Below are 57,671 nucleotides of genomic sequence, written 5' to 3'. Positions count from 1 at the left end.
CCGGAGACCGTCGAGGACGACGGCGGGCACGAGCAGCCCGACGGCCGGGTCGGCGAGATCTGGTTGCACGGCAACAACATGGGCATCGGGTACTGGGGTCGCCCGGACGAGACGTCGGCGACCTTCCGGAACAAGGTGCCGCACCGGCTGGCCGAGGGCAGCCACGCCGAGGGCACCGACCGCGACGCCAACTGGATGCGCACCGGCGACTACGGCGTGTACCTGGACGGCGAGCTGTACATCACCGGGCGGGTGAAGGACCTGGTGATCGTCGACGGCCGCAACCACTACCCGCAGGATCTCGAGTTCTCCGCGCAGGAATCCTCCAAGGCGCTGCGCCCCGGCTTCATCGCCGCGTTCTCGGTGCCGGCGAACCAGCTGCCCGCGCTCGTCTTCGACCAGGGCAGCCATTCCGGCCTGAAGTTCGACGCCGACGACGCCTCCGAGCAGCTGGTGATCGTGGCCGAGCGCGGTCCGGGCGCGGGCAAGGCGGATCCGCTGCCGATCGCCGACGAGGTGCGGGCCGCGGTGGCCTCGCGTCACGGCGTCACCGTTCGCGACGTACTGCTGGTCCCCGCGGGTTCCATCCCGCGTACCTCCAGCGGCAAGATCGCCCGGCGGGCCTGCAAGGCCGCCTACCTCGAGGGCACGCTGCGGGGTGGTTACACCCAGCAGGCGTTCCCCGATGCACCGGAAGAGTAATCGCCCAGGGGGTGGCCTCGGACGCCGACACCCGGTACGCAGACAGGTAGCTTGAGGAATTGATGGCTGACAACGAGGGCACGTCCACCACGACCGAATCCCTGCCCGCCGGCGCGGACGCCGACCAGGCTTCCGCGCAGGTGGTCGCCGCCTCCACCCCCGGCGGCGCACAGACCGACATGACGGTCGCCGAGCTGCGGGACTGGCTGCGCAACTGGGTCGCCGAGGCGATCAATCAGCCGGTCGAGCAGATCACCGTCGACCGGCCGATGGAGGAGTTCGGGCTCGCCTCGCGCGACGCCATCGCGCTGGTCGGTGACATCGAGGAGCTGACCGGCGTCGTGCTCACCGCGACCGCCTACTTCCAGCATCCGACGATCGCCTCGCTGGCGGAAATGGTCATCAACGGTGAGCCGGAGCCCGTCGAGGACGCGTCCGGCGACGCCTTCTACACCGAGGGCTACCGGCCGGGCGAGGCACACGACATCGCCATCGTCGGCCTGTCCACCCGGCTTCCCGGCGCGGGCGATACCCCGGAGTCGACCTGGGAATTCCTCATCGGCCGCGGCGACGCGATCCGTGAGCTGCCCGAGGGTCGCTGGGAAGAGTTCGCCGGCAACCCCGCGGCGGCCAAGGCCATCGCCGAGGGCAACACGCTCGGTGGCTATCTGGACCAGGACGTGGTCAAGGGCTTCGACGCGGAGTTCTTCGCGATGTCGCCCCTGGAGGTCGAGCGGGTCGATCCGCAGCAGCGCCTGATGATGGAGCTGACCTGGGAAGCGCTGGAGCACGCCCGAATTCCGGCGAGCGAGCTCAAGGGCCAGCCGGTCGGCATGTTCGTCGGCTCGTCCACCAGTGACTTCATGTTGATCTCGGCGCTGGGACTCGGCGCGGAGCAGGGCCCGAACGTCCCCGCGTCCGCGCAGGCGTACGGCATCATGGGCAGCTCGAACGGCATCATCGCGAACCGGATCTCCTACTTCTTCGACTTCCGCGGCCCCTCGGTCACCGTCGACACCGCGTGCTCGTCCACCATCGTCGCGGTGCACCAGGCGGTCCGCGCGCTGCGTGACGGCGATGCCGATGTGGCACTGGCCGGCGGCGTGAACATGATCCTGGCGCCGATGGCCACCCTCGGCTTCGACATGGGCGGCGGCGTCGCCAAGAACGGCCGGATCAAGGCGTTCTCCGCCGATGCCGACGGCATGGTCCGCTCGGAGGGCGCGGGCGTGTTCGTGCTCAAGCGCCTGGCCGACGCCGAACGTGACGGCGATCGAATCATGGCCGTGATCAAGGGTTCCGCGGTCAACAACGACGGCCGCTCCAACGGTCTGCTCGCGCCGAACCCCGACGCCCAGGCCGACGTGCTGCGCCGGGCGTACCGGGACGCGGGCATCGTGCCGTCCACCGTCGACTACATCGAGGCGCACGGCACCGGCACCCCGCTCGGCGATCCGATCGAGGCCGACGCACTGGCCAAGGTGGTCGGCCGCGGTCGCGACGAGGACAAGCCCGCGCTGCTCGGTTCGGCCAAGACCAACTTCGGCCACCTGGAGTCCGGCGCGGGCGTGGCCAGCCTGGCCAAGGTGCTGATGGGCTTGCAGCACAACGTCATTCCGCCGAACATCAACTACGCGGGCCCCAACCCGTACATCCCGTGGGATCAGTCGCACCTGAAGGTCGTCGTCGAGCCCACGGAGTTCCCGCGCTACAGCGGCACCGCCACCGTCGGCATCTCCGGCTTCGGCTTCGGCGGCACCAACGCCCATGTCGTTGTGCAGGAATACGTTCCGGCGTCGGCCCGGGCCGCGGCGAGCGCTGAACCCGTGGCCGAGGCCGATGCCGCCGCGGCGATCGATGCCGAGCTCGACGACGAGACCACCGACGTGATCGCGGAAGCGGACGCGGTGGTCGACGCCGCCGAATCGGACGACGAAATCGCCGTGCCCGCCCTGGAAACCGCGGCTCCGGCCGCGGAAGCCGTTGCGCCCGTGGCGGAATGGACCGAAGAGCGGACCGAGCCGTTGCCGGTGATCCTGCCGGTGTCCGGCTACCTCCCCTCCCGCCGCCGCCGCGCCGCCGCCGAACTGGCCGACTGGCTGGAATCCGAAGCGGGACGCGACGTTTCGCTCGAGGATGTGGCCCGGTCGCTGGCCAAGCGCAGCCACTGGCGCTCGCGCGGCGTGGTGCTCGCCGCGACCCACGAGGAGGCCGTCACCGGCCTGCGCGCCATCGCGGCGGGCAAGCCGGGCGCCGGGGTGTTCACCGCCGACGCGCCCGCCGTCATGGGGCCGGTCTGGGTGCTCTCCGGCTTCGGTGCGCAGCACCGCAAGATGGCCAAGCGGCTCTACCTGGAGAATTCGATCTTCGCCAAGGCCGTCGACGAGGTCGACGTGCTGGTGGAGGACGAGGCCGGCTATTCGATCCGCGAGCTGTTCCTGGACGACAGCCAGGACTACAACGTCGGCACCTCGCAGGTCGGCATCTTCACCATCCAGATCGGCTTGGCCGCGCTGCTGCGGGCGCACGGCGCCCAGCCCGACGCGGTGGTCGGCCACTCGATGGGCGAGGTCGCCGAGGCCTACATCGCCGGTGGTCTGCCGCTCGAGGACGCGGTCCGGGTGATCTGCGCCCGCTCGCGCCTGATGTACGAGGGCGAGCAGATGATCACCGACGACGATGTGCGCAACATGGCACTCGTCGAAAAGAGCGCCGAGGACATCGAGGCGCTGCTCGCCGACTACCCGGACGTCGAGGTCGGCGTGTACGCCGCCCCGACCAACACGGTGATCGGCGGCCCGCGGGAGCAGGTCGAGGCGATCGTGGCGCGGGTCGAGGCGGAAGGCAAGTTCGCCAGGATCCTGCAGACCCGCGGCGCGGGCCACACCTCGCAGATGGATCCGCTGCTCGGCGAGCTGGCCGCGGAGCTGGCCGGCATCGAGCCGACCAAGCTGAAGACCGGCCTCTACTCGACGGTGCACAAGGGCGAGTTCTACCGTCCGGGTAGCGATCCGGTGCACAACGAGGACTACTGGGTCAAGAACATGCGCGGCAGCGTCTACTTCACCAATGCGGTGAAGATGGCGGTCGACGCCGGGCACACCACCTTCCTGGAGCTCGCGCCGAATTCCGTCGCGCTGATGCAGGTGCTCGGCACCACGTTCGCCGCGGGCCTGCACGACGCGCAGCTCATCCCGACGCTCAAGCGCAAGGAAGACGAGGCGGCCGGCGTGATCGGCGCGCTGGCTCAGCTGTACGTGCACGGGCATCAGGTCGACCTGTCGTCGCTGCTGGCCCCGGGCGACTACGCCGACGTTCCGCGAACCAAGTTCGTGCGCAAGGAGTTCTGGCCGAAGGTCTCGCTAGCCGCCACCGCGAACACCGGTGCGCCCGGCGCGCACGTGGCGCTGCCGGACGGCAGGCATGCGTGGCAGGTGCCGGCCGAGTCGGCGGGCGATCTCGCCGCGCTGGTGAATGCCGCTGCGGCACAGGTGCTCAGCGATGTGTCGCTGGGTGCCTCGATCACCCACGCGGCCGTTCCGTCCGCCGGGACCTTGACCACCACGCTCACCCCGCACCCCGGTGGCGCGTCGGTGCAGGTGCACGCCAAGGAGGGCGCGACCTTCCGGCTGCTGTTCGACGCGGTGGTCACCTCCGGTGCGCCGCTGCCGGAATCGGTTGCGGTCGAGGCTGTTCCGGCCGCCGCGGCGAGCGAGCCCGCGGGTGACACGGACCTCGAGGTCGTGGAAACCTTCGGCGACCGCTGGGATCCCGAGGGCAGCCAGTCGCTCGACGACCGGCTCGCGCTGATCGTCGCCGAGTCCATGGGCTACGCGGTGGAGGATCTCCCGATGGAGATCCCGCTGATGGAGCTGGGACTCGATTCGCTGATGGCCATGCGGATCAAGAACCGCGTGGAGTACGAGTTCGACATCCCGCAGTTGCAGATCCAGGCCGTGCGCGACGCCAACCTCAACGAGGTCGGCAAGGTGCTGCGGTACGCCGTCGAGCACCGCGAGGAAATGCAGGCGGTCGCCGCGCGGCAGGCCGCGGGCGAAGAGATCGTGGTCGACGGCGGCTTCATCGCCGCCGCTCGGGCCGCGGTCGAGGCCGGTGCGGATCCCGCCGATGCGGTCGCGAAAGCGGCTGCCACCGAAGGTGTTTCGCTGGACATCGAGACCACGTCGGTGCAGGCGGAAGCCGCCGAGATCGTCGCGGAGGCCGAAGCGGCTGCGGGCATCACCGATGCCGCGCCCGCGACGGCGCCCGCCGCGCCCGTATCGGCCGAGCAGGCCGCCGCGGCCGAGGCGAAGGAAGCCGCCATCGAGCAGTCGCTCGACAAGGTGGACACCACCGTGATCGGTGCCGCCGAGCAGCTCACGGCGCAGGCGGCTCCCGCACCGGCGCAGCCGGTGTTCGGCGCGCCGTCCGGGGCCGACGATGACGACGACGTGCCGCCGCGTGACGCGGCCGAGCGCCTGACCTTCGCCACCTGGGCGATCGTCACCGGCAAGTCGGCGGGCGGCATCTTCAACACCCTGCCGATCCTTGAGGAATCGGTCGCCGAGAAGCTGGCGGAGCGACTCACCGAGCGGGTCAAGGCCGAGGTCACCGTCGACGATGTGCTCGACTGCGAGACCATCGAGCAGCTCGCCGATGTGGTACGCAACCTGCAGGACAGCGGAGCCGATGTGGACGGGTTCATCCGTCCGCTGCGGGCGCGCGAAGCAGGTTCGAATGCCGTGCCGGTCTTCGTGTTCCATCCGTCCGGCGGCAACACCCTTGTCTACGAGCCGCTGCTGAAGCGGCTCCCGGCGGGCACTCCGATGTACGGTTTCGAACGCGTCGAGGGCGACATCCTGGAGCGGTCGAAGCAGTATGTGACCGAGCTGCGCAAGATCCAGGGTGATGGCCCGTACGTCCTGTACGGCTGGTCACTCGGCGCGGTGTTCGCGCTACAGGTCGCCCAGCTGCTGCGGGCCGACGGTGCCGATGTGCGCAATGTCGGCCTGATCGACCTGGCGCTGCCGGTCGAGGACGAGGACAACAGCCCGGAGGAGCGAGTGCGCCGCATCGAGCGCTACCAGGTCTTCGCGAAGAAGACCTATGGCGTCGAGGGGGAGCTCGATCGCGAACAGCTGGAGACGCTGGCCGCGGCCTCCGACGAAGAGCAGTTCAAGATGATCAGCGATCTGGTCAAGATGAGCGGAACCAAGATTCCCGGCGGCGTGCTCGAACATCAGCGCACCTCGTGGATCGAGAGCCGGCACCTGGCCAAGACCACACCGACCCGTTACGACGGTGATGTGGTGCTCTACCTCGCGGATCGCTATCAGGACGGCATGATCGAGCTGGAACCCCGTTTCGCCGATCGGCGCCCGAATGGTGGTTGGGACGAATACATTCCAAAGCTCGAGGTCATCCATATCGCGGGCGACCACCTGCAGATCGTCGACGAACCGCGGATCGGGAAGATCGGAGCCGACCTCACCGCGAAGCTTGCGGTGATTACCCCGCAGGGGTGACTGACGAAAGGGGCCACGTGAGCGAGCGCCGCGAGCGAACCATGGGCACAGCGCCTGTGGGCACAGCGGAACCGAGCGCCGGCGAGGTGCAGCTGTGAGCACTACTGCGGAGAAGCTCGCCGACCTGCGTAAAAGACTGGATCTCGCGCAGGAACCGGCGGGCGAGGCGGGAGTGGCGAAGCGGGCGAAGAAGGGCATCCCCAGTGCCCGCGACCGGATCGGCATGCTGCTCGATCCGGGCACCTTCGTGGAAATCGGTGCGCTGGTGCGCAAGCCGGGTGATCCGACGGCGTTGTACGGCGACGGCGTGGTCACCGGGCACGGTCTGGTCGAGGGCCGGCCGGTGGCGGTGTTCTCGCACGACCAGACCGTGTACGGCGGTTCGGTCGGCGAGATGTTCGGCCGCAAGGTCGCCGGGATCATGGAGTACGCGGCCAAGGTCGGCTGTCCGGTGGTCGGCATCAACGATTCCGGCGGCGCGCGCGTGCAGGAGGCGGTGACCTCGCTGGCCTGGTACGCCGAGCTGGGCCGGCGGCAGGAGCCGTTGTCCGGTCTGGTGCCGCAGATTTCGATGATCCTCGGCAAGTGCGCCGGCGGCGCGGTGTACGCCCCGATCAACACCGATGTGGTGGTGGCGACCGAAGAGGCGTACATGTTCGTCACCGGGCCCAAGGTGATCCGTGAGGTCACCGGCGAGGACGTGAGCCTAGAGGAGCTCGGCGGCGCGCAGAGCCAGGCGGAGTACGGCAACATCCATCACGTCGCGCCGGATGAGAAGTCGGCGTTCCAGTGGGTGCGTGACTACCTGAGCTTCCTGCCGACCAGCTGTCAGGAACTGCCGCCGATCGTGAATCCCGGCCTGGAGCCGGAGCTCACCGACAGCGACCGGGAACTGAACGCCCTGGTGCCGGACTCGGACAACGCCGCCTACGACATGCACGACATCCTGCTGCGGATCTTCGACGACGGCGGTTTCCACGAGGTCGGCGCGACCGCGGGACGCAACGTCATCACCGGCTTCGCCCGGGTCGACGGTCGTCCGGTAGGCGTGGTGGCGAACCAGCCGATGGTCTACGCGGGCGCGCTGGACGCGCGAGCCTCGGACAAGGCCGCGCATTTCGTGCGGCTGTGCGACGCGTTCGAGATCCCGCTGGTCTTCGTCGTCGACACCCCCGGCTTCCTGCCGGGCGTGGAGCAGGAGAAGATCGGCGTGATCAAGCGCGGGGGCCGGTTCCTGTTCTCCTACGTGGAGGCGACGGTACCGAAAGTGACTGTGGTGATTCGCAAGTCGTACGGCGGCGGCTACGCGGTGATGGGCTCCAAGCAGCTCGGCGCCGACGTCAACCTGGCCTGGCCGACCGCGCGCATCGCGGTGATGGGCGCGGAGAGCGCGGTGAGCCTGATCGGCGGCAAGCAGATCGCGGCCGCGCCGGAGGAGCAGCGGGCGGCCGTGCGCCAGCAGATGATCGACTTCTACAACGCCACCATGGCGACGCCGTGGGTGGCCGCCGAGCGCGGTTACATCGATGCGGTCATCGAGCCGGCCAACACCCGGCTGGAGCTGCGTAAGGCCTTGCAGTTGCTGCGGGACAAGTCGCTGGCGCGCAATCCGCGCAAGCATCACCTGCTGCCGCTGTAATACCGGAATCGGGCCGCATCCCGTTGGGGCGCGGCCCGATTCACCCGAGTCGGGCTCGAACCTCAGGCGAGGCTTGCGGATTCGATGACGACGTCGTCGGTCGGCACGTCCTGGTGCCCGCCCGCGCTGCCGGTGGACACGGCGGCGATCTTGTCGACCACCTCGGTGCCCTCCACGACCTTGCCGAACACCGTGTAGCCCCAGCCGGACGGGGTCGGCGCGGAGTGGTTCAGGAAGGCGTTGTCGGAGACGTTGACGAAGAACTGCGCGGTCGCCGAGTGCGGGTCGTTGGTGCGCGCCATCGCCACGGTGTACTTGTCGTTCTTCAGGCCGTTGTTGGCCTCGTTCTGGATCGGCGCCTGCACGCCCTTCTGCCGCATGCCGCGCTCGAAGCCGCCGCCCTGAATCATGAAGCCGGGAATGACGCGGTGGAAGATGGTGCCGTTGTAGTGGCCCGCGTTCACATAATCCACGAAGTTCTGCACCGTGTTCGGCGCCTTCTGGTCGTCAAGTTCCAGGACGATCGGTCCGTAATTCGTCGTGAGATTCACCTTGGTCATACCCACACCTTGCCAGCCCGCCGCCGCACGCCTTTTGCCGGTCTTCGGATGCGGCGCGACTATCGCGGGCGCCGCGCGGCCGGGAACGGTCTCCGTACTGGGCGTGTCCGCCGTACCGCCGCCGGGAGCTGTGACAAATATCCAGGTCGGAGGGGGTGAAGTTCATATCGCATTTCAATTGATCTAGAAACGGCAACTGTTCCGGCGAGAACACGGGTAACTCGCCGGGTACGGCACCGGGCGATTCGCCGCTTAACCGCCGGACGCCGACGAAACTTGCCGCGCACTTAAGTCCGGCTTGAATACTCACAGTGACGGACTAGCCTGGCCTCGAGACGCGGGGAGGCGGGGGAGCTAGCATTGCCAATCGTGCCCGACGCCGCTACTGCTGTCCTGACGAAACCGCCCGCCGTGCCAGCGGCCTCTTCGGCCGATTTCCGCACCGCGCGAATAATCGCGCTGGTCGCCGGATTGCTCGGCGCGCTGTTCGCCTTGGCCACCCCGTTCCTGCCGGTGACCCAGACCACCGCGCAACTGAACTGGCCGCAGGACGGCAAGCTCGGCAATGTGCAGGCCCCCTTGATGTCTCAGGTCCCGATCGACCTGAGCGCCAGCATTCCGTGCAGCGCGGTCGCGCAGCTGCCGGAGCGCGGCGGCATGCTGCTGGCCACCGCGCCGCCGCAGGGCGACCGGGCGGCGTTGGAGGCATTGTTCATTCGGGTGTCGGACACCTCGGTGGACGTGGTCGACCGCAACGCGGTGGTGGTGTCGGCGCCGCGGTCGGACATGGACCGGTGCTCGGCGCTGGTGCTCACCTCCGACAACCAGAGCACGCACGCGGAGTTCACCGGCCTCACCCGGATGATGGACGATCCGAAGGCGCCGGCCGGCAGCGGGCAGCAGATCGAGGTCCCGGTCGAGGGCACCATGAACAGCGACCTGCGCCCACAGGTGGTCGGCGTCTTCTCCGAGCTCAAGGGCGCGGTGCCGGACGGACTGTCGTTCAAGATGACGGTGGATACCCGGTTCTCCAGCAGCCCGACCGCGATCAAGCTGATCGCGATGATCGCGGCGGTGCTGTGCACCCTGGTCGCGCTCGCGGCGCTGGCCCGGCTCGACGGCAGTGACGGGCGCGGGCACCGCCGCTTCCTGCCGTCCAACTGGCTGAAGCCGACCTGGGCGGACGGCGCGATCATCGGCACGCTGCTGGTGTGGCATTTCGTCGGCGCCAACACCTCCGACGACGGCTACATCCTGAGCATGGTGCGGGTCGCGCCGCACGCGGGCTACATGGCCAACTACTTCCGCTGGTACGGCGTGCCGGAGGCGCCGTTCGGCTGGTACTACTACGTGATTCAGCTGTTCGCGGAGTTCTCCACCGCGAGCGCGTGGGTCCGGGTGCCCGCGCTGCTCTGCGCCATCCTCTGCTGGATGGTGATCAGCCGCGAGGTGGTGCCCCGGCTCGGCCGCGGGGTGCGCAACAGCAAGGTCGCGCTGTGGACCGGCGGCCTGGTGTTCCTGGCGTTCTGGCTGCCGTTCGACAACGGCCTGCGCTCGGAGCCGATCGTCGCGCTCGGTGCGCTGCTCACCTGGGTCTCGATCGAGCGGGCCATCGCGACCGGTCGGCTGCTGCCCGCGGGCGTCGCGGTCTTGGTCGCCGCCTTCACCCTCGCCGCCGCGCCTACGGGCCTGATGTGTGTGGCGGCGTTGCTCGCCGGTATTCGTCCGCTGGTGCGGATCGTGGTGCGCAGGCGACGGCAGTTCGGCTCCAACGGGGCGAAGTGGTGGTCGACGCTGCCGCTGCTCGCACCGATCGTCGCGGCCGGGCTGCTCGTGCTGATCGCGGTGTACACCGATCAGACCTTCGCCGGCATCCAGGAGGCCAACCGGGTGCGTCAGGTGACCGGGCCGAACCTGGCCTGGTACGAGGACTACCTGCGCTACTACTACCTGTTCGTGGAGACCGTCGACGGGTCGCTGGCCCGCCGGTTCGCCTTCCTGGTGATGCTGCTGTGCCTGTTCACCACCATGCTGGTGTTGTTGCGGCGCAGGCAGGTTCCCGGCATCGCGAGCGGGCCGACCTGGCGGCTGATGGGCGTCGTCTTCGGCACGATCTTCTTCATGATGTTCAACCCGACCAAGTGGACGCACCACTTCGGCGCGTACGCGGGCATCGCCGGCTCGCTGGCCGCGGTGACCGCCGTCGCGGTGTCGGCGTCGGCGTTGCGCGCGCGGAAGAATCGCGCGATCTTCTTGGCCGGCCTGTTGTTCGTGCTCGCGCTGTCGTTCTCCGGCATCAACGGCTACTGGTATGTGTCCAGCTTCGGTGTGCCGTGGTTCGACAAGCGGATCTCCTTGCACGGCTACCAGTCCAACACTCTGATGCTCGGCTTGTTCGGTCTCGCACTGGCTCTGGTGGCCTGGCACTCGTTGCGCGAGGGTTACGCCAAACCGGAGGCCTCGCCGAAGTCGGCGCGGGGCAGGCGGATTCGCAAGTTCGCCGCGATCCCGCTGACCGTCGTCGCCGCGCTGATGGTGTTGCTCGAGGTGCTCTCGCTGGTCAAGGGCGCCGTCTCGCAGTACCCGGCGTACTCCATCGCCCGGTCGAATCTGGACGCGATCGGCGGCAGCAGCTGCGGTCTGGCGAATGACGTTCTGGTGGAACCGAATCCGAACGGCGGTGCGTTGCAGCCGATCGCCGATCCGGCCCATCCGCTGACCGACCCGAACGATCCGCTGGCCGGCGTCGACCCGGTCGGCTTCGATCCGAACGGCGTGCCGAACGACCTGTCCGCCGACAGCGTCGAGGTGAAGCCGGGCACCGGCAACACCTCCACCCAGTCGGTCGGCGCCGCGTTCGCCGAGGGGCAGAGCGCGGGCACCGGCGGTGGCCAGGGCGCGCGCGGCGTCAACGGCAGCACCGTGGCCCTGCCCTTCGGCCTGGACCCGGCGACCACGCCGATCCTGGGCAGCTACCAGAGCGGGGTGCAGCAGCCCGCGCACCTCACCTCCAGCTGGTACGGGCTCGCGCCGCGCTCGGCGGACAAGCCGCTCGTGGTGATCTCCGCTGCCGGTCGCATTCTGTCCGTCGACGACACCGGTGACACCAAGTACGGTCAGTCGCTCACCGTCGACTACGGCAAGCGCCTGCCCGACGGCAGCGTCGAGAAGCTCGGCAACTACCTGCCGCGCGACATCGGCCCGTTCCCGTCCTGGCGCAACCTGCGCGTCCCGCTCGCCGAGATCGCCCCGGATGCCGACGCGGTGCGCATCGTCGCCAACGACCCGATCCTGATCGGCGACCAGTGGCTGGCGTTCACCCCGCCGCGGATGCCGAAGCTGCAGTCGCTCAACACCTTCATCGGTTCCGAGCAGCCGGTCCTGGAGGACTGGGCGGTCGGCCTGCAGTTCCCCTGCCAGCGTCCGCTCAATCACAAGAACGGCGTGGCGGAGGTCCCCGGTTACCGCATCCTCCCGGACCGCCCGCTGGCCATCAGCTCCACCAACACCTGGCAGGCCGAGGAGTTCGGCGGACTGCTCGGCTTCGCCCAGATGCTGGCCAAGTCGGTCACCGTCCCGACCTACCTCAAGGACAACTGGGCCCGCGACTGGGGCTCCCTGGAGCGTTACGACCAGTACGACCGCTCCGCCACCCCGGCCCAACTCGAAACCGGCACGGCCACCCGATCCGGTTTCTGGTCCCCCGGCCAACTCCGGGTGTTCTAGGCCCCCATCGAACAACCGCAGGCCCGTTGCGAAGGCACCCCAGCCTTCACAACGGGCCTGCTGTCGTCAGGGCGTTCGTTCAGTCGCAGAAGCGAACGGGCCGACGTTGTCGGTGGCAGGGCGACCAACCGCCACTGCCTAGCTCACGCCGGAGTATCTCCTGGGGACGTGGCGGCGAAATCCGAGGCGGCCTCGACGGATTCGGTGCAGGACAGACGGCGCTCGTCGTAGCGGACTTGGGCGAGGTGAACGTCGTCCATGCGTTGTTCCGCCCAGGATTTGATCGCCTGCATGACCGGTTTGAGACTGTGGCCTAGCTCGGTCAGCTCGTAGTCGACGCGGACCGGGACCGCCGCGGTGACGCGGCGGGTGAGCAGGCCGTCGCGTTCGAGGGTGCGCAGGGTTTGGGTGAGCATTTTGGGGCTCACGCCGGCGATTCTGCGGTTGATCTCGGCGTAGCGGAGCGGGCCGTCGGCCAGTGCGGCGAGGATGAGGCTCACCCATTTGTCACTGATGCGGTCCAGCAGGAGTCGGGCGGGGCACTCGGCCAGGTAGGCGTCGTACCGCTCTTTTGCCTGCTCGCGGCGTTGGGCCGCGGTCGTTGTCGGCACCTGCTCACCTCGCTGTCTGCTACGCACTCTCAGGTAACTACTACCCGTTGGATAGTAGCCGAGCTTAGGTTTGTCGCAGTCGAGCAGTGAGGAACAGCATGCGTGCAGTGGTCGTCCGTCAGCGGGGTGTCGTCGAACTCGCCGAGGTGCCGACGCCGGCACCCGGGCGGGGTGCGGTGCGGATCAAAGTCGCTGCGGCGGCGGTCAATCCGGTGGATCTGATGGTGCGCGACGGTGTGGGCGGCACGCCGTTCGCCGCCGAACGGGAGCAGTGGGGGATCGGCTGGGATGTCGCGGGCACCGTCGACGCGGTCGGCGCCGAGGTGCCGGAGTTCGTGCCGGGGCAGGCGGTGATCGGGATCAGTGACCGGCTCGATGTGTCGTCGGCCGCGCAGGCGGACTACGTCGTGCTCGATGCCGGAAATGTCGCTCCCGCACCGGCTTCGGTGTCCGCCGCGGCGGCCGCGACCATCCCGCTCAACGGGCTGACGGCGATGCAGGCGCTCGCCGCGCTCGACCTGCGCCCCGGGGAGACGCTACTGGTGACCGGGGCGGCTGGCGCGGTCGGCGGATTCGCGGTCGAATTGGCTGCGGCGCAGGGGGTTCGGGTGATCGCGTCGGCGGCCGTCGCCGACGAGCCGACGGTGCGCGGTCTCGGCGCCACGGATTTCGTGCCGCGCGCGGGGAGTTTGCCGGACGCGGTTCGCGAGGTGGTGCCCGGCGGGGTGGATGCGGCGTTGGACGCCGCGGCGCTCGGTCCTGCGGCCTTGGCCGCTGTGCGTGGCGGCGGCCGGTTCGTCTCGGTGAGCGTGCCCGCGACGCCGATTCCGTTGCGCGGCACCACGGTAACGACTGTGCTGGTGCGGGCGGATCGGCGTCAGCTGGATGACCTCGTCGCCCGGGTCGAGGCCGGCAGGCTGACGCTGCGGGTCGCGGAGACGCTGCCGTTGAGCGCCGTGGGGACGGCGCAGCGGCGGATGGCGACGGGTGGGGTTCGGGGACGGTTCGTGCTGGTGCCGTGAGGCGCCGGTCGGGCTCCGTCCGGCAGGTGCCGTGGACTACCGGCGGGGCCCGGAACGGGCGCGGCCGGCCGTCGCTGGGTGGTTGCTCAGACCTTTGTCATACGCAGACCGAGTTCGCGGCGCAGGACCTCCTGGGAGGGGAGGCGGTCGAGGACGCGCAGCACCGCGGGGCGCAGTTCGCGTTGCTCATCTGCGGTGAGCAGACCGACGAGGTCACGCAGATCCATGTGGTCGAAAGCCGTCGTCATAGTGCACAGGTTACGGATTTCTGTGGGTTTCGTCCTGCGATCCTGCGGTGTTTTTGCCGTCCAACCGGTCTGTTTACAACATCTTTGCGGCCCCGCAACACCGAACCGGCTGGTCCGGTGTTGCGGAACGGCAACGGCGGCTAGCGAACCCGGATCGGATCGTCCCCGGCCAGCCCGGACCGCGTGCGCACCGTGACGCCGATCTCAGCCGGTTTCGCGTTCCGGTCGTAGGGGGTGAACCGCTCCAGAGATCCCCAGTCGCGAGACCAGTCGTGGTCGAGGTAGCTGGGGACGGTTTCGGACTTCAGCAGCAGCCCGGTCCAGCCGAGCGGCCCGCCGCCGATATCGTCCTGCCAGGCGTTGGACGCGTCGGAGCCGACCCGGTCGGGCAGGATCCGCCAGTTCGGCACCTCGGCGACGCCGTCGTGATGATCGAACGGGCGCTGGCACGGGAAGGCCAGCCCGACGTGCCAGTCCAGCAGCACCGGGTTCTGCGATCCGACAACGGAATTCAGCGTGGCCAGCTTGGGCAGCCGGGGCGGCGTGACCGCGAGCCACTGCTTCTGGGTGATGTCGTTGTCCACCGCGACCAGTCGCACGGCGTTCGCCTCGACCGGCAGCCGATCCAGCGGCACCCGCAGGTTGCGCCAGGACGGCGCGGGCCCGATGTCGATCGGGTCGACCGAGCCGAGCTTGCGCACCGAGCCGTCCGCCTCGTGCACGCCGTACTCCAGGTGCAGCTCCTGGCCGTAGGTGACCACGCCGTCGGCGTCGACGTGCCGGATCCGGCCCGCCGCGGTGATGGCCAGCACCCGGTAGGCCGGGTCGTGCCGCATGCTGTCGGCCAGGTCGAGGCGATACCACTGGGAGGTCAGCGAGGCCTGTGACTGCTCGCCCTCCTGGTAGCTGCCCAGCACCGGCGTGGTCGCCGGGTCCAGCCCGAACGGCAGCGCGACGGTGCTGCCGTTGATGCCGGTCCGGGTCGTGGTGCCGCCGCCGGTACCCGCACCGGTGGTCTTGGTGGTCTTGTTCTTCGAGTCGGAGTTGACCGAGTTGGCCCCGCCGGACACGGTTTCGTCCGCGTCGGCGGTGAGGTCGCTCGCGACCCCGTTGGGCGTGAATCCCTTCGACTCGGCGGCCAATCCGTCGGCGGGCGAGCCCGAGTAGGGGAGCAGCACCGAGTTCGCGGTGTCCGTCTCCACCAGCACCTCGTTCGCCAGCGCGCACGAATCTCCCTTCAGCGACTGAAGATTCGACTTGGCCACCGAGTACGCCGGGTACTGCGCCACCGCCGCCTTGGCCAGCGACGCCACCTCGAACAGCACGAGCAGCGCCGCGGCGATGGTCAGCGGCGCGCTCGCGAACCGATCGAACCGGCGCGGCGTCGCGCGTGGCCGCCGATACGGCTCCCGGTAGTGCAGCCACACCGCGACGATCAGCGCGACCCCGCTGAGCCCGAGGAACAGCGTGGAGAAACCCTTGCCCGCGAACAGCGGCGCCTTGTCCCACCACGGCACGCCGTAGCTGGACACGTACCACCAGCCGTTCGACCCGGTGAACGTCACCGCGAGCAGGAACAGCACCGCCGCCGCGAACAGCGCCCGGTTGCGCGGCGAGCGAATTCCCTCGCTGCCCACCGCGACTGCCGCCAGCGCGGCCAGCGAGCCGGCCAGGCCCGCGTACACGCCGAAGTGGTGCGTCCATTTGGTCGGCGTGAACATCATCAGCACCAGCGAGGCGAACACGATGCCGAGGATCCGCACCGACGGCCCGCGCGAGGTGCCGGGGATGCGTCCCTTGCGCAGTACCTGCAATACGCAGACCAGCAGACAGAGCAGCATGACCAGCACACCGAAGCGCCGCGCGAGCGAACCGTCCGGCGAGAGCATCAACAGCGAATCCCACCGCGTGCGTTCGTCGAACCAGGCCACGTTCGGCCCGACGATGGTGCGCACGCGGGTGGCCTCGAGCACGGTGGACAGCGTCTGATCGGCGAAAACCACCACCAGAACCAGGGTTCCGGCGGAGAGGCCGGGGGCGAGCAGCGCCAGGTAGCGCAAGAGCGTTGTCGCCCAGGACGGCCGGGGCTCGGCCGCGGACTTCGCCGCCGGAACACTCTTTTCGTCGGCCTCGCCGAGTCCCATTGCACCCGAGGGGCTTTCGGCCACCCCGCCACCGACGGCGGGCACCACTCCGCGCGCCCGCTTGATGATGATCTGGAGCACCGGCCGCGATCCCGCGATCAACGCCGCGATGCAGATCAGTCCGGTCGGCCCGGCGGCCAGCGAGAATCCCGCGATCAGCACCGCGATGGCCGCGGGCAGCAGGCGCCCGGTGGCGATGGCCCGCTCGATCGAGCACCAGGTGAGCAGCGCACCCGCCGCGATCAGCGGCTCGGGACGCAGACCGTTGTCGTAGGGCAGCCAGAAGGCGAGGAACACCAGGCCGGCGGTCCACAACGCGACCTTGTTCCGCCGTACCCGGGCGCCCAAGCGCGGCAACACTTCCCGGCTGATCACCAGCCAGCACGTGACCCCGGCGAGCAGGGCCGGCAGGCGCATCCACGGGCTGGCATCGGAGAGCCGGGTCATCCAGGCGAGCACCTCGTAGGACCAGCCGAACGGCGCCTCCGGCACACCGAACCAGCGGTAGTAGTTCGCCATGTATCCGGCGTGCCCGGACGCGCGCGCCATGTTCAGGATGTAGCCGTCGTCAGAGGTGTTGGCGCCGATGAAGTGCCAGAGCCCCAGCGTGCCCAGCACCACCGCGTCGGTCCCGGTGAACCGCCACCAGTGCGCGGGCAGGAACCGGCGCGCCCGGCGCCGATCGCTGGTGTCGAGCAGGTGCAGGGCCAGCAGCGCGATGACGGTGAACACCGCGGCCGCGACGATCGCGATCAGTTTCAGTACCGACGGCGACGAGGAGAAGCGCGAGTCGATGTCGGCGTGCACCCGCGCGCCGTCCAGCCGGCCGGCCTCGAGATCGGTGAACACCCCGACCATTTGCGGCCGGATGTCCCGGGTCACGGTGTTGCGGAACGGCGTCCCGTCCTGCCGCGCCGCGCCGCTGATCTCGGTGGTCGTCGCGGCGGCAGTGGAATCGATGGTGAGCGCGGTGCAGCCGGCCGCGGTGATCTCGGCGACCGGCGCGGACAGCAGCGGCACATCGCGCAGCACCACCGACAGCGTGCCGTCGGCGACCGACACCACCAGCCCGGTGGCGGTCGCGTGACCGGACGAGACCGGCACGGTGGACACCACCGTGCCCGTGCCCACCGCCTGGATCAGCGAGCACGGCAGCGTCGCGCTCAGCCGCAGCGGCTGATACGACACCAGCGGCGCCTCGACGCTGCTGAGTCCGGCCTGCGGCCAGTCCAGCGTGGCCCGGTCCTGCCGCACCGGCAACAGCGGTGTCAGCAGCGCCAGCACGAATCCGAGGAGCCCGGAGACGAGGGCGATCAGGCGGTAACGGGTGAACGCTCGAGTTGATCGGTCCGGTCGCACGGGGGTTGATGCTAGCTACCTCACCGCGCGAACATCCCAGACCCACACGCCACCGGTCCGTGTCGGCTCGAAGCCGAGCAGCTGGGTCACCGTGCCGCGTAGCGTGTCGGCGTTCCTGGTCGGCGGCAGCACCAGCACATCGGCCCGCCAGAATTCCAGGTCGTCCCGGAACTCGACGCGGACCTCGTCGGTGATCGGCGGCACCGCGCCGGTGTCCTGCGCCTGCACGAGCAGCGCGGTGGTCGGCCGGAACTCGGGGCCGTAGATGCCCTTCTTCTGCGTGCTGGTCGGACCGACGAAATAGCCGCCCGCGAGCGGGAAGCCGAAGCCGGCCTCGGCCTGCCAGCGCAGCGCGCCCGCGTCCATCGGCCGCGACGGCGGCACCATCACCACCGACCCGCCGCTGACGTAGTGACCGACCGTCCCGTCGGCGAAGAACGCGGGTGTCGGCGGGCGCTGGACCACCGGCAGCGCCGTCGGAATCAGCGGAACCAGGGCGAACAGCAGCGCGCCGAACCAGGCCAGCGGCCGCCAGTCGACCGGCGACGCACGCCACCGGCCGATCGCCCGCTGGCTGGCCAGGGCCAGCACCACCGCGATGGCCGGGATCGCCGCCATGGTGAGCCGGGTCTCCAGCACCGTGCTCAGCAGCGGGACGTGTTCGGCCCAGCGCCAAGGCAATTCGACGCCGGTGTCGCGCTTGCCGAACATGGCGACCGCGCCGAGCGAGAGCACGCCGAACGCCGCGATCACCACGACCGCGGCGCGCACCACCCGTTCGCGCCAGAGCAGCGCGGCGGTGACGGCCAGCACCAGCAGCAGCGGCCAGCCGAAGTAGGCGTTCTGCTCGGTCTCGTTGATCGCCACGTACTGCCCGGGCAGGAACATGCCGCCGAGCGATTCGGAGGGGAACTGGGTGATCGCCTTCAGGTCGTTGCCCATCGGACCGTGATCGATCGAGCGGTAGCTCTGCGGTCCGAAGAACTGCCACCACAGCGGAATCACGGTGAGCACCAGGGCAATCGATCCGGCGAGGAGGATGGCCGGGGTGATCCCGCGTAGCACCCGCAGCCCCTGGCGGGGTGTGTGCAAGTAGTACACAACTGTGAACAGGCCGAAGGACAGCGCGAAGATCAGCAGCGGCTCCTCGCCCAGTGCGATCTGAAGTGCCACAAGGAATCCCAGCAGCACCGCATCGCGAACGCGCCGGCGCGGTGCCCCGGCGACGGCGCGTTTGGCCATCCGGATCAGCAGCCCGGTCATGATCGGCAGCAGAAGCAGCACAACGAAATTCGGGTGCGCGTTGGCATGGGAGATCATCGCGGGCGCGAAACCGCAGAACAGCCCGCCGATCGCGGCCGCGATCCTGGACTCGACCAGCTCGCGGGAGAACAGCCAATACCAGGCCAGCGCAGTGGTGGCCAGGCCGAGCGTCAGCACCAGCACGAACGTGACGGTCGGCCCGAACAGCAGGGTGATCGGCGTGAGTGGCACCCCGACCCCGAACATGGCCGTGTTGGCCATCATGTTCACCCCGGCCGGGAAGTTCTGCAGCGTGGTGCCGAGCGGGTTCTCCAGATGCGCCACCGAATGCGCGGTGACCGCGAAGAACCACTCCCACATGGTCTGGTCCTGACCGCTCTTGATCAGGTACCCGCTCTGTGTGTTGCGCCACTGCCCGGACAGCACCACGATCGCCAGCGCGAGGTAGCCCACCGCCGCGACGAAGTCGGATCGGCTGATCCGGAGCCGGGGAAGTCCGCGTCGGCGAACCGGCGTCTCGGTGGTGCGCACTGCGGTCGGGGTCGGGGCTCTGTCCGCGATTCCTACCGCCGATCCGTCCTGCGTGACCGGATCGGCCTGTCGTGCCCGTACCACCTGCAAACAGCTCCTGTAACTAGCTTCAACTCAGCCGCCCACGTTAACCGAACACGCTGTGCCCTGCCTGGCAAAGAGCGTCGGCGGCGACCCGAAAACCGGGCAGACGCGCAGGTCGAGAAGCGCTTCTGCCCGGTTTTATTCGAACCAGCTATCGGCGGACGGTCACCACGGTGAAAGGGCCGATATCGGTGGTGGTGAAGTGCGGATCGTTGAACAGGTCCTTGGGGAACGCGACGGTGTAGCGCTGCACGTTGGGATCGTTCGGGTAAACGTCCCTGGCCAGGCGCAGCGTGTAGGCGTCGCCGCTGTTGCGGAACAGGAAGGCGTCCGGGGCGCGCCACGGGCTCGCCGCCAGGGCGTCCAGCAGTGCGCCCGGCGACTTCGACTTGCTCCAGCTCTCGATGGTCGCGGCCCGGCCGGCGAAGTCGGCCAGCGGGTTCGCGTAGTGCGAGGTGAGCGCCTGGAAGCCGTAGTAGGGATAGAACGCCAGGAAGCTGGTGTCGGCGGTCAGCACCACGGTGTCCGAGCGCGGCTGTCCGGTCTGCGCGGTGATGGCCCTGTCCACCGCGCCGTACTGCGCCACCGCCGACGGCGGGCGCTTGTCCGCCCGGATGCCGTCACCATCGGTGTCGGTGTAGGCGGTGGTGATCTCCGGCGCCAGGATGTGCGGGATGTTCTGGGTGAACGCCAGCGCGCCGACGACGGCGACGGCCACCGCCGCGAGACGGAAGTTGCCCGGCTCGCCCATGGCCTGGTAGACGGCCCGGGCACCCTCGACGAACCCGAACGCCCCCGCGGCGGCCAGCAGCACCAGCAGGACGGGTTCCAGCCGGAACGACAGCAGCGTGGTTCCGGCGGCGGTCGCCAGCATCGACAGCAGCGTCCACAGATAGATGGCCACCACACCGATGCCCAGCGCCTGCGCCCGCCGCGACGAGGCCGCGCGCACGACCAGCCAGACGAGACCGACCAGGCACAGCGCGCCGCGCAGCGAGAACTCCGCCATCGGCAGCGGCAACTCGGAGCCGGACTCCGGCAGGTAGTGGAATGCGGAACCGGACCGCGACGGAACGCCGTGCAGCGCCTTCAGCAGAATCGGCAGCCACACGATCAGCGCCACCAGCGCGGCGATCGCGGCGATCACCAGCAGCCGCAGCAAGGGTCCGAAGGCCGCTCGCCAAGCCGGACCGGCCGGGCCGTCGGCCGCGCGCGCCCGCCGCGGATGACCGGCCGACGACCGCTCCCGCACCGCGAGTCCGGCCGACACCAGTCCGAGCAGCGCAACGGCGAAGGCCGCGAAGGCGGCGTACAGCGTGTAGAACGTCGCGGCCAGCCCGAGGAACAGCCCGGTGCCGAGCACCGCGCCCCAGCCGCCGGCGGTGGCCGCGGCGTGCTCGGGCCGGTGCAGCGCGCCCCACGCGAGCACCAGCACCGGCGGCAGCAGGATCACGATCACCGAGCTGTACGCCTCCGGCGAGGCATAGGCGACCGTCAGCGCGGTGGTCGACGCGGCCACCGCGATCGCCCAGTCCGCGCGAATCAGCTTGGACCACAGCACAAGTGCGACCACCGCCGCCACCGCGATCGATCCGATCGCGTACGGCTTGAACGCCGCCCACCCGTCCATCCCGAGCACGTCGGCGACCCGTCCGCCGATCCAGAACCACCCGGCCGGATAGAACGGCGGCAGATCCGCGTAGGTCATGTCGTGCAGCGCCGCGGAATCGGTGAGCCGGGTGAGGTATTCGGTGCGGAACTCCTGGTCCACCGAGACGCCGAACAGGTACAGCTTGGTCGCCGCCAGCGGCATGCCGAGGGTGCACGTGACGAACGTCGAAATGCCCACCCAGGACAGCAGTTTCGCCACCCACGGCCGAGCGAACCACGTCCCCGGCCGCGCCCGGGTCAGCGCGATCGCCGCGACCACGAAGACCGCGGCGACCACCTGCCCCACCGTGGTCAGCGCCCGGGTCACATTGGAGGAGTTGAACGCGGGCCAGTGCACCAGCGAGAACGCGACGAGTCCCACCGCGGTCACCACGATCGCGACCAGCGCCGCGAGCACCGCCTCCCCGGCACCGGTCCCGATGTGCCTGGCCAGCAGCGACCCTCGCCCGCGCACCGGAGCGGGTGCTTCGCCGCGCTCCTCGGCCACGGCCGTCATCGACCGGCTCCCGCGACGTGCGAGGGGCACGCCGTGCTGCGGCATTCTCGGCTTACTCGCATGGCATCTCCGGGTTCACTCGGGCTGGGCATTCGCACGGACGATCGGCGATCATGCTGCCAGGTTCACCCATAGATGAGTCGACCCATGCCGGTGACTGCTGATTTCGCAACGACATGGGTAACTCGTCGGGCACGCCCAAAACTTGCCCCAGTGCATGACCGCCGGTCCATGAGCCAACGTTCGTGGCACTTACGACCGGCAAAAGACGCGGAGAGGCGGGGGAGCACTCAGATGGGGAGCTTGCGGAAGATCGGGCGCGGGATGTGGCGCAGGATCATCATCACGTAGCGGAACGTGCCCGGCGCCCAGATGAGCTCCTTGCCCTTCTGCGCGGCCGAAACCGCCAGCACCGCAATGTCTTCCTTGTCGACCGTCAGCGGCGCCTCTTTGACGTGCGCCGAGAACTTGGTGCGCACCATGCCCGGCCGGATCACCAGCACGCGCGGGCCGTGCGGGCGCAGCGCCTCGCCGAGTCCGAGGAAGAAGCCGTCCAGGCCGGCCTTGGTGGAGCCGTAGACGAAGTTGGAGCGGCGGACCCGCTCACCGGCGACTGAGGACATGACGATGATCCGCCCGAAGCCCTGCGCCTTCATCTTCTCCCCGACCAGCACGCCGACGGAAACCGATGCGGTGTAGTTGATTCCGGCGACCTGCACGGCCTTGCGCTGGTTCTGCCACAGCTCTTCCGGATCGCCGTCGAGCGCGAACGCGACGATGGCGATATCGATGTCGCCGCCGTCCCAGGCCGCGTCGATCACCTTCGGGTGGCCGTCGGTGTCGAGCGCGTCGAAGTCGATGAGGTCGACCTGGCTCGCGCCGGCCGCCTTCATCTGGGCGACGGCCGCTTCGCGGAGCGGGTCGTTCGGCAGTGCGGCGAGGACGATGCGCGCGGGGCCCTTCTTCAGGTATTCCGCGCAGATCGCCAGGCCGATCTCGGAGGTCCCGCCGAGCAGCAGGATGGCCTGCGGGTTACCTACGGCATTGATCACTGCAACTCCAGCCTTCTCGCCATATCGGACATGAAAACGCCTGTGGGATCGACACTTCGGCGGATCTTGATCCACTCCTCGATCCGCGGGTACATCTTGTGGAAGGTCTCCGCGGTGGTCCGCGAGTCCTTCGCCGTGTAGAGCCGCCCGCCGAACTCCAGCACCCGCCGGTCCAGCTCGCTGACCAGTTCGTTGAGCCCCGGCTTGATCGGGAAGTCGACGCAGATGTTCCAGCCCGGCATCGGGAAGCTCAGCGGCGCCGGGTTGCTCGCGCCGAACAGCTTGAACACGTTGAGCGCCGAGTAGTGCCCGGATCCCTGGATGTCGATGATGATCCGCTCGAACTCCTCGACCGCCTCGGTCGGTACCACGAACTGGTACTGCAGGAAGCCGTTGGAACCATAGCCCCGGTTCCACTCCGCGATCATGTCCAGCGGGTGATAGAACTGGGTCAGGTTCTGCACCTTGCCGGTGTAGTTGCCGCCCATGGCGTAGTACGCCTCGCCGATGGACCGCAGCGTGAGCTTGTTCATGGTCCAGTTCGGGAAGATGTCCGGCACCGTCATCAGTTGCGGCGCATCGAATTTCAGCGGCTTGCTGCGCAGGCGCTTGGGCAGCTCGTCGACCTTGGCCAGCCGGCCGCGGGTGATGGTGGCCCGGCCCAGCTTGGGCAGCGGGCTGATCACGTCGAACCACGCGCTGGAGTAGGTGTAGTTCGCCTCGCTGCCGTCGCTGTGCGCGGCGATCGTCTCGTCCAGCGTGGTGGTCTTCACGCCGTCGTTGAGGAAGTAGGCCGACTCGGTCGGCGTCATCTCGATGGTCGCGCGCAGGACGATGCCGGTGAGCCCGTTGCCGCCGACGGTCGCCCAGAACAGTTTGGCGTTGCGCTTCGGGGTGATGTGCTGCACCTGCCCATCGGCGGTGAGCAGATCGATCGAGCGCACGTGGTTGCCGAAGCTGCCCTCGCTGTGATGGTTCTTACCGTGGATGTCGGAGGCGATGGCGCCGCCGATCGTCACCTGACGGGTGCCGGGCAGCACCGGGACCCACAGCCCGAACGGCAGCGCCGCCTTCATGAGCTGGTCCAGGCTGACGCCGCCGTCCACGTCCACGATCCGCGTATCGCGGTCGATCCGGTGGATGTTGTTCAGCGCCGTCATGTCGACGACCAGGCCGCCGGCGTTCTGCGCGTGGTCGCCGTAGGAGCGGCCGAGGCCGCGCGCGATCACGCCGCGGCGCAGATGCGGGGGCTTGGTGTCGTTGTCCTCGGCGACCATGGCCACAGCCTTGGCGATCAGTTCGGGATCACCGGTCGAGAGCACTTCGGATGAGGTGGGTGCGGTGCGACCCCACCCGGTCAACGTGCGGGTCTGCGTCGGCAATGCGAACGCGTTCCCGGCGTCGGCCCCAGCGTTTGTGACGGTGGTGCCGTTCTCGTTACCGGTCGTCGTGGTGGCGGTCGGAGCTTTCGTGGACATCGGCATAGAGGCTACAGGTATGACCGGACATCCGGTCGATGTCGCTTACTCCGGAGTAGTGATCTACGTATCGGTTTAGCGCCCGCTACGCTCGTCGCGTGCCTGCCGAACCCCACCTTCCGCTCCCGGCCGAGCTGCCACTGGTCGACGAGCCGGGCGGTACCGACGTCGACCTGAAGACCCAGATCGTCCGGTTCACCCTGACCGGCGGCCTGTCGGCGATCGTCGACTTCGGGCTGTACAGCCTGCTGTTCAACCTGCTCGGGCTGCCCCGCGAGGTGGCCAAGTCGCTGAGCTTCATCGCCGGCACCACCACGGCCTACCTGATCAACCGGCGCTGGACCTTCCAGGCCCCGCCGAGCCGGGCCCGGTTCATCGCCGTGGTGATCCTCTACGCGGTCACCTTCGCCGTCCAGGTGGGTATCAACGCGGTGCTCTACGAAGCGCTCCCCGACGCCGTCTGGCGCCAGCTGCTGGCCTTCGTGGTCGCGCAGGGCACGGCCACGGTGATCAACTTCGTGGTCCAGCGCCTGGTGATCTTCAAGATCCACTAGCCGCCGCGGGCAGGGTCAGTGCGGGACCAGGGCCCCCGCCCGGTCGCCGGCTTCGGCCTTGGCGCCGAAGTAGTCCCCGCCCTTGGCGCGGACATTGTCGGTGCCCCAGTCGCGGCGCTCGCGCTCGGCGGGAACGAGGTGCGGAATGTGCTTACGGCAGTGGATGTAGGCCTCTTCGATGTCGACCACCACCCAGCGTTCGGCGGTGCGGCCCTTGTGGTTCTCCGGCAGGCCCGGAGTCGCGTTGCGCAGCACGGCGTCCGGAATGATCCGGGCCGAGCCGTTGATGTGCAGGCCGATCAGATCGCGGACGAAATCGATGAGCAGGATCCCGACGTGCGGGTTCTCCAGGATGTTGCCCAGGCTGGCCAGCACACCGTTGCCGCGGTATTCGGGGTACGCAATCGTGCGTTCATCGATGACGTGCAGAAATCCGGGCTCGCCCGCGCGGAAGCTGGAATCGCATTCACCGTGCTTGTCCGAGGTGGCGATGAAGGCCATCTCCATCCGGCCGATGAACTCGATCATCGTCGGATTCAGCTGCTCCAGCACCTGGTCGGAATAGAAGCGAGCAGCTCTTTCCTGCGTGCCGTACCGCTCCTGTAGCTCGTGCTCGCCGTCGCTGCCGCACTGTGTACCGGGCATCTTCGCCACCCTCTGGTCGCCGGAATCCGGATCCGCGCGGGTCGACGCTGAGCTCGCGACTAAACCGAAATCCTGTCCATTTTAGTCCGTTCGGCCTGGCAAAAACTGTGAAACCAACGTTGAGAATGCACTGAATGCGTAGTTAGCGCAAGGGATTCCGGAATTCCACAACAAGCCGACCGGCCGGGATGGTTGTCCCGGCGGCCGGCTCTCTCGACGCGTGCGTCACGCCGGGTTCAGCGTCACCGGAACGCCGTTGAAGACAGCGTTGCCGGACGGCACGTCGACCACCGAATCATCGGTCAGCACATTGGCATTGACGCCGGCGTGCTGCCGGGCGACGGTCTGGGTGCTGTCCGCGTGACCCCAGCCGTGCGGCAGGCTCACCACCCCGGGCATGATCGTGTCGGTCGGCTCCAGCGGCACGGTCAGCGTGCCCGCGGCGGACTTCACCACCGCGTGCTCGCCGAGGCCGAGCCGGGCCACATCGGCCGGATTGATGTGCAGCGTACAGCGATTCGAGCCGCTCACCAGCTGGCCGATGTTGTGCATCCAGCTGTTGTTGGACCGCAGCTGGCGCCGGCCGATCAGCACCACATCCGGCGCGAGGTCGGCCAGCCGGGCCCGCATCCTGGCCACGTCGTCGAGCAGCGGCTGCGGCGCGAGATCCACCCGCTTCGAGGCGGTCCGCAGCACGCCGGGTAGCCGCGGCTGCAACGGGCCCAGGTCGATGCCGTGCGGATTGTCCAGCAGCACTTGCAGATTCAGCGTTCCGCCGTTCCACTCACCGTAGGGTCCGAGGCGCAACATCAGGTCGATGCGTTGTTCGGTGGTGTCCAGGCCCGCCAATTCGGCGCGCCGCTCGGCCATTCCGGCCTTCTGCAGCGTGCCCGCGATGATCAGTTCGTCCACGCCGGTGAGCGGGTCCACCCCGTCCGCGCTGTCGTGCGGCATGCCGGAGACCGCCGCGGCGAGCCGGGCCAGCACCCCCGATTCCGAGGGCCGGTCGCCGAGCGGGACCAGCGGGCGGGAGTAGCGCGCGTAGTTGTGCACCGCGAACTGCAACAGCGCGAAGTCGTAGTGCGGCGACTGCACCGGTCGCGGCGGCGGCAGGATCACGTCGGCGTGCCTGGTGGTCTCGTTCAGGTAGCGATCGACGCTCACCATGAAGTCGAGCTGGGCGAACGCCGCGTCCAGGCGGGCGCCGCTGGGCGCGGACAGCACCGGGTTCCCGGCGACCGTCACCAGCGCGCGGATCTGCCCCTCGCCCGGGGTGAGGATCTCGTCGGCCAGGGTCGCGACCGGCAGCTCGCCCATCGCCTCGGGCAGTTCGCGGACCCGGCTGGTCCAGCGCCCGAGCCGGAACGGCCTGCTGCGGGTGATGCCGCCCGCGGCCGCGGTGGCGAACATCGCGCCGCCGGGGCGATCCAGGTTGCCGGTCAAGGTGTTGATCGCGTCGACCAGCCACTGGGTGATGGTGCCGAATTCCGCTGTGCAGGTGCCGATTCTGGCGTAGACCGCCGCGGCCGGCGCGGAGGCGAGCTCACGGGCCAGCCGGATCACCGTCGCCGCGGGTATGCCCGTGCGCAGCGCCACCGAGTCCGGGCTGAATGCCGCTGCGGCCGTGCGGAGTTCGTCCAGGCCGTCGACCGGGACCCGGACGTCGGTGAGCCGCTCGGCGAACAGCGTGTGCACGATGCCGAACAGCAGGTACGCGTCGCTGCCCGGCCGGATGAACAGGTGCTCGTCGGCCAGCTTCGCGGTCCGGGTGACTCGCGGGTCGACCACCACGAACCGGCCGCCCCGGCGCTGCAACGCCTTCAACCGTCCGGGGAAATCCGGTGCGGTGCACAGCGATCCGTTCGATTCCAGCGGGTTCGCGCCGAGCATCAGCAGAAAGCCGGTGCGGTCCAGGTCCGGCACCGGCACGGTCAGCGGGTCGCCGAACATCAGCCCGCTGGCCACCTGCTTGGGCATCTGGTCGGCGGTGCTGGCGGAGAAAAGGTTCTTGGTGCTCAACGCGCGCAGTAATACGGGCACGTACAGCGCGCCCGCGACGGTATGTGCGTTCGGGTTGCCCAAATAGGCTGCCGCGGCCTGTTTTCCATGCTCGGCGACCACCGCGGGAAAACGTTCCGCGATGAGATCGAAGGCGTCGTTCCAGGAGGCGGTCCGCCAGGTATCGGTCGCGCGATCCCGGATCATCGGCTCGGTCACCCGGTCCGGGTCTTCGTCGAGGGTGCCGAAACTCGCCCCCTTGGGGCAGAGGAAGCCCTTGCTGAACGGATCCGCTTTGTCGCCGCGGACCGAGGTCACATGGTCGTCGGCGTCGAGGGTGATTTCGAGTCCGCACACGGCCTCGCACAGCGGGCAGGTGCGCAACAGGTTACGAGATTCCGTGACGGGAGCCATGCCCCATCCTCCCGCGCCGGCACCGGTCTGAAAAGAGAACGGGCGATACTCGCTCGTTCAGTGACGACAACGACAAGACGGCTGGTTTCGCGAGAACATGGGTAATTCCCCGCATACGAACCAACTTTGCCGCCAGATAACAGTCGGCCGCCAACGTTACTTTCGTGGCACCTGAGTCTGGCCTGAATACGCGGGGAGGCGGGCTAGCCGTGGTGGCCGGGCGGTGCCCGGCCGTCGTCAACTATTTCAGCAGGCGACGCTGGTCAGCTGCGAGCCCTTGCGGGCGGTGGCGGCGCGGACGGCGGCGCTGATCGCGACTACCGGCGGGACCCAGCGGGCCTCGGCGGGCGCGACGCTCCAGCAGGCCGAACCGGCCGAGAGCTGGGTGGGCGGCAGCGGGACGCCCGCGCCGTCGGTGTAGACAACGGCACCTGCGGCGGTGAGCGCCTCGAGTGCCATGGCGGCCTTGCGGACGCCGGTGACCAAGTGGATCTCGCGACGCTCGGCGCCGGGCAGCTCGATGACCGGCCCGGACAGGTTGTTCGCCCGCAGGAAGCGGCGAACTTCGCCGGCCAGCTCGCCGCTGACCTCGATGGCCGAAAGGTCGTCATCGGTGATCAGGCAGAGACCGTTGGCCGTTTCTGCGACCGTCCATCCGCGCTGGGTGTAGTCCTGCGCAGCGGCGGTCATTGCGGCCGCCGAGACGGAAGTCGGAAACGTGGTGCGCACTGTTCTCTCCATTCCCCGGTAGATCTGGGTCCTGCATCTTCATGGGGCGTATCGGTGCGGGCTGTCCGCAGTGTTACGCGATCTTCAAAACTTCTTCAGGACTGTTGGCTACGTCTCTTTCAGACCGGCTTGAAAGCCAATTGCTATGACGTTGCCGAAACTGTCCAGGACTTGTTGTCCCGCCGCTACTTTCGGCCGCTGACCTGATCTTTCGCTGTGCCGTTCCGGTGAGACCGCTGTGGATGGTGTGACTCGTGGGGTCTGCCCGAGTTTCTCGGCTGGCTCGGATGTGTGATTGCGGGGAGGATTTCGACCATGAGTGATGAGTCCACCGACACCGGCAGGGGGAGTGGGCTGCCGAACCCGGAGGAGTACGAAGCCGAATCGCGGTGGATCACTTGGAAGGAATCGGCCGCGCGCCGATTCTCCCGCACCGCCGCCGTCGCCGAGGAGCAGCCCCCGGAACCGTTCGAGAGCCCGCGCGCCTTCGGTCAGTGGAGCGTCGCGGCCGCGCGCGGGCTGCTCGATGTGCAGTTCCGCCGCACGGCCACCCGCACGCTGCTGCCGCTGGTGTACATCCTCGGATTGGTGTTCGCCTTCGCGGTGCCGATAGCGCTGACCGTGTCCATGTGGCGGGTCTCGGCGGTGCTCGGGGTGCTCGCGGCGCTGATCGGGGTGCCGCTCGGGCTGACCATCGCGGCCGCCGTGCGGCTGATCCTGGAATTCCTGGCCAATGCCTCGCGCCTGGCGACCAGGATGGAGCACATCAGCGAGCTGGCCGACGATCTGTTCCAGGCGCTGTCGGATGTCGCGGAGCCGGTCAACCAGCTCTCCGAAGACGTTCGCGCGGTGCAGTTCTGGCGCTTCCGCAAGGGCGGCTCGCGCAGGTAGCGAACCGAAATGCGTCCCGCCAAACACTTTTGACGTTGCGAGGCCAACGGCCTAGCTGCGCCACCGATCGTGACCTTTGTCCGATTCGCTGTGAAACAATGCTGTTCGGATGCCGGGGTACCGACGAGCGGCATCTGGTAGGGATGGTCGCCAGGACGAACTCGTCAGGGGTTCGGTGCGACCGGCGCACGGCAACGAGGGGGGAACAACCATGGCTTTACCGGCGGGGACCACTGGGTCGACGATGCCCAGACGCCAGCTCGGGCGGCATCTGCGTGATCTGCGTAACCGGGCGCGGATGACCACCAGGACGGCCGCGCAGCAGCTGGAGTGGTCCGAAGCCAAGATCTGGCGGATCGAGACCGGTCAGACCTCACTGCGCAGCCTCGACGTCGAGGCGATGTGCAAGGTCTACGGCGCGCCGACCGACCTCATCGCACCGCTCACCGCCCTGGCCAGGGAGACCAAGGCGCGCGGCTGGTGGACCGCCTACGGCGACGTGATCGCCGAGGGCTACGAGGTCTACATCGGCTTGGAGGAGGCGGCCTCGCGGCTGTCCACCTACGAGAACGAACTGGTGCCGGGTCTGCTGCAGACCGAGGCGTACACCCGCGCGATGCTGCGCGCGGCGCGACCGGAGATGCCGGCCAGCGAGATCGACCGCCGGGTGCAGCTGCGGATGGCGCGCCAGACCTTGGTCACCCGCCCCGACGCGCCGATCCACCTGGACGCGGTGATCAGCGAATCGGTGCTGTGGCGGCGGATCGGTGGCGCCGAGGTGACGGCCGGGCAGCTGGCCCACCTGCGCCGCATGTGCGACCTGCCGAACGTCCGAATCCGCCTGGTGCCACCGGATTCCGGCTACCACGAGGGCATGGACTCGGGCCGGTTCGTCATGCTCGAGTTCCCGGAGTTGCGGGTCGGCGAGCAGCCCGAACCGCCGGTGGTCTACGTCGAGGCGTTCACCGGACCGGTCTACCTGGACAAGGAAAACGAAATCGACCGGTACCGAAAGGCTTTCGCGAGCCTGGGCGGGGTCGCGGTGGACGCGCGCGCGGGCATCGACGAGGCCCGCGACAGCTGCAGCGTCTGATCGCGATGCCCGAGGACGTTGCGCGTCAGCACTTTTGGCCGGGTGAGCCCCAGGTCTCGGTCAATACCGCGCGGTGAGTGGGCAGTGCGCGGTCGTAGACTTCGCGCCCCTTCTCGGTGAGGCAGACGAACACGGCGCGGCGATCGTCGGTGCACATGGTGCGCGACACCAGGCCGTCGCGTTCGAGCCGGGCCACCGCCCGCGAGAGCGCGCTCTGGCTCAGGTAGATGTCGTTGGCCAGATCGCTCATTCGATAGTCGCCACAGTTGGCGTCGATCAGCCGGTCCAGGGTCTCGAACTCGCTGAGTCCGATCTGATGCTGTCCCTGTAGCGCTTTTTCCAGTGCGCAACTCACCGTCGCGTGCCGGTCGAGCAGCTCGCGCCACTCGCCAATCAGCCCGGTCTGCGCGACGGTGCGGCGGGCTGTCTCGATTGTCGACGGGTTCGACATGGCCCCATCCTAGTGATCCGCCGACGTCTATGCAACTGCATTAAATGTGTTGGCATTTAATGCGCACGCATGTAACGTACCCCGCATGACTTCACCAGCAACCCTGGCGGCCGCTTCCGCGACCGATCCGACCAGATGGACTACCCGCCTTTGGGGCATGCTGATCACGCTGTGCATCGTGCTGTTCCTCGACGGCCTAGACGTTTCGATGATCGGAGTGGCGCTGCCGTCCATCGGCAACGAACTCGATCTCTCGACCTCAACCCTGCAGTGGCTGGTGAGCGGCTACATTCTCGGCTACGGCGGCCTGCTGCTGCTCGGTGGCCGCACGGCCGACCTGTTCGGGCGCCGCAAGGTCTTCCTCATCGCGCTGGCGGTCTTCGCCATCGCCTCGCTCGCCGGTGGTCTGGTGAGCTCCGGACCGCTGCTGATCCTCACTCGATTCGTCAAGGGCCTGGCCGCCGCGTTCACCGCGCCGACCGGTCTGTCGATCATCACCACCAACTTCGCCGAGGGTCCGGCCCGCAACAAGGCGCTGTCCATCTACACCGTGTTCGGTGCCGGTGGTTACTCGTCCGGCCTGCTCTTCGGCGGCCTGATGACCGGCGTCGGCTGGCGCTGGACCTTCCTGCTGCCGGTCCCGATCGCGCTGGCCGCGCTGGCCGCCGCGTGGGTGCTGGTGCCCAAGGACAAGCCCGCCGAGGGTGGCGGTCACGACCTGTTCGGCGCGCTGCTGTCCACCTCCGCCATGCTGCTGCTGGTCTACACCGTGGTCACCGCGCCCGAGGCCGGCTGGGCCTCGGCCCGCACGCTCGGCTCGTTCGCCGCGGTGCTGGTGCTGTTCGCCGGTTTCATCGCGGTGGAGAAGCGGGTCAAGCACCCGTTGGTCCGGCTCGGCATCCTGCGCAAGGTGTCGCTGGTGCGGGCCAGCCTGGCGATCGTCGCGGTGGCCGGCTCCTACTTCAGCTGGCAGTTCATCGTGACCCTGTACATGCAGGACACCCTGGGCTGGTCGCCGCTGAAGCTGTCGATGGCGCTGCTGCCGGTCGGCCTGATGGTCGCGTTGTCGGCGGTGTTCTCGGACAAGCTGGTCGACCGGTTCGGCACCGGCCCGATCATCGGCATCACCATGGCCGTGATGGCCGTCGGGTACCTGCTGTTCCTGCGGCTGGACACCCACCCGTCGTACTGGACCATGCTGCTGCCGGCGATCATGCTGATCGGCATCGGCTGGGTCGGCTTCCCCGCCATCAACATTCAGGCGACCAACGGGATCGACGACGACGAGCAGGGTCTGGCGGCCGGCGTGCTGCAGACCTCCATGCAGGTCGGTGCGGCCATCGTGCTCGCGGTGACCACCGCGATCATCGCGTCGGGCTCGCACGGTGACACCTCGCCCAGCGCGATGCTCGACACCTACCGGCCGGGTCTGATGTTCGCCGCGGCGGTCTCGATCGTCGGTGCGCTGGTTGCGCTTTCGGCCTTCTTGGTGAAGCGCGGCAAGCAGGCCGAGGTGGCCGCGAAGCCGGAGCCGGAGCTCGAACTCGTCGGCTGACCCGCACGGAAGACGCGAAAGGCGATGGGCACCACCGCAGGGTGGCGTCCATCGCCTTCGCCGTACTCAGGAAAAAGGCGGTGCCGCAGTGTCTTTGGCCGAGCGGATGAAGGTCAGCGGACTGCCGTCCCGCCCGACCGTCGGCCAGTCGATACCCAGCCGCGGATCGAAAGCGTCGATGTCCCGGTCGAATTCGGGCGTGTACTCGAGCGAGCACAGGTAGGTGACGGTGGAGTTGTCCTCCAGCGAGAGGATCGCGTGCCCCAGTCCCTCGGACAGGAACATCGAGCGCCGATCCACGTCGTCGAGCAGCACGCTGTCCCAGCGGCCGTAGGTCGGCGAGCCCGGCCGCAGATCGACCACCACGTCGAGAAACGCTCCGCGCACGCAAGTCACGTACTTCGCCTGCCCCGGCGGATCCTCGGTGTAGTGGATGCCGCGCAGCACGCCCGCCGCCGACACCGAGCAGTTCACCTGCCGCAGATCGAACGCGCGGCCGGTCGCCTTCTCGAACTCCGAGGCCTTGAACCCCTCGAGAAACATGCCGCGCCCGTCGCCGAGCTGGCGCGGGGTGATCACCCAGGCGCCCGGCACCGCGAGTTCCCTGAACTCCATGCTCACCAGTCCCGGCCGCGTTCGAGGATGTCGAGCAGGTAACTGCCGTAACCGGAGCGAGCCAGCGGTTCGGCGAGCTTGCACAGCTGTTCGTCGTCGATGAAGCCCATCCGCCAGGCCACCTCCTCGGGTACGCCGATCTTGAGGCCCTGCCGCTCCTCGATGGTGCGCACGTAGTTGGCGGCGTCCAGCAGCGAGTCGAAGGTGCCGGTGTCCAGCCACGCGGTGCCGCGGGCGAGTACGTCGACGCGCAGCCGATCCTGTTCCAGGTAGGCCCGGTTGATGTCGGTGATCTCGTATTCGCCACGCGCGGAAGGGCGCAGCGTACGGGCGATCTCGAGCACGTCGTTGTCGTAGAAGTACAGCCCGGGGATGGCGTAGTTCGAGCGCGGGGCCTTCGGCTTCTCTTCGATGGACACCGCGCGGCCGTCGGCGAACTCGACCACGCCGTACGCGGTCGGATCCGACACCCGGTAGGCGAATACCGCGCCGCCGTCGATCCCGGCGAAGCGGTTCAGGCTGGTGCCGAGGCCGGGGCCGTGAAAGATGTTGTCGCCGAGCACCAGTGCCGCGTCGTCGGTGCCGATGTGATCGGCGCCGAGCACGAAGGCGCGGGCCAGGCCGTCCGGCTCGGGTTGCACCACGTAGCTGATCGCGAGGCCGAACTGCGCGCCGTCGCCGAGCAGCCTGCCGAACGCGTCCGCGTCCTCGGGCGTGGTGATCACCAGGATGTCGCGGATGCCGGCCAGCATCAGGGTGGACAGCGGGTAGTAGACCATGGGCTTGTCGTAAACCGGGACCAGCTGTTTGCTGACCCCGCGTGTAATCGGATGCAACCGGGATCCGGTGCCACCCGCCAGGATGATTCCCCGCATGACCAGGAGTCTGCCATTCGGGGCGGTGCTCGGCGTCGGCGAGGTTCCGAGTGCTCGTCGAATTGATTACGGAATCGGCGTTCTCGGTTTCGGGAGCCGCCGATTCGGTGATTCTGTTGCTTAGGTCACACAACGCATGGTGTTCTGAAACGGCACTGTGTGAGATGTCAGCGCCGACAGCTCGCCTGGGACCCTCGGTCGTGGCTCGGCGCGCCAGTTGGAAGTAGGTGCGCGATGGCAGCGACCAGCGTCGGCGAGCCCGGCAATGTGATGAACCCGGAAAATCTGAGTGCCCCCGCGCGCCTGGTGCTGGCCGCCTGCCTGGGTGTGGTCCGGCCGGCCTTGCGCGCGGCGCCGATCACCCGCGCGACCATCCCGATCGGCGCGCTCGCCATCGACACCTTGGCCAGGCTGCGCCCCGAGCCGCAGGGCATCGATCGGGAGCAGGTGTCGCTCAACGGTTTCCGGATGGAGATCCTGCGCCCCGCGGGCGCGGCCAGGGCACTGCGCCACGGGGCTCTGCTGTACATGCACGGGGGCGGATTCGCGGTCTGCGGGCTCCGCACCCATCGGCCGGTCGCGGCGAGCCTGGCGCGGCGTACCGGGCTGCCGGTGGTGAACGTCGACTATCGGCAGCTGCCGAGCAAGCGGATCACCAATTCGGTGGACGACTGCCTCACCGCCTATCGCTGGCTGCTGCGGCACGGCGCGGACCCGAGCCGGATCGTCTTCGCCGGCGACTCCGCCGGCGGTTACCTGAGTTTCGCCACCGCGCTGCGCGCGATCGAGGTGGGTCTGCCCGCGCCGGCCGGCCTGGTCGGATTGAGCCCGCTGCTCGATCTGGACTACGCGGCCAAGCGAACTCACGTCAACGTCCGGCGCGATCCGTACATCCCGCTGCTCGCGCTGGAGGCGGTGGTGCGCATCGGCGCGGAGATCGACGGCAAGCTCGATCCGCTGCTGTCGCCGGTCAACGGGATCCTGGCCGGCCTGCCGCCGGTGCTGCTGATCGCCGCCGAGGACGAGGTGCTGCGCTACGACTGCGAGCTGATGGCGCAGCGGCTCACCGCGGCGGGCGTGCCGAACGCGGTGGAGCTGTGGCGCGGTCAGGTGCACGCGTTCATGAGCATCGCGCCGAACCTGCCGGAGAGCCGGGCGGCGCTGGCCCGGGTGTCGCGCTTCGTCCGGGCACGGATCGAGGAGGGCCAACAGGCGCGGACCGCGTAAGCGGCCCGGCCTGTCCAGGCGAGCCCCGTTCCGCTTGTGGCCGGGACGGGGCTCGCGCATGCCCGGGGTACGACGAACCCCGCCCGGCCGACGGCCGAGCGGGGTTTCGCAGTGCTATTCGGTTGTGCCGGTGCCGGTTTCGACTACTTGGCCGCCGGCGGGGCCACGAAGGGCTGGTTGATCGTGGTGAAGTACTGGATCGCGGCACCGATCGCGACCGGAGCGGTCACGAAGATCTGGCCCGCGATGACGCCGAGCGCGCCCATCGCGGCGGCGCCGGCGAGGCAGCCGGCGATGATGCCGCCGACGAACGGACCGAACAGGCCGACGATGGTGCCGCCGACGATGGTGCCGCCCAGCGCGCCACCCAGGACGCAGCCGACAGCCGCGCCGCCCAGGCCACCGACCAGGGTGCCGATGGTGGCGCCCATGGAGATGGTGGAGGTCATGCGCGACCAGGCGGCCTGCTCACGGTCGTACTCGTTCTTCCACGGCGCCTTGTCCTCGAACGGCAGGGCGACCGGCTTGTAGGTGGCCTTGCTCATGTCGAGCTGCGGGGTCAGGGTCGCGGTGCGGCCGGAGATGTCGGCGGCCAGCGGGAACTCGAACTCGTCGAGGCGGAACTTGAGCGGGGTGCCGGCGACGGTGGTGCCGTTGGCGGCCTTGATCTTCAGCGCGTCGTCCTCGACCACGATCGAACCGGAGTCGATCGAGATGATGGACTGGGTGTCGGTGGCCTGGGAGGTGAAGTTGATGGGCGCTTCGGCGGACTCGGCGGGGGCCGCGTTCACGGTGCCCGCGGTGACGCCGAGCGCCGCGATTAGCAGCGCCGAGGTGGCGGCAAACTTCTTGATAAGCATGTGTTTTAGTCCTCTGTCAGTTGCGTTCAGCAGGCGGGGGACGGTGGCGGCCGAGCCAGCTAGTTCTTGGTAACTCGATCGACTGGGAAGGAGCCCCGCCAAGCAGTCGCCGGCGGGGCTCCTGGCTCGCTCGTAGGTGTGCGAGTTCAGTTGTGTGGCAGCGTGGTTCGCCGGAATTACTTGGGGGCGACGAACGGCTGGTTGATCGTGGTGAAGTACTGGATCGCCGCACCGATCGCGACCGGGGCGGTCACGAAGATCTGGCCCGCGATGGTGCCGAGCGCGCCGACAGCGGCGGCACCGGCGAGGCAGCCGGCGATGATGCCGCCGACGAACGGACCGAACAGGCCGACGATGGTGCCGCCGACGATCACGCCGCCGAGCGCGCCACCCAGGACGCAGCCGACGGCCGCGCCGCCGAGGCCACCGGTGAGGGTGCCGATGGTGGCGCCCATGGCGATGGTGTCCTTCATGCGGTTGAACGCCGCCTGCTCACGGTCGTACTCGGTCTTCCACGGCGCCTTGTCCTCGAACGGCAGGGCGACCGGCTTGTAGGTGGCCTTGTCCATCTCGAGCTGCGGGGTCAGGGTCGCGGTGCGGCCGGAGATGTCCGCGGCGAGCGGGAACTCGAAGTCGTCCAGACGGAACTTCAGCGGCGTGCCCGCGACGGTGGTGCCGTTGGCCGCCTTGATCTTCAGCGCCTCGTCCTCGACCACCAGGGATCCGGAGTCGATGGAGATGATGGACTGGGTATCGGTGGCTTGGGAAGTGAAGTTGATCGGCGCGTCTTCGACGGCCGGCGCCGCGTTGACGGTGCCTGCCGTGACGCCGAGCGCGGCGATCAGCAGGGCCGACGTAGCGGCGAATTTCCTCATCAGCATTTTGTTGAGAACCTCGGTGTGAAGCGTTCGGAGGGGACTAGACGATCGAAATCTAGACCAGCTAACGAGTGGTGAACCGGTTGTGACCTTTTATTCAAATTTTGTTCACCAAAGAGACCCATGGCATGGTGGGATGGCGGAAACATGCACTCTAGGTGCGGATTTCATCGCTGAATCGGACTGGGCGTCCTAGTTCTACTGAACAGTAAGAGACCAAGGTCACAGAGCGCAACTGTGGCGGAACCGCCGACTTCGGCTGACGTGGAGCGGATCCTGCCGCACCGCGCCCGTGGCCGTAAAGTTCATAGGGTGCGATTGCTTGTCACCGGCGGAGCCGGATTCATCGGAGCCAACTTCGTCAAGCAGACCATTGCCGACCGTCCCGACACCACCGTAACGGTTCTGGACGCGTTGACCTATGCCGGAAATCGAGCCTCCTTGGACCCGGTGGCCGATCGCATCGATTTCGTTCACGGTGACATCGCCGACCTCGATCTGGTCGACGAACTCGTCAGTGGGGTGGACGCGGTCGTGCACTTCGCCGCCGAATCACACAACGATAACTCCCTGGCCGATCCGTGGCCGTTCGTGCAGACCAATATTGTCGGCACCTATTCCCTGCTGCAGGCCGTGCGCCGTTATGACGTGCGCTATCACCACGTCTCCACCGACGAGGTCTACGGCGATCTCACCGCGGCGGAGCCCGCCTTCACCGAACAGACTCCGTACAACCCGTCGAGCCCGTACTCGGCGACCAAGGCGTCGAGTGATCTGCTGGTGCGCGCCTGGACCCGTTCGTTCGGCGTCCGCGCCACGCTGTCCAATTGCAGTAACAACTACGGGCCGTGCCAGCACGTGGAGAAGTTCATCCCGCGCCAGATCACCAACCTGATCGACGGCGTCCGGCCGCGGCTCTACGGCGCGGGCCATCAGGTGCGCGACTGGATCCACGTCGACGACCACAACCGCGCGGTCTGGGACATCCTGGAGCGCGGGCGGATCGGGCAGACCTACCTGATCGGCGCCGAGGGCGAGCTGGACAACAAGTCCGTGGTGCGGATGATCCTGGCGGCGTTCGACCGCGACCCGGACGACTTCGACCACGTCACCGACCGCCCCGGCCACGACCAGCGCTATGCGATCGACGCGACCCTGCTGCGCACCGAACTCGGCTGGACCCCGCGCTATGCCGACTTCCGCTCCGGCCTCGCCGCCACCATCCAGTGGTACCGCGACAACGAATCCTGGTGGCGCCCCTACAAAGCCGTCACCGAGCGCGCCTACGTCGCCGCCGGCGAGCAGACCCTCTAGTCAGCCCCAGACGATGTCGTAGTACTTCCAGACCGCGCCGATCAGCGCGATCACGGTGGCCACGATGATCGTCACGGCGGGGCCGAGGGTGGGGGTGCGGCCCGCGATGTTGGTGAGCCGCAACGGCATCCAGCGCAGCAGCACCGCGAACGCGACGATCGCCAGCGGCACGAAGTACCGGCCCTGCACGCCGTCGATGATGTAGTAGCCGACCGGCGTGAACGACATGTACAGCGTCACGTAGATCATCGCCACGCTGGCCGCCACGGTGAGCGCGACCAGCAGCGTGCGCCGGAACGTGGCCGCGGTCATCCGATCCGCCACACCGATGCTCACCGCGAAAGCGAACAGGCAGGCCAGCATGGTCAGCGCGGGCACGTCGATATAGGCGAAGCCGAGCTCGCCGAAGAACTGGCTGAACCACCGCTCGTCGCGCAGCGCGATGCTCTCGCCGAACACGTTGATGAAATGCCCCGGATCGGTGAGGATTCCGCGCAACTGCTCGCCCGGCTTCACCGAATGCCACTGGTGCTCCGGCCGCATCAGCCCCATGCCGTCCCCGGTCGGCGCCGCGATCTTCATCCACACCGCGAAGACCAGACCGCCGAGTGCCGCGAAGCCCCAGGGGATTCCGCGCTTCCAGCCGGTGAAGCCGAGCCGGTCCGCGGGCACCAGCACGACGAGCATCGCCAGCAGCACGTAGGTCGGCTTGCTGATCGGCAGCAGGATGGTCGCGGCCAGCAGCGCGCCGGTCTCCACCCGGCCGAGCCGATCGCCCAGGAACAGCGCCTTCACCAGCAGCGCGGACACCATGATGGCCAGCGCGTTGGTCATGGTGTCCGCGGTGACCGTGCCCGCCTGGAACACCGCGATCGGCAGCACCGCCACGGTGAACGCCAGCCACTGCACCCGGTGCCTGCGCAGCGCGTAGAGGCCGAAGCCGACCACGGAAACATAGGCGAGCAGACCGGCGAGCCTGGTCAGCGCGATCATGCCGCCGACGTCCAGGCCGAACAGCTCGGCCAGCCGGATGCCGATGGCCGCGGGGATATACGGCACCGGCGAGTAGGCCGCGGTGTTGGTGAACCAGACCGGTTCGGTGCGGTCGGAGACGGCCGCGCCGCCGAGCCGGTCGTAGGCGCTCGGGTCCTCCACCATCGAGCCGGGCTCTTCGGGATTGGTCGTGTAGTCCCGCAGCGCGTAGCCCATCAGCGCGGTGATGCTGGTCGGGACGTCGCCGCCGTAGGCGACACCGCGATCGTCGTGGATCTGCTGCGGCAGCAGCCCGCCGTGCGCGACCTGATAGGCGCGGCCGAACTGGGTGATCTCGTCATGCCCCCAGAACGGCGGCGTGAGCACCGTGAACAGCCCGCCGAAGATGGCGACGAGCACGGTGAAGGCGATCGTCGCGCCGCCGAGGCGGGTCACCAGCCTGCTCGCGAGATCGCGGGCCGAGCCGGACTCGGAAGTCTTGACCGGCACGGCTTTCGCGGTTCCGTTGGTCGCCGCGGGTGCCGGGTCCGCAGGCGCCGGGGTGGCTTCGCTGTCCTCGGCCGTGGCGCGTTCCGCCGAGGTGGTCACCGTCGGTCTCCGCCGGTGCCGGCGTCACCGCCGTTGCCGTTCGGATGGAAGTCGTCCGCGCTCACCGCGGAGTAGCGCAGGTACACCAGCCGCGCGGCCTCGTGCCGCGAGCGCCGGATGCCGTCCAGGATCAGGCCCGCGGTCCAGGCCAGGCTCCCCAGCAGCAGCAGGGTGAAGGCGAGGAACAGCGTGGGGAACCGGGGCACCGTGCCGGTGTTGTAGAACTCGACCACGATCGGGATGCTGAGCACGACCGAGACCAACCAGCTCAGCGTGCCGAACAGGCCGTAGAACATGACCGGACGCTCGTGCCTGGCCAGGCCGATGATCAGCGCCAGGATCTTGAGCCCGTCGTGATAGGTGCGCAGCTTGCTCTCGCTGCCCGCCGGGCGGTCGCGGAAGTCGACCGGCACCGCGGTCCGCGGCACCCGCAGGTGCAGCGAGTGCACGGTCAGTTCGGTCTCGATCTCGAATTCGCGGGAGACCGCGGGGAAGCTCTTCACGAACCGGCGGGAGAACACCCGGAACCCGCTCAGCATGTCTTCGACGTTCTCGCCGAACACCTTGCCGACCACGCCGTTGAGCACCTTGTTGCCGGTCTCGTGGCCGGCCCGGTACGCCGAGCCGCTCTCGTCCTGCCTGCGCACGCCGAGCACGTGGTCGTACGGGCCGTCGAGCAGGGTCTTGATCATCAGCGGCGCGGCCGACGCCTCGTAGGTGTCGTCGCCGTCGATCATCAGATAGACGTCGGCCTCGATGTCGGCGAAGGCGCGGCGGACCACATTGCCCTTGCCCTTGGTGTACTCGTGGCGCACGATCGCCCCGGCGGCGCGGGCGCGCTCGGCGGTCTGGTCGGTGCTCAGGTTGTCGTAGACGTACACGACGATCCCCGGCACGGCGGCCTGCAGGTCGGCGACGACCTTGGCGACGGACGCTTCTTCGTTGTGGCACGGCACCACGGCGGCAATACGAAGCTCGGTGGAGTCCACCCGGGTCAATCCTCGCGATCGGTGGTGAATGTTGGGAACACCGGGAGGGTACAGGGAACTCACCGTGGACGCGTGGCCGACCTCACCGCGTCGGGGGCGGAATTTCCGGTCGGGCCGCGCCGCGCGCGGGCTGCGGTACCGTCGGGCCGTGCCAACCAGTGAGTCGACCGCGCAGGCGGGCGAGACCGTGCCGCCCGCCGAGGGATCGATCGTCCGGAAGGTGCTCACCGCGCTGCGGCAGGGCAGCGCGTTCCTGGTGGTCGGGGCGATCGGCTTCCTGGTCGACGCGGGCACCTACAACCTGCTGGTGTTCTGGGGCGGCGAGGGGGTGCTCTATCACGCACCGCTGCCGGCCAAGATCATCGCGATCGCGGTGGCCACGGTGGTCACCTATTTCGGCAACAAGTGGTGGACCTTCGCGCACAAGAAGACGGACAACCCCGGGCGGGAATACCTGCTCTACGCCGTCTTCAATGTCGTCGCGATCGGCCTGCAACTGGGTTGCCTCGGCTTCTCCCGGTACGTGCTCGACCTGTCCTCACCCCTGTCGGACAACATCTCCGGCACCCTCATCGGCCAGATCGTGGCGGTGATCTTCCGCTACTGGGCCTACGACAAGTTCGTCTTCACCGGCGCGCGCGAACCGGCCGACAGGTCCGGGGACGATACGTCAGCGAACGTTTAGCAAACGTAATAGACACGTCGGCACCACCACTGAGCAGGCAGCTAGCTACGCTGGTTGATATCCTCACCCCCGCCGCGAACGGCATCCAGGGGCAGTCTGTCCCGTCCGGCACGATAACGATTTCGAGGACTTCATGGATCAGTCGGCTACCCAGGCCGTGACCGAAACGAACGATCGAGCCCCGGCCGCTGACGCCCCGGCCTCGCTGCGCTCCGACCATCGAGCGCCGGATCGGCTGGTGGTGCAGCGCGGCATCTTCACCGGTCCGTCGGCCAAGGTGAGCGACGAGCTGTATGCCGTCGTCAAGGGTCGTGCCCATCGGGAACGCCAGGTGCTGCGGCTGGAAAAGGGAACCGCCGCACACACCAACACCTACTTCGGCCGCTTCGCCGCGAGCTACTGGCAGCGCTGGACCACCGTCACCGAGATACGGGTGACCATGGTGCTGGACGTGACCAAGAAGGCCAGGGTCCGCCTGGTCGCCTCCGATATCGCCGGGCATCGCCGGATCATCGACACCGCGCAGGTCACCGAGAGCGGCCCGCTGGCGCTGAACGCACCGCTGGATCAGTACGTCGACGGCGGCGCGCTCTGGCTCGAATTCGACGCCGTCGGCGGCGATCTCGGCATCACCGAGGTCAGCTGGACCACCGCCGCGCCCGACCACATCCGTCCCGTCGCCATCGCCATCTGCACGTTCAACCGGGCCGAGGACTGCGCGCACACCGTTGCCGCGCTGGCCTCCGACGAGGTCGTGCTCGACGCGATCGACGCGGTGTACGTGGTGGACCAGGGCACCGACCTGGTGCAGAACCGGCCGCGCTACCAGGAGGTGGTGCCGGTCTTCGGCGACAAGCTGCGCTACATCCGCCAGCCCAACCTCGGTGGCGCGGGTGGCTTCACCCGCGGCCTCTACGAGGTGTCCGCGGCCAACGAACACGCCGACGTCATCCTGATGGACGACGACATCCTGTGCGAGCCGGAAACGGTGTTGCGGCTCAACGCCTTCGCCAACATGACGGTCGAGCCGACCCTGGTCGGCGCGCAGATGCTGTTCCTGCTCAACCCCGATTACCTCAATGTCGGCGCCGAAGAGGTGCACCTGCAGCACCTGCGGCACGGCCAGAAGGTGCCGAAGGCGTTGCGCAACACCAGCATGCTCAAGAAGAACCAGGAGCGCCGGGTCGACGCGGGCTACAACGCGTGGTGGACCTGCCTGATCCCGGCCGAGGTGGTGGCGAAGATCGGGCTGCCGGTGCCGATCTTCTTCCAGTGGGACGACGTCGAATACGGCATCCGGGCCAGGGAGCACGGGTTCGTCACGGTCACCCTGCCGAACGCGGCGGTGTGGCACGCGGACTTCTACTGGAAGGACTACGACGACTGGGCGCGCTACTTCAGCACGCGCAACTCGTTGATCGTCGGCGCGCTGCACACCGATCTGGACGCGAAGGCCATCACCCGCAGGCTGTTCCGTGAGCTGTCCGAGCAGCTGGTCGCGATGCAGTACGGGCTGGTGCACACCACCCTGCAGGGCATCGAGGACTTCTTGAAGGGCCCGAAGGTGTTGCAGGACGGCGGCATCGCCGCGCTGGCCGCCGCGCGCGGCACCCGCGCCGACTACGCCGAGACGATCAAGCATCCGGCCTCGACGCCGCCGGTGCGGTCCGGGGACATCCAATTGCGCCGTGCCACCGGCGAACCCAGCCGTCCGGTGCTGGTGCTGATCAAGCGGGCGATCAACCAGTGGTTCGGCCGCACCCAGCACGGCGTCATCGGCGTCACCCGCGAAGACGCGTACTGGTGGCATGTTTCGCTGTTCGACCACGTGGTGGTCACCGACGCCTCGCAGTCCGGCGTCCGGGTCCGGCAGCGGGACAAGGCGCGGGCTCGGCAGCTGCTGCGCCGCACCATCCGGGTGCTGCGCGAGCTGCGCCGCGAATTGCCCGCGCTGCAACAGCAGTACCGCGCCGCGGTGCCGGAGCTGACCAGCCGGGAAAACTGGGAGCGGCTCTACGGCATCGAGAAGGCCAAGCGCGACAACTGATCTCGCACATGGCTGAGGGGACGGGCGAACTACTGCCCGTCCCCTCAGCTGTCGGTACTACCGGCCGAGCGGCGAGTCGTCCAGGAACAGGTCGGTCGTGAGCTTGCCGTCGCCGGGCACGACGCGGTACTTCTCCAGATCCGTGATGCCGTGCGCGGCAAGCACATCGTCATCGATGAAGAAGTTGCCGGAGGTCGACTTGGCCGGCGAGGTGAGCACCAGGTAGGCGGCGTCGGCGTAGATGTCCGGGGTGCGCGAGGTGGCGATCATCTCCTCGCCGCCGAGCAGGTTCTTCACCGCGGCGGTGGCGATGGTGGTGCGCGGCCACAGCGAGTTCACGCCGATGCCGTCGCCCTTCAGCTCCTCCGCCAAACCCAGTGTGGTGAGGGACATTCCATACTTGGCGATGGTGTAGCCGAGCGCCATGCCGGCCCATCGTGGGTTGAGATTCAGCGGCGGGGACAGGGTGAGGATGTGCGGATTGCGGTCGGCCGCCGCCGATTCGCGCAGCGCCGGGATGCTCAGCTTGGACAGCAGGAAGCTGCCGCGGGTGTTGATGTCCTGCATCAGGTCGTACTTCTTCATCGCCAGCGCGTCGGTCGGGGACAGATCGATCGCCGAGGCGTTGTTCACCACGATGTCGATGCCGCCGAACCGCTCCACCGTCTGGCGCACGGCCTCGGCCACCGAGTCGTCGATTCGCACATCGCCGACGAACGGCAGCACCTGGGCGCCGGCCGCCTCCAGCTCGGCCGCGGCGGTGTGGATGGTGCCGGGGAGCTTGGGATGCGGCAGGTCGGTCTTGGCGATCAGCGTGATGTTCGCGCCGTCCGCCGCGGCCCGCTTGGCGATCTCCAGCCCGATGCCGCGGCTGCCGCCGGACATGATGAGCGTTCTACCCGCGAGCGGCTTGGATCCCGGTTCCGTCATTGACCTGCTCCTGTCGTCAGCGCCGCAGGCAAGACCCCGCAGCCTTCCACCGATTGCACACTAAGCGTAAACCCTCGTCATATGCAACGGGTTGCATAGGGAGGTCGGCAGGTGCTGCTCGAGCTCACCGTTGCGCCGGGCGGACGGTCGCCGATGTTCCGCCCGCCCCGCGCTCCGGGTCTCTCGATCAGCGACGAGAGCTGCGTTCCTTATAGCCCTGCCGCTGCTGCTTGGCGATGGCGCGCCAGTCGCGTTTGCGCTCGGCCTCCAGGCGTTTGTCGGTACGGGCCGCCATCCAGGCGTTCTCCTTGGCCAGCTTGCGGTAGCTGTCGAGGCGCCGCTGGGGGAGCTCGCCGCCGTCGATCGCGGCCAGTACCGCACAGCCGGGTTCGCCATTGTGCGCGCAATCGCCGAATCGGCAACGGGCGGCCAGGGATTCGATGTCGCTGAAGGTCTTCTCGATTCCTTCGGTGGCGTCCCACAACCCGATCCCGCGCAACCCCGGGGTGTCGATGAGCGTGCCGCCGTTCGGCAACGGCCGCAGCTCGCGATGCACCGTGGTGTGCCGCCCCTTCTTGTCCGCCGCGCGAACGGCGTTGGTGGCGAACACTTCCTGCCCGAGCAGGGCATTGGCGAGGGTTGACTTGCCCGCGCCGGACGGGCCGATCAGCGCGACCGTGCCGTCGAGCATGGCGGCGAGCACATCCAGCCCGGCGCCGCTGTTCGCGCTCACCGTGAGCACACTCGCGCCGGGCGCGACCGCGCGCACGTCCTCGATCGGAATGTATGCTGCCGCATCGGCTTTGGTCAGCACGACGATCGGTTGCGCGTCGCTTTCCCAGGCCAGGGCGAGCATCCGCTCGATCCGGCCGAGGTCGACGTCCGCGTCGGCGGCGGTGCAGAGCAGCACCGTGTCGACGTTGGCGGCGAGCACCTGGCCCTGCGACCGCCCGGACACCGACGACCGCATGATCGCCGACCGGCGCGGAAGTAGTTGCCGCACCGCCGATTCGGCGTCGATCGTCACCCAGTCACCGGTGCACAGGCCGCTGATCTCGGCATCGGCCCGGGGGCACCGGGCACGGGCAGGCCCGGTCGGTGTGGCGACATCACATTCGCTGCGATCCATCCGGATGACCCGGGCGGGCACACAGCCGTCCTCGATCATCGAGGCGTACTCATCGGCTACGGCTTCGGTCCAGCCGTAAGGAACAAGAAGGTCGTTCTCGACCATGATGGAAGAAGTCTTTCGTTGGGCACCGAGCCCAACCCGGACTCAGCGACTGAAGAATGAGGTGGCGTTCCGTGTGGCGGCGTGCTCGCGCACAGCTCGTCCGGACACGACAATCCGCAGGTCCCTAGCCACGGTCAACACCTCCTCGCCTCTCTTGCAGTCGCCCAACTCTGACATGACCGATTTTCCCGCGCAACCGATTTATTCATCGGTGCGCGACGACTACGGGCGCTGGTCGGGTTTGCCGAACTGCTCGTGCCGCCCGAGCGAGCGCAGATGGAACCATTCGCGCAGGCCGGCCGGGTCGCGGCGGGTCACCAGGAAGAACCAGGAGAAGCGAATCCATTCCTGGGGGAGCAGCTTTCGCATGCCGGGCTGGGACATGAGGTAGCCGCGGTTGCGATAGGTGAAGTACCGCTTGATCGGGTCGTCCGGGTACTGGGTGTGCATGCGGCCGCCGAGGATCGGCTTGAACTCGTCGGCGCCATTGGGATGCAGGTACGCGGTTTGCAGACAGGTGCCGAACGGCAGGCCGGAGCGGACCAGCCTGCGGTGCACCTCGACCTCGTCGCCGCGCACGAACAGGCGCAGGTCGGGCACGCCGATCACGTCGACGACCTTGGCGGAGATCAGGGCGCCGTTGAACAGCGAGGCGATGCCGGGCAGGAAGTCCTCGTCGCCGAGTTCGGAGCGCAGCCGCCGCCAGACCACGCCGCGGCGCAGTGGGAAGGCGAGCTGGTCGGGCTCGTTGATATCGCAGACCACCGGCGACACCTCGACCAACCCGTGCCGCTTCGCGCAATCCAGCAGCGTGGCAAGGACTTCCGGGCCCTCCGGCCTGCCGTCGTCGTCGGCCAGCCAGACCCAGTCCGCGCCGAGGCTGAGCGCGTGCAGCATGCCGAGCGCGAAACCGCCCGCGCCGCCGAGATTGTGCGCCGAACCGAGATAGGTCGACTTGATCGGCTGGTCGCGGACCAGGTCGGCCACCTCGGGCTCGTTCGCATTGTCTACCACGATCAGGTGATCCACCGGGCGAGCCTGGGAGGCAATGACTTTCAGTGATTCGGCGAGCAGCTCGCGACGCTTGTGGGTGACCACGACGGCCACGATGCGAGCCTCCGGACCGGTCTCCGTCGGGATGTAGGTCTCGGCTGCGCTGGAGCTCGGCGGCGCGGAGTCGATCGGGGCATCCGTCCCGGCCTCGATCGGGCTGTCCGGCCCGGTCTGCTCACTCATGCTGTGCCCATTCGGCACGAGTCGGGGCCCTCCGTGGTTACGCGGGCTGCTCCTGCGGGCCCTGACCAACTCATGCCTTGTTCCGCTCCAGTTCTCGTTCGGTTCCCATGGACTTTCCGGCTTCCAATTCGCGCTCGGCTTCCAGCTCACGCAGGACGGTCGCGACGTGGTTGCCCGCGTCCGGCCCCTCATACGCGCGCACCACTTCTTCGATGCCGCCGCGCTGCCGAATTCGGCCGTGATCGATCCACAGCGCGGTATCGCAGAGTTGCGCGAGAAATTCGTTGGAATGACTGGCGAATACCAGGATGCCCGATCGGGCCACCAATTTCTGCAGACGCAGCCGGGCCTTCTTCATGAATTCGGCGTCGATCGCGCCGATGCCCTCGTCGAGCAGCAGGATCTCGGGGTCGATCGAGGTCACCACGCCCATGGCGAGCCGGACCCGCATGCCCGAGGAGTAGGTGCGCAGCGGCATGTACAGGTAATCACCGAGGTCGGTGAAGTCGGCGATCTCGTCGACCTTGGCCAGCATGGACTTGCGCGTCTGCCCGAGGAAGAGCCCGCGGATGATGATGTTCTCGTAACCGGAGATCTCCGGGTCCATGCCGACACCGAGATCGAAAACCGGCGCGACCCGGCCGCGGATGCGGGCACCGCCCCGGGAGGGTTCGTAGATGCCGGCCAGCAGCCGCAGCAGGGTCGATTTGCCCGCGCCGTTGTGCCCGACCAGGCCGACCCGGTCGCCTTCCTTCAGCGAGAGCGTGATGTCGTTGAGCGCCTCGACGACGACGACGTCGGACTGGTTGCGCCCGATCGCGCCGCCGGCCTTGCCGAGGAACGCCTTCTTCAGCGAACGCGATTTGGCGTCGAAGATCGGGAATTCGACCCAGGCATTGCGGGTTTCGATACTCACATGGTCGGTCATCGATACCCTCCTAAACCCAGTACGGCACGCGCGAGCGGAACTGCTTCATCGCGAAGATCGCGACCAGCCAGCCGACCACGGTGATCGCGCCGACGATCACCCAGTGATACAGATGCTGGTCCTCGCCGAGCAGCGGTGCGCGCACGATCTCCAGATAGTGGAATGTCGGGACGATCTCGGCCAGCTTTGCCCGGTCACCGACCGCGCCGCCCTGTGAGGTCAGGCTCTTCGTGCTCCACATCACCGGGGTCAGGACGAACAGCATCAGCGTCAAGCTGCCGAGAATCGGCGCGATATCGCGGTAGCGCGTGCTGAAGATGCCGAACACGATCGACACCCACATCGCGTTGAGGAACAGCAGCCCGAGCGCGGGGATGGCGAAAATCGCTGTCCAGTGCAGTTTTTCCCAGACGCCGAACGCGACCAGCACAATGAAATAGATCACCAGGTTATGCGCGAAGAACAGCAGTTGACGCCAGACCAGGCGGTATACGTGCACGCTCAGCGCCGAGGGCAACTGTTTGATCAGCCCCTCGTTGGCGATGAACGCATCGGCGCCTTCGAGAATGCTCGCGTTGATCACATTCCAGACGATGATGCCGATCGCCACATAGGGCAGGTAGTCCTTGATCGGCTGGTCGAGCAGCGCGGAGTACAGCAGCCCGATTGCCGCGGCCTGCACACCGGTCGCGATGGTGATCCAGAACGGCCCGAGCACCGAGCGCCGGTACCGCTGCTTGATGTCCTGCCAGCCGAGCGACAGCCACAGTTCCCGCTGCCCGAAACCGACGCGGAAGTCCTTGAACGCGCGCCGATAGGTCTGTGAGTCGGACGGGAACGGTTCGGTGTCCACGGGCTCGGCGACCGCGGTCGCCGTCGAGGTCTCGCTGGGGGTCACCTGATCCTCTTCCGCCGCGCCGTCGTCGGAGCGCATCGCACTGTCGTCGGAGGGATCGTCCTCCGAGCGCACGGATTCATCTGAGCTGTCATCTGAACGCACTGAGCTCTCTTCAGGACGCCCCGAACCCATGTCCGAGTCGGGGCGGGCGGCAGCGGCGGGCACGGTGCACGACACTACCCTTGGACATTCCTGCCGACCCGCGTGGACGCGGGTCGGGCACCTCACAAATACTGCCCGGACCCGCCGGTCACGTGATTGGCCGGGCCGCCGCGGGGGTCGCCCGCGTGGATGCCGGGCGGTAGCGCGCCCTGGCGCATCTGCTCCAGTTGCGCCCGCGCGGCCATCTGCTGCGCGAACAGCGCGGTCTGGATGCCGTGGAACAGCCCCTCCAGCCAGCCGACCAGCTGCGCCTGCGCGATCCGCAGCTCGGCGTCGGATGGAATGGCGTCCTCGGTGAAGGGCAGCGTGAGCCGCTCGAGCTCGGCGCGCAGTTCCGGGGCCAGGCCCTGTTCCAGTTCGCGCACCGACGATTTGTGGATCTCCTTGAGCCGGCTGCGGCTCGCGTCGTCCAGCGGGGCCGCGCGCACCTCTTCGAGTAGCTGCTTGATCATGGTGCCGATGCGCATGACCTTGGCCGGCTGCTCGACCATGTCGGCGAGCGATTCGCCGGTATCGTCCCGATCGCCCGACTCGTCCTTCTTGTCCTCATCGGTCACCACCTGCGCGGTGAAGGGCGCGTCCGTCGCGGCCTCCGCTGGGATGACCAACGGGCGGCCGTCCGGTCCGACTACGACGATGTGGTCCGGTGCCTCTTCCGATTGCGTCATGGTCCCTATCATGTCGCGTCGTGCCCGAACGCGCTAAGCCGGTGTTCAGCGGGCCGGGGATAACCGGGTGCGACCGGGTTGCCCCGGTCCCCGCGCGGCGCTCGCGGGCGCGAATGCGCGAGGCCGCGCGGGGCGACCCGGTGGCGTTCTATTCTGTTCGGGTCGTGTGGTTCGGATTTGCTGAAAGTCGGTTGCCATGCTGAGTCCCAGGTCGCTGTGCCCCCGCCAGGAAGCGGAGGGGAACGCAGTTACACAGGCTCGCCCGCTGCCCTTAGAGTGGCCAACATGACTTACGACGTCGCGAGGGTTCGGGGCCTGATACCGTCCCTGGGCGACGGCTGGATTCATCTCGACCCGCAGGCGGGCATGCTGGTGCCCGACGCGGTATCACGCGCCGTCTCAACAGGATTCCGAACTTCCTCTTTTTCGCATATCGGTCGGCATGGCGCGGCGGTGCGCAGCGCCGCCATTCTGGACGCGGCCCGCGAGGCGGTGGCGGATCTGGTCGGCGGCGATCCGGCGGGCGTCGTGCTCGGCCCGGATCGGGCCGTGCTGCTCGCCTGGCTGGCCGAATCCTTGAGCTCGCGGCTCGGGCTCGGCACCGGCATCGTGTTGTCCCGGCTGGACGACGAGGCGAATGTCGCGCCGTGGTTGCGCATCGCCAATAGGTACGGCGCGCACGTGCGTTGGGCCGAGGTGGAGATCGAGACCTGCGAGATGCCGTCCTGGCAGTTCGAGGAGTTGATCGGGCCGACCGCGCGCCTGGTCGCGCTCACCGCCGCCTCGCCGATCGTCGGCTCCGCGCCCGCGGTCCGGGTCGCCGCGGACCGGGTGCACGAGGTCGGCGGGCTGCTGGTCGCGGATGCCTTCGGCGCGGCGCCCTACGCGCTCATCGACATCGACGAACTCAACGCCGACGTGGTCGCGCTCAGCGCGCCCGCCTGGGGCGGTCCGCAGATCGGCGCGCTGGTGTTCCGCGATCCGGCCTTCCTGGACCGCATTCCCTCGATGTCGTTGAACCCCTACGCCAAGGGCGCCGAGCGGCTCGAGGTCGGCGGGCATCAGTACGCCCTGCTCGCCGGGCTGACCACCTCGATCGACTTCCTCGCCGGACTCGACGAACGTGCCCGCGGCAGCCGCCGCCAGCGGCTGGAAATGTCGATCACCTCGTTGCAGGACTACCACGATCAGCTGTTCGAGCACCTGATGGACGTGCTGGACAAGATCCCGAACCTGACCGTGATCGGCCGCGCCTCCACCCGAATCCCCACCGTCAGTTTCACTCTCGCGGGCATGCAGGCGGAAAAGGTCGCCGCCAAGCTCGCCGACAACCGCATCGGCACGCTCAGCGGAGTACACGGCGGCAGCCGCCTACTCGACGCGCTCGGCGTCAACGACGAGGGCGGTGCGGTCACCATCGGACTCGCCCCCTACACCACCAAGTTCGAGATCGACCAGCTCGGCCGCGCCCTCGCCGCCCTGGAGTAGATTTCGCCGCGCACCGCCCGCCGCGCACTAAACGGCGGGCAATCCCCCGCGCACCATGCCAATTCGTGCGCGGCGGCGTGTGTCGTTGCGTTGAGGCGGAGGCTGACAGTCGCCACCGACTCTTGTGCGGCGCTCCAGGTGGCGGGGTAATCCTTTTGCCTCCATGGCGATTCGTCCGCAGCAGCGGGTGTTGATGCCGTTGCGCTGAGTCCGAGCCCGTTTGCCGCGCACCAATTCTCGTGCTGCGTTCGTGATAGGGGGCAACTGTGCGCGCCGTGCCAATTCGTGCGCGGCGGCGTGTGTCGATGCCGCCGCATTGGGGCCGAGCCTGTCTGCCGCGCACCAATTCTCGTGCTGCGCTCGAGATAGCGGGCGACTTCGAGCGCCGGGGTGAATTCGTGCGCCGGGGTGCATTCGTGCGTGGCGCGCCCGCGGTCAGAGGTCCTGTACGCGCAGGATGACCTTGCCGAAGGTCTCGCCGGATTCCAGCAGGCGGTGTGCCTCGCCTGCCTCGGTGATCGGCAGTTCCGCGTGGATGACCGGCGCGACGGTGCCGTCCGCGACCAGCGGCCAGAGGTGGCGTTTCACCTCGGCGATGATCTCGGCCTTGCTGCCGTGTCCGGTGGCCGGCCGGTTGCGCACATTGGTCGCGTGCACCGTGCCCCACTTGCGCAGCAGCGCGGCGATATTCAGCTCGCCGTTGACGCCGCCCTGCATGCCGATGATCACCAGGTGGCCGAAGTTCGCCAGCGCGTCGACGTTGCGGGACAGGTAGACCGCGCCCATGTTGTCGAAAATGACATCGGCGCCGGAGTTTTCGGCGCGCACCGCCTCGACGAAGTCGTCCTCCCGGTAGTTGATCAGCACGCTCGCGCCGAGTTCCTTGCACCGCTGCAACTTCTCCGCCGAACCGGCGGTGACCGCGACCCGCGCGCCGAGGCTGCGCGCCACCTGGATGGCATGCGTGCCGATCCCGCTGCCGCCGCCGTGGATCAACAGCAGGTGGCCCGACCGCAGCCCCGCCGTCATGACCAGGTTCGACCACACCGTCGCCGCCACCTCGGGCAGCCCCGCGGCCGCGCCGAGATCCAGGCCGTCCGGCACCGGCAGCAGCTGTGTGGCCGGCGCGACCACCTGCTCGGCGTACCCGCCGCCGGACAGCAGCGCGCACACCCGATCGCCGACCTGCCAGTCGTGCACCCCGTCGCCGAGCGCGGCGATGACACCGGAGCACTCGAGGCCGATCACCTCGCTGGCTCCCGGCGGCGGCGGGTAAAGACCCTGCCGCTGCATCAGGTCGGCGCGGTTCACCCCCGCGGCCGCCACCTCGATCAGTACCTCGCCGGGGCCGGGCACCGGATCCGGCGCATCCGCCCACGCCATCACCTCGGGCCCACCGAAACCGTTCAGCTCGATCGCATGCACGAGCTCCATAGTGCTCCCGTCCGCCGCGCCGCGAAACGCGGGCCCCACACGATCACCTGGGCGCGATCCGGCGCCGAGGCCGCCCGCCGGCCGATACGCTTTCCCCACAGCAACTTTCCGCAGTTGGGGCCGACATAGAATGAGCATCGTGCATTCCGAACCGAGCAGTCCCGTGACGGCCGAACCGAGGTGGCTCACTCCGGCTCAGCAACGGGCCTGGCGGGCCTACATGGACGGGCACCAGCGGCTGATGGCCACGTTGAACCGGCAATTACAACGCGACAGCGACCTCAGCGTCGCCGAATACCGCATCCTGGTCCTGCTGTCCGAGGCCCCCGGCCGCGCCCTGCGCATGAGCGAACTCGCCGACGGCGTGCTCTCCTCCCGCAGCCGCCTCACCCACCAGATCCGCCGCCTCGAGGGCGAGCGCATGGTCCGCCGCAACACCTGCCTCGAAGACGGCCGCGGCGTCCTCGCCGAACTCACCGACGAGGGCATGCGCCGCCTCGAAGCCGCCGCCCCCGGCCACGTAGAAGCAGTCCGCCGCGACTTCGTCGACCTGCTCACCCCCCACCAGCTCGAGGTCATCGCCGAAGTCTTCGCCCGCATCGATAAGGAAATCGGAGCGCGCCCCCTCTGACCCGTCCGCTACCATCGTGTTCCTGGAGACGTGGCAGAGCGGCCGAATGCACTCGCCTTGAAAGCGAGCGTCGAGAGATCGACCGGGGGTTCAAATCCCTCCGTCTCCGCAACAAACGCCCTGGTCACGCTGTTGGCCTCCGGCGTCCGCGAGTTCGAACCGAACGAACAGCAGCCGTCTTGTCACGGTTTGTCACAACCGCGTTCAAACTCCGGGCGGCTTCGGCCAACGCGTCGGGCTGGCTATGGACGTAGGTCCGCATCGTGAACGCGGCGTCGCAATGCCCCAGCCAGGCCGACACTACCGCGATCGGGACGTTCTGAAGGTGCAGCAGGGTGCCGCAGGTATGGCGGGCATCGTGCAGCCGGATATGCCGCACGCCAGCCAGGGCGCAGACCCGATGCCATTCCCGCGACAGCCTGTCCGGATGCACCGGGTATCCGGCTTCGTCGCACACCACGTATTCACCAGGTCCGTAGCAGTTGCCGAGCTCCAGCCGTTCCGCTGCCTGGGCCGCTCTGGCCTTCTTCAAGGCGGCCGTGATGACCGGCGTCATCGGCAAGGTGCGTTTCGACTTCTCGGTCTTGGTCTCTTTCTCGATGACCTCGCCGTCGACCTGGATTCGGGTGTTCGTGATCGTGACCGTGCCCGCGCTGAAATCGACATCGCTCCAACGCAGCCCGCCGATTTCGCCACGGCGGAGGCCGGACAGCGCCAGGTGCCAGGAATGGCCGGCACGAACCTGATCCGCAGCGGCCAGGACCTTCCGGACATCGGCCGCGTTGTAGGTGTCCATCTCCTTCCGTGACCCGGGCACCCGATCGACCAGATGGGCCACATTGCGTGCCAGGCGGCCTTGCCCCATCTGGGAATCGAGGACCTTGCCAACAATCCGCAACATTGGGTTGATGGTCTGCGCGTTCCAGGTCTTACAAGCGCGGCCGTGCGCGTAGACGAATTCGCCGTCTTGCAAGTCGCTCACCAAGTCATCCAGATGGGCCTTAGCCAATTGCTGAACAGGAAGTGAGCCGTGGCGATCACGGAGCGGCTGAAGGGCATGGCGATAAGCCGCCTTCGTGCTCTTGGCAACCCGCTTGCCACCCAACCACTCCGCACATGCCTGTTCGATCGTGATCACGGAACGGGCAACATACGAGCCACGCGAAACGGCATTGGTGACCTCTGCCAGCGCATCGCGGGCTTCCTTCTCCGTGCGGTATCGCTTACGTGTCTGGCGCCGCTTCCCGGTGGTCGGATCGTTGCCAGCCTCGGTGGTCACCTGGTAGCGAACCGCACCACTCTTGAGCGTGATCTTCTCGATCTGCGGAGGCAGTTGCCGTCTAGTCATGCCGCCGCCTCCTGATCCAACCCGGCAATGTAATCAGCGATGGCCTGTTCAGTGACGAACCGGCGACGACCGATCTTCACCGACCTCAGCTCACCCGTTCCGATCAGCTCGTAGTACTTGCTGTGCCCGATCGGGATCAGCTTCCGGACTTCTTCCTCGTTCAACAGTCTGGACATGCGCCCTCCCTTCCTATGCTGCTTGCTGGATTGCCGAAGTTTTGTCGCGGCCTGGTGGGTCGGCCGCGAGTTGCGCGCGCAGCAATTCGGCTTTCCAAGTCGTACGCCGAGCTATCGAGCCCAGGATGAGGTGTTCACGCAGGGGCCGGGATTTGTCGCCGGGCTCGACCGGTGTCACCCGGTAATGACTGGTGTCGGGCTTCTCGATCCCGGCATCGGCGAGGAGTTGCCGAACAAACGCGACCCGGTCCTGCTTGTGGTCGGTGAGGGTTTTGCCCGACCAACGGCGTGAGACCAGGACCCGGCGACCGGGCAGGCCGAGGGTGTCGCGGCGGTGTGCTTTGCCCCGGCAGCGGCCCGGGATGGTTTTGTCGCTCGCGCCTTGGGGGACGATGCCGTATTCCAGCCACACCGCACACCGAGGCGAGCACGGAGTGTTCTGGAGCTGGGCATGAAGGCGGTCGTAGTGCTCTGCGGCGCGGTCGGATTGGGGTTCGACGATTTCCGCGATGGACTTGGTCAGGTATTTGGTGACGTAGCCGATGGTCCGGCCGGCCTTTTCCGGGATCACGCCGGTGATGGATTTGCGGTCCATCTGCGCACCGAACCGCACCACATGCGCAGGCTCGAGGTCATCGATCTGATCGAGGGTGTCCAGGGCGTCGTCCCAATACTTCAGCGGCTGCCGGGTTTCGGGGTCGAGGAAGGTGGCGTGTTTGTGGTCCCAGACCGGTTGATGCGCGCCGCCGTAGACGCGGTTCTCGGGCTCGAAGTGCGGCCACCACACCTGGTGATAGGTCGCCGCGGTGACCAGCTTGAGGATTTCGCGGGAGATCGCACCGCGGATCAGGATGTGCAGGTGCGGGGCACCGCGCTTCTGCGGTTCGACGGTGGCGAAGTACTGCACGTCCCGGCCGACCGCGCGGCGCAGGTTCTGAATCCAGCGATCGACCAGCTTGGAGAAGAACACGATGTCGCGTGCGGCACGCACATAGTCGTAGCCGTCGATGTTGACCGGTGAGCCGTCAGAGACCGGGCGGCCTTTCTCATCGACTCCGGCGCCGTCGCGGTTGATCCGACCGTAGGAGTCCATCGTGAGGGTGACGAACATCGAGGGCCGATGCTTCCCGTCGTAGACCTTGCCCACGGTGGTCTTGGCGACCTTGAGCCGCGGGAGATCCGGCACATCCTGCCGCCGCCTGGTCGACCGCCGACGCCGATCCTTGCTCGTCGCGTCCAAGGCCGGAAGGCGGCCCCGCAGACCCGTTTCCCGTAGCTCGGCGTCCAGATCCCGGATGACATCGGTGATCCCGGCGGCGAGTTCTTCATCCCCGTCACTGACCGCTGCACGGTATTGGGTGACGAGATCGGCTCGGGCGGTGAGCAATTCGACCTGCACATCGGTCGGGTCGGTCTTGTCGGGTACGAGTTCGCTGCCGGTGTGCCAGCCTTCACGGCTTTGCGCCATCCGCAGCAGCAGGTTCGATTTCGCGCACGCCGGGCACACCGACGCGATCGTGGACTTGCACGGGGAACCCTCATAGGTCACCGTGCCGGTCTTCGGGTCCTCGACGCGCATCGCGATCGGTCGCTTGCACACCACGTGCTGATCAGCGGCAGCTTGAGCGACTTCGTAGAGGTTGGGTAGGGCACGGCGCTGAGCCGCGGTGCCTCCCATCGGGGGCAGTTCGGTGCTGGCGTTCATCAGGCAGCGTCCTTCCGGAAACGAGGGTCGATGCGGGGCATGGCGACGGGTTCGGCGAGGGCGTCGGCGTAGCGGAACACCAGCTCGACCACACCAGGGCCGACGACGGCGGCGCGGCATTCCAAGGCGCCGAAGGTGTGGGCCAGGCGCTCGGCACGGTTTTCGTAGTCGGCGGGGCATTGACCGTCGAGCATGCGCACCTGTATCCGGTCCATGCACTGACCGATCTGGGCATCGAGGAGCCGCGGGACGAACGTCGACGTGTCGGCGGACACGGTGAGTTTGCAGGCTTCCAGGCGTTTGTCCCAGCGCAGCCGGTAGCGCCACCAGCGCAGGAACCGGGTACGCGCGCGGCCGGTGAGCCACCGCTCGAAGGTCTCCGGATGTTTCGCACGCCAGAGCACCATCCCCGCGATGGACACCCCGACCACCACGAGCGCCCACGCCCAGCCGAGGAAAAGGCCGGCGCCGACAGCGAGCGCAATGGGGAACGAGACCATGGGGAACAGCAGCGACCACCAGGCCGTCGCCATCACGAGTTTGAGCAGCTGCCACCCCAGCATCAGCACGGCTTCAAGGACCACCTCCGCCGGTTCTTTGTATGTGTCAGTGGTTTTCGTGGCCATCACGGGGTCTCCTTGTCGAACAGGTCCAGCGCCAACTGTGTCGGCACGGGGTTTCATCGATCCATTTGCGCCACGACTCGTCCTCCGAATCGCGGTAGACGACAGCGGTTTTCACGGTGCGGCGGGTTTCGAGGTGGCAGGTGTAGAGGACTGCGTCGGTGACGTTGCGGGCCTTGGGCAAGGGGCGTACCGACAGTCCGATCAGTACGCCCCACTGCACTTGCGCCCGGATTCAGCGCTCATCGCCGCGGGGCCGGCGGGGATTGGGCGGCCAGGTGCCGCACCGTGCGCATTCGGGGTCGCCGCAGTAGTGCGGGTCGTCGGTCTCCCAGGGTTCCCAGTGCCCGCACTCGTAGCAGTGCATGGCCTCCCCGTGGGGCCACACGCTGACCCGTTCGATAGTCGTCGGTTTCCCGCAGCACAGCGGCCCCGCAGTGGTACTCATGCCGCCCACATCTGGTCATCGACATCGGGTTCGTCGTCCCAGCCGTTGGCGCCGCTGTCAATGAGCAGGCGCACCGAGCGCAGCCGCAGTGCGGCGTCGATCTCGTCGGCGTCGAATCCGTCGTTGTCGTCGTAGAGGTGAACGGTCATGGCAGGGCCTCGATTTCAGGGATGCCGCACACGATGCAGGTGCGCAGGCGAGTGGAGACACCGTCCAGGCGCTGGGTGGCCTGCCAGGTGTCGGGGAAGTG

General features: G+C 68.1%; 45 protein-coding genes and 1 tRNA gene (1 of these 46 running past the window's edge). 16 read left to right on the top strand and 30 right to left on the bottom strand.

The annotated features are described in order from the left end of the window. From fadD32 to ACFYO1_RS41185, 3 genes are all read left to right on the top strand, one after another. On the top strand, positions 1-702 hold the end of the coding sequence (fadD32, locus tag ACFYO1_RS41195; protein ID WP_387244255.1) for a long-chain-fatty-acid--AMP ligase FadD32. 1,212 nt of this gene lie to the left of the window's left edge; only the last 702 of its 1,914 coding nucleotides appear in the window; the start codon falls outside the window, past its left edge; its stop codon occupies positions 700-702. A gap of 62 nt (positions 703-764) precedes the next feature. Further along, entirely contained in the window at positions 765-6,227 is a 5,463-nt protein-coding gene (gene pks13, locus ACFYO1_RS41190; protein WP_387244252.1) for a polyketide synthase Pks13, read from the top strand. Between the two features lie 94 nt (positions 6,228-6,321). Further along, positions 6,322-7,866 (top strand): acyl-CoA carboxylase subunit beta, encoded by a 1,545-nt coding sequence (locus ACFYO1_RS41185; protein WP_387244249.1) that lies wholly within the window; start codon positions 6,322-6,324, stop codon positions 7,864-7,866. Between the two features lie 62 nt (positions 7,867-7,928). Here ACFYO1_RS41185 and ACFYO1_RS41180 read toward each other — a convergent pair whose 3' ends face one another. Next, a complete protein-coding gene (locus ACFYO1_RS41180; RefSeq protein WP_387244246.1) occupies positions 7,929-8,426 on the bottom strand; it encodes a peptidylprolyl isomerase in 498 nt (165 codons plus the stop codon). Between the two features lie 369 nt (positions 8,427-8,795). Here ACFYO1_RS41180 and ACFYO1_RS41175 point away from each other — a divergent pair, with 369 nt between their 5' ends. Beyond that, the gene (locus ACFYO1_RS41175; protein ID WP_387244243.1) at positions 8,796-12,152 is read left to right on the top strand and encodes an arabinosyltransferase domain-containing protein; all 3,357 of its coding nucleotides are present in this window, start codon (positions 8,796-8,798) and stop codon (positions 12,150-12,152) included. Between the two features lie 143 nt (positions 12,153-12,295). Here the strand turns inward: ACFYO1_RS41175 and ACFYO1_RS41170 are convergent, their stop codons facing one another. Further along, the gene (locus ACFYO1_RS41170; RefSeq protein ID WP_387244241.1) at positions 12,296-12,763 is read right to left on the bottom strand and encodes a winged helix-turn-helix transcriptional regulator; all 468 of its coding nucleotides are present in this window, start codon (positions 12,761-12,763) and stop codon (positions 12,296-12,298) included. A gap of 98 nt (positions 12,764-12,861) precedes the next feature. On the opposite strand from ACFYO1_RS41170, the gene ACFYO1_RS41165 reads away from it, so the two are divergent. Continuing rightward, positions 12,862-13,785 (top strand): NADP-dependent oxidoreductase, encoded by a 924-nt coding sequence (locus ACFYO1_RS41165; RefSeq protein WP_387244238.1) that lies wholly within the window; start codon positions 12,862-12,864, stop codon positions 13,783-13,785. 86 nt (positions 13,786-13,871) lie between these two features. Here the strand turns inward: ACFYO1_RS41165 and ACFYO1_RS41160 are convergent, their stop codons facing one another. From ACFYO1_RS41160 to ACFYO1_RS41135, 6 genes are all read right to left on the bottom strand, one after another. Then, positions 13,872-14,033: a hypothetical protein gene (locus tag ACFYO1_RS41160; protein WP_378718088.1), complete on the bottom strand. Its 162-nt coding sequence runs from the start codon at positions 14,031-14,033 to the stop codon at positions 13,872-13,874. Positions 14,034-14,173: 140 nt separating this feature from the next. Next, on the bottom strand, positions 14,174-17,536 hold the full coding sequence (locus ACFYO1_RS41155; protein ID WP_387244234.1) for an arabinosyltransferase domain-containing protein: 3,363 nt from the start codon (positions 17,534-17,536) through the stop codon (positions 14,174-14,176). A gap of 15 nt (positions 17,537-17,551) precedes the next feature. Continuing rightward, on the bottom strand, positions 17,552-19,360 hold the full coding sequence (locus ACFYO1_RS41150) for a glycosyl transferase (RefSeq protein WP_387244619.1): 1,809 nt from the start codon (positions 19,358-19,360) through the stop codon (positions 17,552-17,554). Positions 19,361-19,565: 205 nt separating this feature from the next. Beyond that, a complete protein-coding gene (locus ACFYO1_RS41145) occupies positions 19,566-21,581 on the bottom strand; it encodes an arabinofuranosyltransferase (RefSeq protein WP_387244231.1) in 2,016 nt (671 codons plus the stop codon). A 290-nt stretch (positions 21,582-21,871) separates the two neighbouring features. Beyond that, the gene (locus ACFYO1_RS41140; protein ID WP_387244228.1) at positions 21,872-22,633 is read right to left on the bottom strand and encodes a decaprenylphospho-beta-D-erythro-pentofuranosid-2-ulose 2-reductase; all 762 of its coding nucleotides are present in this window, start codon (positions 22,631-22,633) and stop codon (positions 21,872-21,874) included. Next, positions 22,630-24,117: an FAD-binding protein gene (locus ACFYO1_RS41135; protein WP_387244215.1), complete on the bottom strand. Its 1,488-nt coding sequence runs from the start codon at positions 24,115-24,117 to the stop codon at positions 22,630-22,632. The genes ACFYO1_RS41140 and ACFYO1_RS41135 overlap by 4 nt, the downstream gene beginning before the upstream one ends. A 92-nt stretch (positions 24,118-24,209) precedes the next feature. Between ACFYO1_RS41135 and ACFYO1_RS41130 the strand changes: the two genes are divergently transcribed. Further along, positions 24,210-24,665, top strand: coding sequence for a GtrA family protein (locus ACFYO1_RS41130; RefSeq protein WP_387244212.1), 456 nt, complete (start codon positions 24,210-24,212; stop codon positions 24,663-24,665). Positions 24,666-24,680: 15 nt separating this feature from the next. Here the strand turns inward: ACFYO1_RS41130 and ACFYO1_RS41125 are convergent, their stop codons facing one another. The 3 genes from ACFYO1_RS41125 to ACFYO1_RS41115 all read right to left on the bottom strand — a co-directional run bounded on the left by ACFYO1_RS41125 (position 24,681) and on the right by ACFYO1_RS41115 (position 28,451). Beyond that, a complete protein-coding gene (locus tag ACFYO1_RS41125; RefSeq protein ID WP_387244209.1) occupies positions 24,681-25,310 on the bottom strand; it encodes a pyridoxamine 5'-phosphate oxidase family protein in 630 nt (209 codons plus the stop codon). Between the two features lie 225 nt (positions 25,311-25,535). Then, positions 25,536-27,722, bottom strand: coding sequence for a molybdopterin-dependent oxidoreductase (locus ACFYO1_RS41120; RefSeq protein ID WP_387244206.1), 2,187 nt, complete (start codon positions 27,720-27,722; stop codon positions 25,536-25,538). Positions 27,723-27,968: 246 nt separating this feature from the next. Continuing rightward, entirely contained in the window at positions 27,969-28,451 is a 483-nt protein-coding gene (locus ACFYO1_RS41115) for a hypothetical protein (RefSeq protein ID WP_150400612.1), read from the bottom strand. A 315-nt stretch (positions 28,452-28,766) separates the two neighbouring features. Between ACFYO1_RS41115 and ACFYO1_RS41110 the strand changes: the two genes are divergently transcribed. Together ACFYO1_RS41110 and ACFYO1_RS41105 are read left to right on the top strand one after the other, a co-directional pair. Beyond that, on the top strand, positions 28,767-29,342 hold the full coding sequence (locus ACFYO1_RS41110) for a DUF4282 domain-containing protein (RefSeq protein ID WP_387244202.1): 576 nt from the start codon (positions 28,767-28,769) through the stop codon (positions 29,340-29,342). Between the two features lie 244 nt (positions 29,343-29,586). After that, positions 29,587-30,435: a helix-turn-helix domain-containing protein gene (locus tag ACFYO1_RS41105; protein WP_387244199.1), complete on the top strand. Its 849-nt coding sequence runs from the start codon at positions 29,587-29,589 to the stop codon at positions 30,433-30,435. Between the two features lie 25 nt (positions 30,436-30,460). Here ACFYO1_RS41105 and ACFYO1_RS41100 read toward each other — a convergent pair whose 3' ends face one another. Next, positions 30,461-30,886: a MarR family winged helix-turn-helix transcriptional regulator gene (locus tag ACFYO1_RS41100; RefSeq protein ID WP_150400615.1), complete on the bottom strand. Its 426-nt coding sequence runs from the start codon at positions 30,884-30,886 to the stop codon at positions 30,461-30,463. A gap of 85 nt (positions 30,887-30,971) precedes the next feature. On the opposite strand from ACFYO1_RS41100, the gene ACFYO1_RS41095 reads away from it, so the two are divergent. After that, on the top strand, positions 30,972-32,441 hold the full coding sequence (locus ACFYO1_RS41095; RefSeq protein ID WP_387244195.1) for an MFS transporter: 1,470 nt from the start codon (positions 30,972-30,974) through the stop codon (positions 32,439-32,441). 66 nt (positions 32,442-32,507) lie between these two features. Here the strand turns inward: ACFYO1_RS41095 and ACFYO1_RS41090 are convergent, their stop codons facing one another. Next, complete coding sequence (locus ACFYO1_RS41090; RefSeq protein WP_378718070.1) at positions 32,508-33,056, bottom strand: dTDP-4-dehydrorhamnose 3,5-epimerase family protein; 549 nt, start codon at positions 33,054-33,056, stop codon at positions 32,508-32,510. A gap of 2 nt (positions 33,057-33,058) precedes the next feature. Next, the gene (gene rfbA / locus ACFYO1_RS41085; protein ID WP_387244191.1) at positions 33,059-33,931 is read right to left on the bottom strand and encodes a glucose-1-phosphate thymidylyltransferase RfbA; all 873 of its coding nucleotides are present in this window, start codon (positions 33,929-33,931) and stop codon (positions 33,059-33,061) included. A 234-nt stretch (positions 33,932-34,165) separates the two neighbouring features. Between rfbA and ACFYO1_RS41080 the strand changes: the two genes are divergently transcribed. Next, positions 34,166-35,158: an alpha/beta hydrolase gene (locus ACFYO1_RS41080; protein WP_387244188.1), complete on the top strand. Its 993-nt coding sequence runs from the start codon at positions 34,166-34,168 to the stop codon at positions 35,156-35,158. A 143-nt stretch (positions 35,159-35,301) separates the two neighbouring features. Here ACFYO1_RS41080 and ACFYO1_RS41075 read toward each other — a convergent pair whose 3' ends face one another. Both ACFYO1_RS41075 and ACFYO1_RS41070 read right to left on the bottom strand, forming a co-directional pair. Continuing rightward, the gene (locus ACFYO1_RS41075; protein WP_387244185.1) at positions 35,302-36,018 is read right to left on the bottom strand and encodes a hypothetical protein; all 717 of its coding nucleotides are present in this window, start codon (positions 36,016-36,018) and stop codon (positions 35,302-35,304) included. A 176-nt stretch (positions 36,019-36,194) separates the two neighbouring features. After that, positions 36,195-36,899 carry a hypothetical protein gene (locus ACFYO1_RS41070; protein ID WP_378718064.1) on the bottom strand — a complete coding sequence of 235 codons (705 nt, stop codon included), beginning with the start codon at positions 36,897-36,899 and terminating at the stop codon, positions 36,195-36,197. A gap of 309 nt (positions 36,900-37,208) precedes the next feature. Here ACFYO1_RS41070 and rfbB point away from each other — a divergent pair, with 309 nt between their 5' ends. Continuing rightward, positions 37,209-38,210 (top strand): dTDP-glucose 4,6-dehydratase, encoded by a 1,002-nt coding sequence (gene rfbB, locus ACFYO1_RS41065; protein ID WP_387244182.1) that lies wholly within the window; start codon positions 37,209-37,211, stop codon positions 38,208-38,210. Here the strand turns inward: rfbB and ACFYO1_RS41060 are convergent, their stop codons facing one another. Together ACFYO1_RS41060 and ACFYO1_RS41055 are read right to left on the bottom strand one after the other, a co-directional pair. Beyond that, on the bottom strand, positions 38,211-39,791 hold the full coding sequence (locus tag ACFYO1_RS41060; RefSeq protein ID WP_387244180.1) for a DUF2142 domain-containing protein: 1,581 nt from the start codon (positions 39,789-39,791) through the stop codon (positions 38,211-38,213). Then, the gene (locus ACFYO1_RS41055) at positions 39,788-40,780 is read right to left on the bottom strand and encodes a glycosyltransferase (protein WP_364726145.1); all 993 of its coding nucleotides are present in this window, start codon (positions 40,778-40,780) and stop codon (positions 39,788-39,790) included. Before ACFYO1_RS41055 ends, ACFYO1_RS41060 begins: the two co-directional genes overlap by 4 nt. A 148-nt stretch (positions 40,781-40,928) precedes the next feature. Between ACFYO1_RS41055 and ACFYO1_RS41050 the strand changes: the two genes are divergently transcribed. Together ACFYO1_RS41050 and ACFYO1_RS41045 are read left to right on the top strand one after the other, a co-directional pair. Further along, positions 40,929-41,465, top strand: coding sequence for a GtrA family protein (locus tag ACFYO1_RS41050; RefSeq protein ID WP_387244177.1), 537 nt, complete (start codon positions 40,929-40,931; stop codon positions 41,463-41,465). 133 nt (positions 41,466-41,598) lie between these two features. Then, complete coding sequence (locus tag ACFYO1_RS41045; RefSeq protein WP_387244174.1) at positions 41,599-43,512, top strand: glycosyltransferase; 1,914 nt, start codon at positions 41,599-41,601, stop codon at positions 43,510-43,512. A gap of 57 nt (positions 43,513-43,569) precedes the next feature. Here the strand turns inward: ACFYO1_RS41045 and ACFYO1_RS41040 are convergent, their stop codons facing one another. The 6 genes from ACFYO1_RS41040 to ACFYO1_RS41015 all read right to left on the bottom strand — a co-directional run bounded on the left by ACFYO1_RS41040 (position 43,570) and on the right by ACFYO1_RS41015 (position 49,568). Beyond that, entirely contained in the window at positions 43,570-44,442 is an 873-nt protein-coding gene (locus tag ACFYO1_RS41040) for an NAD(P)-dependent oxidoreductase (protein WP_364726154.1), read from the bottom strand. A 187-nt stretch (positions 44,443-44,629) separates the two neighbouring features. Continuing rightward, the gene (gene rsgA / locus ACFYO1_RS41035) at positions 44,630-45,676 is read right to left on the bottom strand and encodes a ribosome small subunit-dependent GTPase A (RefSeq protein ID WP_387244171.1); all 1,047 of its coding nucleotides are present in this window, start codon (positions 45,674-45,676) and stop codon (positions 44,630-44,632) included. A 222-nt stretch (positions 45,677-45,898) separates the two neighbouring features. Next, the gene (locus ACFYO1_RS41030) at positions 45,899-46,912 is read right to left on the bottom strand and encodes a glycosyltransferase (RefSeq protein WP_387244168.1); all 1,014 of its coding nucleotides are present in this window, start codon (positions 46,910-46,912) and stop codon (positions 45,899-45,901) included. Positions 46,913-46,982: 70 nt separating this feature from the next. Next, entirely contained in the window at positions 46,983-47,840 is an 858-nt protein-coding gene (locus ACFYO1_RS41025; protein WP_387244166.1) for an ABC transporter ATP-binding protein, read from the bottom strand. A 10-nt stretch (positions 47,841-47,850) separates the two neighbouring features. Further along, positions 47,851-48,774: an ABC transporter permease gene (locus ACFYO1_RS41020; RefSeq protein WP_387244616.1), complete on the bottom strand. Its 924-nt coding sequence runs from the start codon at positions 48,772-48,774 to the stop codon at positions 47,851-47,853. A gap of 188 nt (positions 48,775-48,962) precedes the next feature. After that, positions 48,963-49,568, bottom strand: a complete 606-nt coding sequence (locus ACFYO1_RS41015) for a bacterial proteasome activator family protein (protein WP_387244164.1) — start codon at positions 49,566-49,568, stop codon at positions 48,963-48,965. A 285-nt stretch (positions 49,569-49,853) separates the two neighbouring features. Between ACFYO1_RS41015 and ACFYO1_RS41010 the strand changes: the two genes are divergently transcribed. Next, positions 49,854-51,056: a cysteine desulfurase-like protein gene (locus tag ACFYO1_RS41010; protein WP_150400629.1), complete on the top strand. Its 1,203-nt coding sequence runs from the start codon at positions 49,854-49,856 to the stop codon at positions 51,054-51,056. Between the two features lie 435 nt (positions 51,057-51,491). On the opposite strand, the gene ACFYO1_RS41005 is transcribed toward ACFYO1_RS41010, so the two are convergent. Beyond that, a complete protein-coding gene (locus tag ACFYO1_RS41005) occupies positions 51,492-52,481 on the bottom strand; it encodes an NAD(P)H-quinone oxidoreductase (protein ID WP_387244613.1) in 990 nt (329 codons plus the stop codon). 139 nt (positions 52,482-52,620) lie between these two features. Between ACFYO1_RS41005 and ACFYO1_RS41000 the strand changes: the two genes are divergently transcribed. Next, on the top strand, positions 52,621-53,121 hold the full coding sequence (locus tag ACFYO1_RS41000; protein WP_387244160.1) for a MarR family winged helix-turn-helix transcriptional regulator: 501 nt from the start codon (positions 52,621-52,623) through the stop codon (positions 53,119-53,121). A 24-nt stretch (positions 53,122-53,145) separates the two neighbouring features. Beyond that, positions 53,146-53,230 (top strand) — tRNA-Ser (locus ACFYO1_RS40995). A 15-nt stretch (positions 53,231-53,245) separates the two neighbouring features. Here the strand turns inward: ACFYO1_RS40995 and ACFYO1_RS40990 are convergent. The 5 genes from ACFYO1_RS40990 to ACFYO1_RS40970 form a co-directional block, all read right to left on the bottom strand. Beyond that, a complete protein-coding gene (locus tag ACFYO1_RS40990; protein ID WP_387244157.1) occupies positions 53,246-54,469 on the bottom strand; it encodes a tyrosine-type recombinase/integrase in 1,224 nt (407 codons plus the stop codon). After that, positions 54,466-54,645, bottom strand: a complete 180-nt coding sequence (locus ACFYO1_RS40985) for a helix-turn-helix domain-containing protein (RefSeq protein ID WP_387244154.1) — start codon at positions 54,643-54,645, stop codon at positions 54,466-54,468. The genes ACFYO1_RS40990 and ACFYO1_RS40985 overlap by 4 nt, the downstream gene beginning before the upstream one ends. 13 nt (positions 54,646-54,658) lie before the next feature. After that, positions 54,659-56,350: a replication initiator gene (locus ACFYO1_RS40980; protein WP_387244152.1), complete on the bottom strand. Its 1,692-nt coding sequence runs from the start codon at positions 56,348-56,350 to the stop codon at positions 54,659-54,661. Beyond that, entirely contained in the window at positions 56,350-56,976 is a 627-nt protein-coding gene (locus ACFYO1_RS40975; RefSeq protein ID WP_387244149.1) for a hypothetical protein, read from the bottom strand. Before ACFYO1_RS40975 ends, ACFYO1_RS40980 begins: the two co-directional genes overlap by 1 nt. 441 nt (positions 56,977-57,417) lie before the next feature. Next, the gene (locus ACFYO1_RS40970) at positions 57,418-57,570 is read right to left on the bottom strand and encodes a hypothetical protein (protein WP_387244146.1); all 153 of its coding nucleotides are present in this window, start codon (positions 57,568-57,570) and stop codon (positions 57,418-57,420) included. Positions 57,571-57,671 lie beyond the last annotated feature (101 nt).

It is taken from the genome of Nocardia sp. NPDC006044 (assembly GCF_042871115.1).
Classification (GTDB): domain Bacteria; phylum Actinomycetota; class Actinomycetes; order Mycobacteriales; family Mycobacteriaceae; genus Nocardia.
The sequence above is the reverse complement of the archived record's forward strand: the minus strand, read 5'-3'. Positions and strand labels throughout refer to the sequence as shown.

What these genes read in the sequence shown, in the direction of transcription:
- pks13 (WP_387244252.1), top strand. Translation starts at nt 765, where the DNA reads ATGGCTGACAACGAGGGCACGTCCACCACGACCGAATCCCTGCCCGCC.
- ACFYO1_RS41180 (WP_387244246.1), bottom strand. Translation starts at nt 8,426, where the DNA reads ATGACCAAGGTGAATCTCACGACGAATTACGGACCGATCGTCCTGGAA.
- ACFYO1_RS41165 (WP_387244238.1), top strand. Translation starts at nt 12,862, where the DNA reads ATGCGTGCAGTGGTCGTCCGTCAGCGGGGTGTCGTCGAACTCGCCGAG.
- ACFYO1_RS41160 (WP_378718088.1), bottom strand. Translation starts at nt 14,033, where the DNA reads ATGACGACGGCTTTCGACCACATGGATCTGCGTGACCTCGTCGGTCTG.
- ACFYO1_RS41145 (WP_387244231.1), bottom strand. Translation starts at nt 21,581, where the DNA reads ATGACGGCCGTGGCCGAGGAGCGCGGCGAAGCACCCGCTCCGGTGCGC.
- ACFYO1_RS41135 (WP_387244215.1), bottom strand. Translation starts at nt 24,117, where the DNA reads ATGCCGATGTCCACGAAAGCTCCGACCGCCACCACGACGACCGGTAAC.
- ACFYO1_RS41125 (WP_387244209.1), bottom strand. Translation starts at nt 25,310, where the DNA reads ATGCCCGGTACACAGTGCGGCAGCGACGGCGAGCACGAGCTACAGGAG.
- ACFYO1_RS41120 (WP_387244206.1), bottom strand. Translation starts at nt 27,722, where the DNA reads ATGGCTCCCGTCACGGAATCTCGTAACCTGTTGCGCACCTGCCCGCTG.
- ACFYO1_RS41110 (WP_387244202.1), top strand. Translation starts at nt 28,767, where the DNA reads ATGAGTGATGAGTCCACCGACACCGGCAGGGGGAGTGGGCTGCCGAAC.
- ACFYO1_RS41105 (WP_387244199.1), top strand. Translation starts at nt 29,587, where the DNA reads ATGCCCAGACGCCAGCTCGGGCGGCATCTGCGTGATCTGCGTAACCGG.
- ACFYO1_RS41100 (WP_150400615.1), bottom strand. Translation starts at nt 30,886, where the DNA reads ATGTCGAACCCGTCGACAATCGAGACAGCCCGCCGCACCGTCGCGCAG.
- ACFYO1_RS41095 (WP_387244195.1), top strand. Translation starts at nt 30,972, where the DNA reads ATGACTTCACCAGCAACCCTGGCGGCCGCTTCCGCGACCGATCCGACC.
- ACFYO1_RS41090 (WP_378718070.1), bottom strand. Translation starts at nt 33,056, where the DNA reads ATGGAGTTCAGGGAACTCGCGGTGCCGGGCGCCTGGGTGATCACCCCG.
- rfbA (WP_387244191.1), bottom strand. Translation starts at nt 33,931, where the DNA reads ATGCGGGGAATCATCCTGGCGGGTGGCACCGGATCCCGGTTGCATCCG.
- ACFYO1_RS41080 (WP_387244188.1), top strand. Translation starts at nt 34,166, where the DNA reads ATGGCAGCGACCAGCGTCGGCGAGCCCGGCAATGTGATGAACCCGGAA.
- ACFYO1_RS41075 (WP_387244185.1), bottom strand. Translation starts at nt 36,018, where the DNA reads ATGCTTATCAAGAAGTTTGCCGCCACCTCGGCGCTGCTAATCGCGGCG.
- ACFYO1_RS41070 (WP_378718064.1), bottom strand. Translation starts at nt 36,899, where the DNA reads ATGCTGATGAGGAAATTCGCCGCTACGTCGGCCCTGCTGATCGCCGCG.
- ACFYO1_RS41045 (WP_387244174.1), top strand. Translation starts at nt 41,599, where the DNA reads ATGGATCAGTCGGCTACCCAGGCCGTGACCGAAACGAACGATCGAGCC.
- ACFYO1_RS41040 (WP_364726154.1), bottom strand. Translation starts at nt 44,442, where the DNA reads ATGACGGAACCGGGATCCAAGCCGCTCGCGGGTAGAACGCTCATCATG.
- rsgA (WP_387244171.1), bottom strand. Translation starts at nt 45,676, where the DNA reads ATGGTCGAGAACGACCTTCTTGTTCCTTACGGCTGGACCGAAGCCGTA.
- ACFYO1_RS41030 (WP_387244168.1), bottom strand. Translation starts at nt 46,912, where the DNA reads ATGAGTGAGCAGACCGGGCCGGACAGCCCGATCGAGGCCGGGACGGAT.
- ACFYO1_RS41025 (WP_387244166.1), bottom strand. Translation starts at nt 47,840, where the DNA reads ATGACCGACCATGTGAGTATCGAAACCCGCAATGCCTGGGTCGAATTC.
- ACFYO1_RS41020 (WP_387244616.1), bottom strand. Translation starts at nt 48,774, where the DNA reads ATGCGCTCCGACGACGGCGCGGCGGAAGAGGATCAGGTGACCCCCAGC.
- ACFYO1_RS41015 (WP_387244164.1), bottom strand. Translation starts at nt 49,568, where the DNA reads ATGACGCAATCGGAAGAGGCACCGGACCACATCGTCGTAGTCGGACCG.
- ACFYO1_RS41010 (WP_150400629.1), top strand. Translation starts at nt 49,854, where the DNA reads ATGACTTACGACGTCGCGAGGGTTCGGGGCCTGATACCGTCCCTGGGC.
- ACFYO1_RS41000 (WP_387244160.1), top strand. Translation starts at nt 52,621, where the DNA reads ATGAGCATCGTGCATTCCGAACCGAGCAGTCCCGTGACGGCCGAACCG.
- ACFYO1_RS40990 (WP_387244157.1), bottom strand. Translation starts at nt 54,469, where the DNA reads ATGACTAGACGGCAACTGCCTCCGCAGATCGAGAAGATCACGCTCAAG.
- ACFYO1_RS40985 (WP_387244154.1), bottom strand. Translation starts at nt 54,645, where the DNA reads ATGTCCAGACTGTTGAACGAGGAAGAAGTCCGGAAGCTGATCCCGATC.
- ACFYO1_RS40980 (WP_387244152.1), bottom strand. Translation starts at nt 56,350, where the DNA reads ATGAACGCCAGCACCGAACTGCCCCCGATGGGAGGCACCGCGGCTCAG.
- ACFYO1_RS40975 (WP_387244149.1), bottom strand. Translation starts at nt 56,976, where the DNA reads ATGGCCACGAAAACCACTGACACATACAAAGAACCGGCGGAGGTGGTC.
- ACFYO1_RS40970 (WP_387244146.1), bottom strand. Translation starts at nt 57,570, where the DNA reads ATGACCGTTCACCTCTACGACGACAACGACGGATTCGACGCCGACGAG.